The following is a 57,671-nucleotide window of genomic DNA, read 5'->3' on the forward strand; positions in this document are numbered from 1 at the left end:
CGACTTCTAATCCGCTTCCCTTTTTTTTCATAGGGAGAAAAGAGGGAGAAAATTCCTTTAAAAAAATAACAGTAGTGCCCGTCGGGATGGACTCGGATTTGAAGGGCATTTCAAATCCTCGGGGCTTCGCCCCAGCCCTTTGGGCTGTCCAATTCGACATTCGGCGAATTGGACAGCCCAAAGGGGTTCTCACCCGACGAGCTAATAAGCAAAAAAGCCATCCCTTGCGGGGTGGCTTTTTTGCTTAATTGGCGCGCCCGGAGGGATTTGAACCCCCGGCCTGCGGATTCGAAGTCCGACGCTCTATCCGGCTGAGCTACGGGCGCATGGTGGTCTGAAATCTATACTTTTCGGTAGGGCGGGTCAAGGGCGTGCCGGAACCCGGCCTACGGATGGACTCGGATTTGAAGGGTGTTTCAAGTCCTCGGGGCTTCGCCCACGGTCTTTCAACCCGGCTTTTTAGCAGGTTCTCTATTCGTCTTTTCTTTTTTGCCGTTTCCCGGCGGTTTCTTCCAGCACGCGGTAGATTTCGTCTACGTCGATGGGTTTGGTTACGTAGTCGTCCATGCTGGCGGCGAGGAATTTTTCCCTGTCGCCGGTGATGGCGTGGGCGGTGAGGGCGACTATGAGGATATCCGGCGGTATGCCGGGTATCGTCCCTTCGCGGATGCGCCGGGTGGTTTCGAGGCCGCCCAGGACGGGCATCTGGATGTCCATGAGGACGAGGTCGAAGGGCTCTTTCGCGAGGGCTTCGAGGGCTTTCTGGCCGTTTGCCGCGACGGTAACGATGTGGCCTTCGGACTCCAGAAGGTCTCTGCCGACCATCTGGTTTACCGGCTCGTCTTCGGCGAGGAGGATTCTGAGTCCGGAGGGTCTGGGCTCGGTCGCCTTTGCCTCGGGCTGGTCTCTCACGGCGGGCGGGGCGGCCGCTTCTTCAAATTCGGCGGTTATGAAAAAGGTGCTTCCCGAGCCCGGTTCGCTGTTCGCCCATATCCTGCCCTGCATGAGAGTTACAAGCTGGCGGGAGATGTTCAGGCCGAGGCCGGTTCCTCCGTGTTTGGCGTGGTGGGAGAGGCCGGACTGGTAAAAGGGGTCGAAGATTGTTTCGAGTTTGTCGCAGGGTATCCCGACGCCGGTGTCCGAAACCTCGAAGAGGAGGCGAAAGCGCCCGGCCGTAGTGGCGGGCGGGGCGGTGTCGAGAGTGACCTTTACCGATACCGAGCCGTCTTCGGTGAATTTTATGGCATTTCCTATGACGTTGGTGAGGATCTGCCCGAGCCGCCCCCAGTCGCCGCAGACGTATTTGGGAACGTCGTGGGAAATTGTGCGGTAAAGGGAAACTCCTTTCTGGGATGCGATGGCGCCGAGGGTCGAGAAGACGGTGCCGAGCTTTTCCAGCAGGTTGAAATCCTCGCAGTGCAGCTCGACTTTCCCGGCTTCTATCTTTGAGAAATCGAGGATGTCGTTGACTATGTCGAGAAGAGACCTGGCCGAGTACTTTACCAGAGCGAGGTACTCGCGGGCCTTGGGGGAGAGCTCCTCCATGAGGGCCAGTTCGGTCATGCCGATGACGCCGTTCATCGGCGTGCGTATCTCGTGGCTCATCCGGGCCAGAAAGTCGCTCTTGGCGCTGTTGGCGGCGGCGGCGGCGTTGCGGGCCTGCAAGATTTCGAGCTCGTAGCGCTTGCGCTCCGTCACGTCGTGAATCACCGAGAAGAGAAGGGTTTGGCCATTTACGTCGAAGGGGGTTGAATAGACCTCGACCCAGCGCACCTCGTCGTTCCCCACGCGGTGCGGGAAGACAAAGTAGTTCCGCTCTTCCCGCATGGCTTTTTGGAGCTCGGCGTCCACTTCTTCGGGAGACAGCCTGTTTATCTCCTGTACTCTCATCGTGCGGAGTTTTTCGCGGGAATGGCCGTAGAAGGCCGCCGCCGCGGCGTTTGCGTCCACGATGCAGCCGCTTGCCGGATCGACGATCAGCATTATCGCCCTGTGGCGCTCGAACATCTTGCGGAACCGCTCCTCGCTCTCCTTTAACGCCTCTTCCCCCAGCGCATGGGCGGCGCGCAGGCGCATTGTCCCTATGCCGTACGAGAGATCGGCCGCAAGGTCTTTTAACAGGGCGGTTTCGGCCTCCGTGAAGGGGTTTTTCTCGGTCGAGTAGACCATGAGAGCCCCGAACGCCTTGCCGCCGTCGATAAGGGGGAGGGCGAGCGAGGAGGCGTACCCCCTCTCGACGGCGTTTTTTCTCCACGGCTCGAACCGGGGGTCGTTGAGTATATCGCGGCAAAAGCAGGGCTCGCGGGTGCGAATGGCCGTTCCGGTTGGGCCGCGCCCTCTTTCGGGATCGGCCAGGGTGATGTTCAGGGACTCAAGGTAGCCGCTTTCAAAGCCCGACCAGGCCACGGGGCGCACCGATCCGGCCTTGTCGTTTTCCACGTAGCCGATCCAGGCCATCTTGTAGCCGCAGTCCTCGATGATAATCCTGCAGACGTCTTCGAGCAGCTTCTCTTCGGTCGTCGCGTGGAGCAGGGCGTGGGTGCTGTCGTTAAGGGCTTTTTGCGCGCGGTTCAACCGGAGGAGCTGCTCCTCCTGGCGCTTGCGCTCGGTTATCTCAAGCCCGTAAATGCGTATCCGGTGGGTTTGGGCTGCGTAGTGCAGCATCTGCTGGAAGCAGCGCTCGCCGACCCTTGTTTCGCGAAGGATGCTTTGCTCGTTCGCGGCCTCAAAGGAGCGCACCGCAAAGCCCAGATCAGCCAGCCACGGGTGTCCGGCCCCTCTTTCCCAAAGATCGGGGAGCAGGGTTTCGGCGGCGGGATTCATGTAATGCACCCGCCCCTCAAAATCCACTTCGGCTATCGGGTAGGGGTTCTGGGCGGGGAAAGAGGCCAGCCAGGCTCCGGTCTCCTCCGACTGTTTCTTTGCCGTCACATCCGAGAAGCAAAAGCCGAACTTCCCCTCTTCCACGGGAAAGGCGTGAACCTCAAACCACTTGCCGCCGAGTTCCCGCGAATATTTCTCGAAGCGTTTCGGCTGGCCGGTGCGGACAACTTCCGCAAAGGGTTCCAGCCAGCCGATATCGGCATTCGGCAAAAGTTCCAGAGCGGTTTTGCTCGTTGCCGTGCAGGGAGGGATTCCGGTCAGTTTGTGGAAGGAGTCGTTGACGCGAAGAAGGCGAAAGTCCCGGAGGTTGTTTTTTCCGTCGAGAATAGCTTCCGCCAGGGCGAAGCCTTCGTCCATGGCGTTGAAGAGGTCCCGGTAGGCTTTCTCGCTCTCGAAAAGCGCCTCTTCGGTCTTTTTTTCCTTCGTCCGGTCCCGGAGAACCAGAAGAACCTGCTTTATTTCCCCCTTTTCGCCTTCGGCCAGGGGATAAAAACGGACTTCAAGGTAGCGCCGTCCGCAGGACGGATAATCGACCCAGGAGTTGCGGCTGACGGATTCTCCCTTCAGGGAGCGCTCGACGTAGGGGCGCACGGCGGTTTCAAAGACGTTTTCACCGAGGACCTCCGCGACTCTGCGGCCTATGACGTCGCTCGCCTCAAGACCTCTTGATTTCACGTACGCTTCGTTGGCCGACCGAAAGATGAAGTCGCGGTCGATGACCACGAGTTCGTCCGGCGAGTCCTCGACGACCTTCGAGAATACCTGTTCGAGGCTTGTAAAGGGCATGTCACCTCTGTGAAAAATCAGGTTATCCCCCGGAGCCGCTCCGGGCGTTCGTCTTAGCGTCTCGGTGAATATGGATATTATAAGCCGCCGGGGGCCGGCCGCCTAGCCCTGCTCCGAATCAAGCTGGGAGATTATCTCGGGGATGAGCCCTGTCGCCGTCAGGGTGACGAGGTCGGTTTTTACCGTGGCGTCGCCGAGAATAATGAGAACGGCCCCCTTCCTTATGCCGAGGCATACGAGCACGTATTCCTCGAAAGAAACCGTAACGGTCTCAAGACCCTCGAAAAGCTTGTCGGGTATGTTGTAGATGCGGCCGACGACCCTTCCGACCTGTTCCATGAGGAAAGGATCGAACTCCTCGGGCATGTTGGAGTAGGCGATATTCCTGCCGCCCAGGTGGATCATGGCTCCTGCCACACCCGGAACGAATTTTATCTCCTGCAATATCTCGTTCATTCTGGCGTGCCCGGCTCAGGCGACCCTGGCGCTTTGTACCGAATGGGATAGCATGTTGATCACCTGTGTCGTGGAAACGGTGGCGAAGGTCTGCAGGCCGACTACTATCTGCTGTCCGAAGAGTATAATCAGTTTTTCGCCGGATTTGTTATTGATAACGATGTGGGTGGGGCCGGTCCAGTCCATAAGGGTGCGGACGCGCTCGAACTCCATCGACATATACGCTAAAAGAGCCCCCAGGTGGTCTCCGCTCTGCTTCTGGGCGAGCAGGGTGCCGTCGCGGAGAATTACCGCCATCTCGCGGAGCCCCTCGACGGAGAGAATCAGGGACAAAAGCTCGCCGGGCAGCTGGAACTGAAGCTTTTTCGCGGGAGTCTGCTCTTCTGCGGAGTCCTTGAGGCGGCAGCTTTCCATTATGAGGGCGTCCACCGGCTCTTTTATGGCGCGTCTTCTGGCGCTGTAGAGCTTTCGGACCTCGATGTTGGCTTTCTCCTGCCAGCACAGGACCGCCAGAGCCGCTTCACGCCCGCGCAGCGACCCGAAAAAGGCGTCGATCAACTGCCCCTGGAGGAAAAAAAGCGTTCCGATTCTCCCCCGGGAACGCACGGTGAGCGAACAGGTCTTCTGGTCGGAGGTTATTATCTGAAGAAAGTAGCCTATGTGCGCGCCTGCGGCGTAGGCCTTCGCCTCTTTCCCGGTGATGGAGATGGCCGCGTCGAGGATTTTTTTCGGCTCGGCGGGTTTCCGGGCGAGCCATATGCCCTTGAGTCCGGCAAGGTTGGGAGCCGCGTCCTTTTTCGCCAGCACGAGGAAGGGGGCGTCCGGCCTCGCCTCACGGAGAAGAGAGAGCCAGCCGGGGGCCTCCGCGTCGGAGACGCTGAGGTCTGCGAGCACCAGATCGACCGGCGTGGTGGACAGAACGTGCGCGGCCTCTTCGCCGGAGTAAGCGATACGCAGGCCGAATTGATCCGCGTCCGTGCGGGACCGAAGTTCCAGAAGGAGCGATTCTTCCAGAGCATTTTCCGAAGTTACGAGCATGATGGTGTTCATGTCGCTCCCGAAAGAACAAGAGTAACGTGAGATGAATATCGAATTTTAAAAGGAAACCGCAACTATCTGCAATTCTACCTGCTCAAAAAAGCAAACTCAACGCAAAGCTGCGAAATAGGCGAAATTTTTAAGTTTTTCACCCCGCCCACTTATCGGCAATCCTGCCCGCGAGCTACAGCATTTCCCGAATCATAAAATCAGCGGCAGTCGCCTTAGCCGGAAAGTCCGCTAAAAATGTCGCTGGCTTTTCAAAAGCCTTCTAGTGTTTTCCGGAAATAATCGGTTAATATGAAACCGCCGGTTTTCAGGCTGACTTCGTGTTTCCGGGGCATCCTCCGCTCCTTTAAATTATATTGAAGCACCTCCGCTCCATCCCAATATCCGGGACTGATATGATGCAAAAAAAGAAAAAATTCACTCTTCTTTTTGCCCTGATCATTCTGGCGTTGAGCAGCACGGCCCGCTCCCTTGAAGGCGTAAGCTGGGTATTGCCGCCCCCGAACAGCCTCGTCCCGGAAAAAACCCTTACAATACAGGGGTACGTAAAGGCTCCCCTGAAAGAGGGCGACGAACTCGTCGTAAAGCACCTCGCCAAGGGGGGCTCGTCCAGGTTCCCGGTGAGCCTTACGATGGAAGGCCGCGTCTTTTCGGCGAAAATAGAGGTCAAAGAGGGGCAAAACGACGTACTCCTCGGCAACTCGGTGCTCTCCGTCCTCTTTGCCCCCGATTCAAAGGCGAACAGGGAGGGCAAATTCACAAGGTTCAAAGCCCACGCCGCCGCCGAGAAAAAATGCGACTCCTGCCACTCTCTCTGGGAGGGGGAGATAGTAATAAACGAAGAGTTCCCCAAACTCTGCATCGGCTGCCACAAGAAGCTGGGCACGGTCGCCAGGGATATCGCGGTAAAGAGCAACGAACACACCAAAAAGGTGACGCAGTTCTGCATCGGCTGCCATCTTCCCCACGGTTCCGAGAATCCGAAGCTGCTTAAATGGGATGAACTCAAGACCTGTTCCCGCTGCCACGAAAAGCGCGGGGGCGGCGCCGGGCATGAAATCGCGGGGGGGCAGTCCTGCGCTTTCTGCCACGATTCCCACCTCTCCAGTTTTCCCTCGCTCCTCAAAAAAAGCTCTCCCCAGACTCTTTGCATCGAATGCCACAAAGACCGGGCGAAGCGCCTTCCGGGAATGAAATCGGCCCACGCTCCGGCGATGGGAGGGAAGTGTTTCGAGTGCCACCTCTCCCACAAGGGCAAGGAGCAAAAGCTTCTTAAAGAAGCTTCGGCGTCCCTGTGCATCCGGTGCCACGACAAGGCCAGGGTAAAGCTGCATGAGGAACGCCTTGGGGATTGCTCCTCCTGCCACCTCTCTCATCAGTCGGAGCGGGACAAGCTGGTGAGGAACGAGACCGCGAAGGCTTGCGTTGACTGCCATCAGGAAAAAGCCGGGAGTCAGGGCCATTTCAAAGGCGCTTCGGGGGACTGCATCACCTGCCACGATCCCCACAAGTCCACCGCCGAACTCACGGCGCAGATTTGCGGCAAGTGCCATAATTCGACCCTCTCCGAGTTCCAGAATACCCACGGAAATCTGCCGATAAAGTCCGCGTCGCAGTGCGTTCTTTGCCACAACCCCCATCTGGGAGAGGGCAATCCGGGGAAATTTTACGGGGCGCTGCATTACCCGGTGAGAAACGGCGGCTGCGGGGTCTGCCACGTTGTCGAAGATGGAAAGGTGGGGCTCCGCTACGCCAAGAGCGAAACCTGTTACCGTTGCCACGGCGACACCGTGGGCACGGCCACCGCCGCGGGCAAGGATACCGTCCACAGCCCGGTCGCCAACGACGCCTGCACCGCCTGCCACAACCCTCACATCAAGCAAAGGGACAAGATGCTGCTCATCGATCCCAAAGACCTTTGCAAGTGGTGCCACGGCGAGGAGCGGGAATCCAAGAAATTCCTTCACGGGGCGCTTAAGGACAAGGATTGCAGGGCCTGCCACCTTCCGCACATCAGCGACGCCAAGCCCCTCCTCCCCGAAAAGCAGCCCGAGATATGCATCTCGTGCCACAAAAAGACCTTCAAGACCCCGCCCGCCCAAGACAAGCTCGCGCACGGCATAGTAAAGACCGGAAAGTGCAGCGCCTGCCACGACCCGCACAGCGAGGACAACAAGGGGCTCATCAGGGGCGGCGCGGACGCGGCCTGCAAAAACTGCCACCCGAAGGTGCTGCTGGACGAGTACGGCAAGCAGTGGACCAATTACCACGGCCCTATCGCCTCGGGAAGCTGCACCGCCTGCCACGAGCTTCGCCACAGCCACAAAAAGGGAACCGGGGACAAGTTCCTGACGGCGGAGCAGCCGGACAGGGTCTGCGACCAGTGCCACGAGGTGGCGCCGAAACACATACCCCCGGATTACCTCGTAAGAGAGAGGGTCAGGCCGGACAGTTGCCTTGCTTGTCATAATCCGCATGGGGCCAGAAACAGCCTGATGCTGAAGAGGATGGCCTATTAGCCGATGCGGGTTTCCGCCCCCGGCTTCGTCATGTCCTCTCTCAAGGGCTCGCCGTAGCGATGCTACTGCCTCGCCCTCTCGTTGCGGGATTCCTCGCCGGGAACGAAAAACCGCATCGGCAAAGGCCTCACGCATTAGCTTTGGCGGAGGCACCCGCTACGGACTCCTCGCCCGGCGGCAAAATCCTTATTATCGGACTCCTCCGTTCCCAGCCAGCGCGCAGAGCATCGCCCCCCTGTAGGTGGCCTGGATTATCAGTCCGGCTCCCCGTTTTCCGGCGAAGCTGGTGAGAAGGTATCTTCGGGCGGCTTTGGCGAAATCGAAATCGCCGTGAAGCGTTCTCGCCGAGCCCTCGACGGTCAGTAGCGCCTTTATCAGCAGCGCGTACTTGTGGGGAAAGGCGACCCTGTTCCTCCTTACCGCCCCCAGTATCCCCCTTCCGATTACCCGCAGGTCCGCGTCCTTCAGCTTTCCAGTCATGGCGCTTTCCATCGCCCGGCGGATATCCTCCGCGAAGGCGGCCTCCCTCTCCCTGTCAACCCTGACGCCGAGTTTTTTCAAGTGGCGAAGCGCCAGCGGCGCGTCCTCGGCCAGAAGCCCGGCCAGAGTGCCGAAGATGGCGTGGCGTTCTTCCTCCGAAAGCTCTCCGTTTATCCCGAAGTCGAGATAGGTTATCTCCCCGCTTTCGGAGACCAGAAGGTTGGCGGGGTGGAGGTCGGCGTGAAAGAGGCCGTGGTCCAGAACCTGCCGGAGGAAAAACTCCGCGCCCTGCTCGGCCAGTTCGGGGTAGCCTTCCTCCCGCCGGAGGGAGGGGTCGGAGATCTTTTTGCCGGGGATGTACTCGGCCGTGAGGATTTTTTCGGTGGTGTGGCTCCAGAAAATTCTGGGAATGCGCGGGGAGAGAGGTGTTTTGAAATTCCGGGCGAAGCGCTCCGAGACCTCCGCCTCCCTGCGGAAATCAACCTCCGCCTCCGCGCTTTTTTGAATCTCAAGGGCGAAGGCGGGCAGATCGATATGTTTTTTGAAGAGCCCTGTCCGGTGCAGCAGGTTGGCCATACCGGCAAGCAGGCGGGCGTCGCCGAGGAGGAGGGTTTTAGCCTCGGGGCGGAGTACTTTTACCGCCACCTCTTCGCCGGTGTGAAGTCTCGCCCGGTGGACCTGACTCACCGAAGCGGAGGCCAGCGGCAGGGGCTCGAAGCTTGCGAAAAGCTCCGGCAGCGGGGCGGCAAGCTCCCTCTCGACGACGGAGCGCACCACGGAGAACTCCATCGGAGCGGCGCTGTCCTGAAGCTTTTCCATGACCGAGGCGAAAGCGGGGCCGACGAGGTCTTCGCGGATGGAAAAAAACTGGCCGAGCTTTACGAAAGCCGGTCCCAGCTTTTCAAAGGCGTTTCTTATTCCCTCGTAAAAAGGCAAGGGAGAGGAGTTCGCGAGCGAGACGAGGGAAGGATAGAAGGTGTGGCGAAAGAGCGAAAAGGAGATTTCGAGCGCCCTTAAAACCACGGCGGAGCTCAGATCTTCTCTTTGAGCCGCGAGAGCTGGTCTTCCAGAGCGCGGAGCCTTTCCTTTACCTGACGAAGCTCTTCGCCCTGCGCCGAAAGGTCATCCCCGTGAAGGAAGCCGAGGTGGCGAAACTCGCACACCAGCGCTTCGGAGAAGATTCCCTTCAGGTATTCCTTTTCCCTGTCCACCGAAAGGAGAAAGTTCTGGTATTCCTTCCGCGCCTCGCCGGGGGTCTCGTTGGCGCGCCGGACCGCGTCCTTCAGCCACTCGTCGGCCTTTTCGTGAAGGAGCAGCCAGGCGGCGAAGAAGCTGTGCGGGCCGCCCGCAATATTGTCATTGTCCGCCATTTTTCCTCCGAATAATGGAAAGATAAATAAATTTAAAAAAAATCACTCCTTGGAGTGAAGAAACACGGTTATAAATAAAATATATTAAACCCGTGGCCAGCCAAAGGGCCATTATTCTCCGGGGGATCGGGGCACAGGACTGTGGTTCCGGACTGAAGGGGGCTCTTGCCGAAAGGGGAGAGCCCCCGGCGGCTTCGTCTTTTGCCGCAGGGCTTCGTCGCTACTCGGGAGCGCTCCTCGCCGTATGAACGATACTGTCTTCGTCGCGCTCCCTGCGGGCTCCTCGCCCGGCGGCAAAATCCTTTACCGTAAGGAAAAACGCAGGGGCGAGTTTTCGACGTTTTTTGACAGCCTTTCCGGAATTATTTAGCCCTCGAAGTGTTCAAATCCCCTCAGGGGCGGCTCGATCTCGACCCCGGCACCGGACAGGAGCCGGACCCTTCCCTTCTTCGCGCTTTCCTCCACTTCCCCGATGAGCGTTACCGCCGTACCCGTATTTTCACCGGTTTTTTTGATTTTCGCCCGGTTTTCTTTAGGGGCGGTGAAGAGAAGCTCGTAATCCTCGCCGCCGCCGAGGGCGAGAGCGAAGGGGTCTTTGCCGGTGAGGCGTTTCACCTCAAGAAGTTCCGGAGTGAGCGGGACGGAGGGCTTGTCGATGCGGATGACCGCGTTGCTGCGCTCGGCCAGATGGGAGGCGTCGATAAAAACCCCGTCGGAGACGTCGATCATCGAGTTCGCCAGACCCTCGGAGGCGAGACCGAGGGAGAGAGAAAGCCTCGGCTCCGGGCGAAGGTGTCTTTCAATCAGCTTTTTCGCCGGGCCGGCATGGGCAATCCCCTTTTCAAGGCAGTAAAAACCTCCGGCGCTCTCCCCCGTGGCCCCGCTTAGCCAGAGATCGTCGCCCGGTTTCGCCCCGGAGCGAAGGAAGGCTTTGCCGGAGTCCACCGAGCCGAAGGCGGTCACGGAGATGAACACCTTGCCGGAGGAGGAGGTGTCTCCGCCCGCAAGGGCGCAGGAGTATTTTTCAGAACATTCCCGGAGCCCCGCGTAAAACTCCTCGGCGAAGGAGAGGGGCAAATCCCCCGGCAGGGCAAGGCTTATGGTGCAGGCGAGAGGGGCGGCTCCCATCGAAGCGAGGTCGCTTATGCTTGCCGCCAGCGCTTTGTAGCCGAGGTCGCGGGGCGGCGTAGTGGAAAGGCGAAAATGAACCTCCTCGACGAGAAGGTCGGTGGTGACCGCTATCTGCCCTTTGGGAGCCGGGAAGAGGGCGCAGTCATCGCCCGGCCCCAGCCACCCTTCCCCGGAGAGGGGTTTGAAAAGCCCCAGAGCTTCAAGGAGACCGAACTCTCCGAGGGAAGAGATGGTTTTCACTTCTTTTTCGTCGTTTTTCCGGCCTTCGCCCCCGGTTTCGCCTTGGGCTTGAGGGCGAGTTCCGCGACCTGATCCATGGTGGTGACGAAGTGGAACTCGATGGCCTTTCTGGCCTCCGGGGGGAGTTCCGACAGGTCTTTCCGGTTCCTTTCGGGAAGGATGATCCTCTTTATTCCGGCCCTTCTCGCTGCAAGGCACTTTTCCTTGACGCCGCCGATGGGCAGGACCCTTCCTCGGAGGCTTATCTCGCCGGTCATCGCAAGCTTGCTGTCCACCGGCCTTCCCGTCATGAGGCTGAGGAGAGAGGTGGCGATGGTGATGCCCGCCGAGGGGCCGTCCTTGGGTATCGCGCCCGCGGGGACGTGGACGTGGAACTGGCGCTTCTCGAAGAACTCGTTATCGACGCCGTACTCCTCCGCTTTTCCCCGCGCCCAGGAAAAAGCCGTCTGGGCGGACTCCTTCATAACGTCGCCGAGCTGCCCGGTGAGAATCAGCTTGCCGTGGCCAAGCGTGGTCGTCGATTCGATGAACAGGATTTCGCCGCCGGACTGAGTCCAGGCCAGCCCGTTGGTGACGCCCACAAGGTCCGCTTCAAGCCCCTCTTCCTCAAGAAAAATGGGCGGGCCGAGGTAGGAGGCGAGATTGCCCTTGGTGATCGTCTGGAGTTTGGACTGCCCTTCGGCCACCTTGCGCGCGACCTTGCGGCAGATGTTGGCTACCTCGCGCTCAAAGTTGCGAAGGCCGGATTCGCGGGTGTACTGGTCGGCTACCGCGCTGAGGGCTTCGTCGGAGAAGCGTATCTGTGAGGCGGTTATCCCCTGCTCGCTCATCTGGCGGGGGAGAATGTATTTTTTGCCGATTTTCAGCTTCTCCTCGCGGGTGTAGCCGGAAAGGCGGATTACCTCCATCCTGTCCAGAAGCGCCGGGGGTATCGGATCGGTCAAGTTCGCCGTGCAGATGAACATGACGCCGGAGAGATCGAAAGCGACGTTGAGGTAGTGATCCTCGAAGGTGGAGTTCTGGGCGGGATCGAGGACCTCCAGGAGGGCGCTCGACGGGTCGCCGCGGAAATCCTGCCCGATCTTGTCCACCTCGTCGAGCACGAAGACGGGGTTGTTCGTCCCGGCCTTCTTGATGCCCTGTATCACCCTGCCGGGGAGAGCGCCCACGTAGGTGCGCCGGTGGCCGCGTATCTCCGCCTCGTCCTTGACTCCGCCGAGGCTCATGCGTACGAACTTTCTTCCCATAGCTCTGGCGATCGACTGGCCGAGGCTCGTCTTGCCGACCCCGGGGGGGCCGACGAAGCAGAGTATCGGGCCCTTGGCGTCGGGCTTGAGTTTCTTGACGGCGAGGTGTTCGAGGATTCTCTCCTTCACCTTTTCCAGATTGTAGTGGTCTTCGTCGAGAACCTGTTTCGCGGCCTTCAAATCGAGGCGGTCCTTGGTGGCCTTCTTCCACGGCACCGAGACCAGCCAGTCGATATAGGTGCGTATCACCGAGGCTTCCGCCGACGAAGGGGACATGTCTTTCAACCGGCCGAGTTCCTTTAGCGCCTCCTCGCGGGCCTCCTTGCTCATCTTCGCTTTTTCGATGGAGGCCTTGAGCTTGTCCATCTCCTCCGAGTGCTCGTCGCTCACCCCCAGCTCGTCCTGTATCGCCTTCATCTGCTGGCGAAGGTAATACTCGCGCTGGGAACGGGACATCTCCTCCTTGGCGGCGCTCTTTATCTTCTTCTGGACTTCGAGGACCTGCAACTCGCGCTCGATGAGGGCGAGCACGAGTTCGAGGCGGGCCCTGGGCTGCGGCTCCGAGAGAATGGAAATGGCGTCGGAGAGTTTCAGGTTCATGTTGGCCGCGACTATGTCGGCCAGCCTGCCCATGTCCTCGACGTTTTCGAGGACCATCATGATCTCGGTGGAGATTCCCTTGCCCTGATCGACGACGGCCTCCACCTTCTCGCGCACCGAGCGGATAAGAGCCTCGGATTCAAAATCGGTAGCAGTACCGGCCACTTCCGGCATGGGCTGGATTCTCACCTGAAGGAAAGGGTCCCTGGAGACCAGTTCCAGCCTGCGGGCGCGGGTGAGCCCCTGCACCAGTATCTTCACCCTCCCGTCGGGGAGCTTTAACATTCTCATTATGAGGCCGACGGTCCCGATATCATGGAGACCCTTTTCGTCGGGGTCCTCGTCGGTTATCTCTTTCTGGGTGTTTAAAAAGATCATCCTCCCGGCCTTGAGGGATTCCTCGACGGCCTTTATCGAGCGGTCGCGCCCGACGAAGAGGGGGAGGATCATATAGGGAAAGATGACCACGTCCCGGATGGGCAACATGGGCATCAATTCGGGGATTTCGGCTTTCTCGGGGTCGAAGCCTTCGGGAAGTCCGTCGGCCGCTCCGCCAAGGGGGGTATCGTCGATAGCCATATCTATCCTTTTCCACCGCGCGAAACTGTTTTGGGCGTTCACGCGATTTATTTACGGTGCATTTGTCTTTAAATGATAGTCACCGCTTTTGCCATCGTCAAGAAACCCCGCCGCTGATTTTAAAAAACTCTTCGATGTCGCCGATGTTTCTTGTGAAGGGCGCGGGGGGCAGGTTTTTCCTCAGAAATCCCCCGTACCCCTTTTTAAGGATGCGCTGGTCCAGTATCGCGATGATTCCTCTGTCTCCGACGCTCCGGATAAGCCTTCCCGCGCCCTGCCGCAGCGACATGGCCGCCATAGGGAGCTGGTACTGGTTGAAAGCGGAGCCGCCGTCGGCGGAGATCTTTTCGATGCGCGCCTCGACGAGCGGATCGCCGGGGCTGGAGAAGGGGAGCTTGTCTATTATCACCGCCGAGAGGGCTTCGCCGGGCACGTCCACCCCTTCCCAGAAGGCCTGCGCCCCCAGAAGCACCGAATGGACGTCGCTGCGGAATTTTTTCAGCAGCGCATCCCTCGGGGCCTCCCCCTGCACCAGCAGGGTAAAGCCGAGGCGCGAGCCCCCGAGGCGGGCGGCGACCTCTCTTAGCACCCGGTGCGAGGTGAAGAGGCAAAAAGCCCTCCCGGAGGTAAGGGAGAGTATCTTCTTCAGCTCCTCGGCGACGGCGCCGGCGAAGGCGGAGTCGGAGGGGTCGGGCATCTTCTCGGGGACGTAGAAAAGGCACTGTTTCGCGTAATTGAAAGGCCCCTCGATGGTTATCTCCCCCGCTTCCTCCGGTATGCCGAGCCTTCCCCTGAGGTAGGAAAAGGAGTTGCCGACCCTAAGGGTGGCCGAAGTCAGCACAATCGGTTTTTGTCCGGCGAAGAGGCGTTCCGAGAGGGCGGGGCCGACCTCCACGGGTACGCTCGAAAGGTGAACGGAGCGGCCCCTCGTCTCCGCCCATCTCACCTCTCCGGGTTTCGGGGGCTCCAGGAAGGAGCGAAGGTCGCCGAGCAGCAGCGCGGCCCGCCTTGAAACCGCCTCGCTCTCCTCGTCTTCGGCGAAATTGTCTCTTATGGCTACCGTAAGCTGCTCCAGAGCCCCGGCCAGAAGGCCAAGCCTCCTCCCCGGCTCGCCGGAAAAGGATTCGCGAAGGCGTAGCGAGTTCTCGCTCGGGCCGAAGACCGTCCAGAAGGCGAAGGAGGCGTTTTCCAGGTCTTCGAGGGCGGTCAGGAGAGCCGGGGGAAGGGATTTTTTCTTCCCCCCGAGGGCGTTGGCCGCGTCGCGCAGAAGCTCGGCGGTCTGGCCGGAGCTTACGCGGGTTCCGAAATACTGGGTCGCCACCTGCTCGATGTGGTGCGCCTCGTCGAAGATTACCGCCGAGGAGGCGGGGATGACCTCGCCCCCCGAGGAGCGGATGGAGAGGTCCGCGAAGTAGAGATGGTGGTTCACTACAACTATCTGGGCCTTCGCGGCGGCTTTTCGCACAGCCTGAAGGTAACAGTTCTGGGTTTCGGCGCAGCGCGAGCCGAGGCAGTTGTCGGAGGTGGCGCAGACCTGACGCCAGACCTCGAAATCCTCCGGCAGGTCTTCAAGCTCTCCCCTGTCTCCCGTTTTTGTCTTCTCGGCCCACTCCCAGAGGGCGTCAGCCACCGAGCCGAGGCGAAGCCCCCCCTGCGAGGCGAACCTCTTGTACCTTCTTAGGCAGAGGTAGTTCTCCCTGCCCTTGAGGAGCACCGCGGAAACGGGTTTTTCGAGGATGCGCTCGACGAGCGGGGCGTCGCGGCCGATAATCTGGTTCTGAAGGGTCTTGGTGGCCGTGGAAATGGTGACCTTGCGGCCCGAGAGGACGGCTGGAAGGAGGTAGGCGAGGGTCTTGCCCGTGCCGGTTCCCGCTTCGGCAAGAAGGACGCCGCCTTCCGAAAGGGTCTTTGCGACTCTTTCGGCCAGTTTCGCCTGCTCCGGGCGGAAGTCGTAGTTCTCGACAGCTCCGGCCAGAGGCCCGGAGGGGGAGAAGAGTCCGGTAAGGTCGTCCACGCCGGGCTACCGGGGAGGCATTCTTTTGAGCGGGCTTGGGGGCAGCGAGGAGCTCTGTTCCGCTCCGAGTTCTTCGATGGTGGATACCTTCTCCACAGGTATTTCGCTGTGGCCGGTGGAAGAGCGCAGGATCACCGATTCCAGGCCGATCTCCAGAAGGATTCCGGTGTAGGTCAGCCCCCCGGCTTTGACCAGCACGTTTTTTCCGATGAGTTTTCTTGGCTCCTTCATTTCTTTTTCCCCGTCACATCTGCGTCCAGTCGACTATCTGGTATACGCCTTTTTTTTGTTCAAATATCGCTTCGGCCTTCGCCCTCACCTCCCGCACGTCCGCTTCGATTCGCACCTGTAGCCTTGTAGAGGAAATTTTCGGGTCCAGCAAGCGGTCCCTGCGGGGAAAGAGCACGTTAAGGTCCGCCGTTGTCGCCGGGGCGGTGGTAAAAAGGTCGTAGTCGTTTTGCGCGTCCGCAAGGTCAACGTAGTTTTTGTTAAGCGCGTAGAGCACGGGCGCGGAGGCGGTGTTTACGTTTACGGCTTTCCCGGTTCTGGCGTCCAGGTGGGAAAGTATCCTGTCCAGCGCGTATTTTGGCAGTTTGTCGTAGCCCTTTATCCGTCCGATCTCGTCGAGATGTTTGGGAACCGAGTCGGGAACGGTGAAGTTTTCGTTGAATTCGTAGTTGCCCGAGACGTCGCCGTCGATCCAGTCCACCAGAGCCCCCGCCAACTCTTCGGGGGTAGCGTCCTCTATTTCCAGCGAGTCTATCAGCCGCTTGTAGGCTTCGTAGACGTTGGTTACGGCCTTGCCGTTGCTGTCGACAAGCGCTCCGATGGGGAATTTGCCTTCGGCGTCCTCGATCTTTACCAGCACCGTGCTTTGCTCTACGGGTATCAGCTGCCCTTCCTCGGAGTACCACAGTTCGGTTCTGTCGATATTCGGCGAGCCCAGCGCGCGCATCATCGCCAGACCCGCCGCGGCGCCCGAGTGCACCATAGCCTGCGCCTCGATTGAGGCGAGGATGTTGTCGGCGTAGTTTTGCTCCACCCTCGCCTCGCGCTGGAACTCTACCACGCTGACCGTCAGAAAAGCGATAATCGCTATGACGAGGAGTAGCGCCGCTCCCTTTTCGCGCTTCAATGGAAGCCCTCCCATTTACGGAGCCCAGACCGGCGTCGAGCAGGTGAGTATCTTCTCAACGGAGTTTTTCTCCAGCCAGACCAGAGTAAGCCTTACCGCAAGGGGGAGCTTGGGGTCCGGCAGACCTCTGTAATCCCACTCGCCGGTCCAGCCGTCGTCGTCGTACCCCTCTATGGTAAGCCTTTTTACCCGTTCCATCATCACGAGGGAGAGGCCGTCGCGGTCGATGTCTCCGAAGGGGTCGGCCATCTCGGTCCGGACTATCTTGTAAAGGCCGTCCTCCTCTTTATCCTCCGTGAGCTCGTAGCGGACGGTGGTGTCGCCGCCCTCCCGCATGCCCGCCACCCGAGGGGTTCGCGTGGAGAATTCCACCGTGGAGTTCTTGTCGAAATCAGTTTTCAGTAAAAACAGGGTCTGGTCGGGCCTGCTGTCGTTCTGAAAGGTCATGGAGAGCTCGTCCGCCATGCGGTGGAGCAACGAGACGGAGCCGTGAGAGGAGATGGTGAGTTCGGAGCTGGATTTTTTGTTTCTGGCGACGGCGGTGTAGGTCCCCTGTATCAGGACCATAAGTATCGCCAGCAGCATAAGCCCCATAAGGACTTCGACAAGGGTGAAGCCGCGCCTCGTCATGGTGCCACCGCGTAGTAGGTCATCGTCACGTGAAAAGGTTTCTGGTTTTCTTCCCAGTCGATGGTAAGAACAACCTTTCGCACGGTGTCGAGGCCCGCGGGAACGACCATCCCGCCCGCTGCGGGGTCGATGCCGAGGCTCGTCAGGGTGCTCGTGAGCATCCCCGTGATGTCCGCCTCGCTTATCTTTCGCGTCCAGGCGTAGCCGGGAAAGTTTTCGCCGAAATCCCCCTTGTCCTCGGCTATGGAAGGGTACCCCCCCAGCTCGGTTTCGGTGAGGATGTTTCTCAGGAGGGCGGAAGCGGTGAAGAGGCGTCTGGCGTGGGCTTCCTGACGCGAGGCGGCGGTGTGCCCGGCGAGGAGCACCCCGAAGGACGCCGCGAAGATGGCAAGGGCCACCATCAGCTCGACGAAGCTAAAACCCTTTTCGTTCCATCTCGACGCGGCCATCCTTCAACTCCGTGCGCCCTGTGAGGGGGTTGACGATAAGGGTGTAGAGGCGGCTTTCGCCCTCTTCCTCCATGTGTATCCAGGTTGGGGTAGCGTACCCCTGGGGTACGAAGAGGGTCATCGCCGTTTCGCCCGCTTCGCGCCCCTTGTAGGGCGTCTCTACGTCCACGATCCGCAGCCCCTCGGGGAGCTTTGTCTCTTTTACCGGGAGGGAGTCGTTGGGCTCGTACTCGGCGGTCTCGTCATTCATCTCCCCCGCCCAGTACTTCTGCTCGTCAAGGTCATAGACGAGGGCAAGGCTTTTTTTTTGAAGGAGGCGTATTCGTGGAGGGACTGGATGCCGTAGGCGAGGGTGCGGAGTGACTCTTTTTTTCTCGCGCCGGTGAAATCCGGCAGACGGGGCAGCGCTATCGAGGTGACCACCGAGATTATCAGTATCACGAGGATAAGCTCGATAAGCGTAAAGCCGCTCCGGCGCGCTTTGGTCAATTTATTTCCCAGCTGTTTATGTCGGCGTTTTCGTCTTCCCCGCCGGGCATGCCGTCGGCTCCGTAACTGACGATGTCGTAGGGGCCGTTTGAGCCGGGGCTCAGGTAGATGTATTTGTTGCCCCAAGGGTCCTTGGGAACGCCCTTCTGGAGGTATCCTCCCGCGCGCCATTCCTTGGCGTCCTTGCCGGTTGCGGGTTTTGAGACGAGGGCTTCGAGCCCCTGCTCCGTGGAGGGGAAAAAGCCGTTTTCCACCTCGAACTGCGAGAGGGCGTCTTCCAGCGAGCGTATCTGGATCTTCGCGGCGCTGACCCTGGCCTTGGCCGTCTGCCCGGTGAATTTCGGCAGGACGATGGCGGCGAGGATGCCGAGCACGGTTATGACGACCAGAAGCTCGACAAGGGTGAAACCGGACCTTTTGTTTATCTTCATTGTTTTTTGATTTTCTCTTTTCATCCGAGTGCTTCCGTAAGGTCGAAAATGGGCAAAAGTATTGACAAGACTACGAATCCGACCGCTATTCCCATAGCAAGAATCATAAGTGGTTCAAGGAGGGCTGTCAAGGAAGCCACCGCTGACTCTATTCTGGATTCGTAGCTGTCGGCTATCTTGAGGAGCATCCGGTCGAGCGCCCCGGACTCCTCGCCGACGGAGACCATCTGGCGAAATTCCGAGGGGAACTGCCCCGTGGCCTGCATCGCGGCGCGAAGGCTCTTGCCCTCCCGCACGTCCGCCTCCACCGATTCCACCGCCTCCTCCAGGACGGCGTTTCCGAGCACCGGCCTGCTTATTTCGAGGGCGAAGAGAAGCTTGACCCCGCCGGTCGTGAGGGTTCCGAGGGTTTTGGCGAAACGGGCCATCGCCGTTATCCGCAAAAAGGGCCCGAGGCGCGGAACCTTGAGGAGAAAAGTATCCACGGCCTTTCTTCCCGCCGGGGTCTTGAGGTAGGAGCGAAAGGTGATAATAGACAATACGACGGCGATGGCCGCGAAGGGCCAGTAAGAGCGCACCGCGTCGCTCAGCGCCAGCAGAATCCGCGTGGGAAGGGGCAGAGTCCTTCCGAGGTCCTCGAAGATCCCGGTGACCTGCGGCACCACCGAGCCTAGAAGGTAGATGAGAATCCCCGCTCCGAGGCAGGTCATGAGTATCGGGTAGATCATCGCCGCCTGAATCTTGCGCTTGAGGGCGACCTGGCTTTCGATGAAATCCGCCAGCCTTCCGAGGACGAGGCCGAGGGTGCCGCTGGCCTCGCCTGAACGGACCATGTTTCTGAAAAAGTCGTTGAAGATTCGCGGGTGCTCCGAAAGGGCGTCGTGAAAGGACCTTCCCTCGTTGACCTTCTGGCGCACCTGCGAGAGGACGCGCCTCGCGTGGGCGGCCTCCATCTGGTCGATGAGGGAGGAGAGCGCCGCGACAAGGGGGAGGCCCGCGTCTATGAGCGTGGAAAGCTGGCGGGTGATGAGAGCGAGGTCGGACTGGGAGATCGAGCGCCGGAAAAGAAGCGGGAACTTCTCCTCGGCTCCGCTCTCCTCGACGGTGGAGACGAAAAGAGCGGTGGTGAAAACGCCGTCGCCCTTGAGCTTGCTCCTTGCCTGCCGCGGGCTTTCGGCCTCGATTATCCCCGTGACCTCGCGCCCCTTCGCGTCAAGCCCCTCGTACTCGTAAACCGCCAACGCCTAGTCCTCTTCCTGGGTAACGCGAATTACTTCCTCGGCGCTGGTCATTCCTCGCGCGGCCTTGGTCGCGCCGTCTTCGCGGAGGGTCAGCATTCCCCGCGCGACGGCGGATTTCTTTATGGTGGAGGCGTCGGAGCCGCTTGTGACCTCGTTTCGCACCTCTTCGCTCATCGTCAAAAGCTCGTAGATTCCGCTCCTGCCGCGGTACCCGGTATGCTTGCAGGCCGGGCAGCCCATCGGGCGGTAGAGGACTCCGCCCGTCAGTTTGTCGCGGGTGAGGCCGAGCTGGGTCAGTTCGGCGTCTTCCGGCCTGTAGGGCTTGCGGCAATCCGGGCAGAGGAGGCGTATCAGCCTCTGCGCCAGAATCGCGTGGACCGAGGAGGAGACGAGGAAGGGCTCTATGCCCATCTCTATGAGGCGGGTGACCGCCGAGGCCGCGTCGTTGGTGTGAAGCGTCGAAAAGACCAGATGGCCCGTCAGCGAAGCCTGAATGGCGATCTCGGCGGTCTCTCCGTCGCGTATCTCGCCGACCATTATAACGTCGGGATCCTGACGGAGTATCGAGCGCAGCCCCGCCGCGAAGGTGAGCAGTATCTTGGGGTTGACCTGTATCTGGCCGATGCCCCGTATCTGGTACTCGATCGGGTCTTCGACGGTGATGATGTTTATGTCCTCGGAATTTATCCTCGAAAGGGCGCTGTAGAGGGTGGTGGTCTTGCCCGAGCCGGTGGGGCCGGTGACGAGGATGATCCCGTTGGGCTTGGTGATTATGTGCTTGAAGGTTTCGAGCCGCTGCCCCTCGATTCCGATGTCTTCGAGCCTTAGGACGACCGCCGTCTTGTCCAGAAGGCGCATGACGACCCGCTCGCCGAAGGCGGTGGGGAGCACCGAGACGCGGATGTCGATCTCCTTGCCGGCGATCTTTATCCGTATCCTGCCGTCCTGCGGGAGCCGCTTTTCGGCGATGTCGAGGGAGGCCATTATCTTCACCCTGCTCACCATCGAGGCGTGAAGGGCCTTGGGGGGGCTGAGAACCTTGTAGAGAAGGCCGTCTATCCTGTAGCGCACCGCCAGCTCCCTGTCGAAGGGCTCTATGTGCACGTCGCTGGCGCGGTCCTTTACCGCCTGAAAGAGGATGCCGTTGATGAGGCGGATGACGGGGGCCTCGTCCACCGCTTCGAGAAGGTCTTTGGGCTCCTCGAACTCGTGGGCGAGGGCGTCGAGGCTCTCTTCCGCTATTCCCTCGATAAGCTCCTCGGCGCTGTCCGGCCCTATGTCGAAGACGCGGTTGGTTACGTGGAGTATCTCGTCTATCGGGGCGAGGCAGGCCCTCACCGGGCGTCCGTAGAGGACGCGAAGGTCGGAAAGCACCGGCAGGGATTCCGAATGGGCGAGGGCCACTACGATCGTCCCGTCCTCTTCCCCTATCGGGACGAGCTGGTTCTTTTTCGCGAAGCCGATGGGGAGGGGGGCGACCATCGCCGGGGTTATCTCTCCGGTGTCGATGGTCCGGACGGCGCGAAGGCCGAAGGCCTCCGCCTCTATGTCGAGGGCGGCCTCGTCGTCGAACCCCAGCTCTGCCAGTAGCTGCGAGAGGGGGATCTTCGACCGGCGCTTCCTTTCGAGGGCGCTCGCCGCCAGCTCCGGGGCGACGCCCCGGCGAAGGAGCAGCTCTTCGAGGGAGGGGTTTTGACTCACCTTACTTTTCCCCGGCCTTTTCACCCTCTTGCCCCTGCTGGTCGATCTTGTCGATCGGAGCGAGGTTGGGGGCGAGGGTGTCCTTCAGGAGGTTGTCGAAGGTGTTGCCGATGAACCTCTTGTCCGAGGTCGTCTTCTCGTCGGCGTAATCCCTGTGCTCCATTGTCTTTTGCTGCGTCATTTTTTCGAGGTCGGCGCTCTCCCTGATGATGTGGGGGGTCAGGAAGATCATCAGGTTGGTCTTGCCCTTTGACTGCTGGTTGTTCCGGAAGAGCGCGCCGAGAAGGGGGATATCGCCGAGGCAGGGCACCGAACTCGAAGACACCTGCCTGTCGTCCTGAATCAGACCGCCGATGACGACCGTCGCGCCGTCCTTTATGAGGACGCTTGTCTTGGCCGAGCGCTTGGTGGTGGAAGGGGCGTTGCTCGAAGTGCCGGAGGTGGTGGAGAGCACGTCGCTCGTCTCCTGAAAGAGCTTCAGCCGAACGTAGTTTTCGTCGTTTATCTGCGGAGTGAAGCGCAGGGTGAGACCCACGTCCCGGTATTCAAAGGTGAAGATCGGGTTGCCGTTGGAGTCGAACTTTTCGCTGGTCTGGAAGGGTATGTTGTCGGAGACGACAATTTCCGCCTCCTCGTTGTCGATGGTAAGAAGGTGCGGAGTGGAGATTACGTTTACGTCGCCCTTGGTCTGGAGGGCGTTAATGAGCGCGCCGATGTTGGGGAAGGTAACTCCGCCCACCTCCACGGTTCCGTCTATCGCCGCCAGAAAGAGGCCGGAGGGGCCGGAAAGGGGGTTGGTGGCCAGCGAGGCGAGCCCTGATATTCCGCCGAAGTTCGTCCCGCCCGCGTAAGTGAACTTGCCGCTGTTGGGGTTGGCTGTGGAGCGCCATTCGACGCCAAGCTCCATCGCCCTCTTGTAGCTCATTTCCATGATGAGCGCTTCCACCAGCACCTGGGGGCGGCGCGTGTCCAGCTTCTCGATGACCTCCTTCAGGGTCAGAAAGTCCTGCTGGGCGGCGATTATCACGAGGGAGTTGGTGGCCTTGTCGGCCATGACGTTCACCGGCTCGTCGAATTTGGCCGCGACCTCGGTAGAAGTCCTCGTCGCCGCGACGGCCTGCGGGGTCTCCGGCTGCCCCGGCTTGGGCTTGGCCCCGGCGGCCTTCGAGATCGCCGTAAGGACCGAGGCGACGTTTTCGGCTTCGGCGTATTTCAGGTGAATCAGGTTGATCTTGCCCTGCCCGGTCGGCGTCTCAACGTCCAGAGCCTTCACCAACTCGTGGATGAAGGCGAGGGTTTCGGCGTCGGCTATGACGATGAGGGAGTTGGTGCGCGGGTCGGGTATTATTTTCGCGGCGTCGTCGGAAGGCTGAACGGTGGTCTGCGGCGAGGCGGGCTGCGGCTGCCCCGGCTGCGCCCTGGGAGCGGCGACGGCTGTGCGCCTCGCGGAAGCCCCGCCCTTCTCGGTGATGGCCTGGGTGACGAGCTTGGCCACGGATTCCACGGTGGCATTTTGCAGCTTGATGATTTCCATCGTGACGTCCGCCGTCTCGACGTCTATAGCCTCTATTATCCCGAGAAGGCGCTCTACGTTGGAGTACGCCTCGGTAAGGATGATCAGGTTGGTCGGCTCGTAGACCACGACAGTCGAGTTGGGCGAACGAAGCTGGTTCAGCACGTCCGACACCTTCGAGGCGGGGATGTGTTTCAGGGTTATGAGCTGGGTCACGTAGCGGTCGCCGGGAGGAGAGGTTTCTCCCACGGTCTCGATGTTGCTGGACCGGGCCTTTTGCGTCGGAACGATCTTGAACACCGATCCGGAGGGCACGATGGTCAGGTCTTTGACCCCGAGTATGGCCTGGAAGACCTCCTCGGCCTCGGCGATGTTCACCTCGGTGGGGCTTATGACCGTGACTTTCTTGCCGGTCACGGCGTCGTCGAGGATGTAATTCTTGCCGGTAAGGGTCGAGATGTACTTGACCACCGCTTCGATCTCGGTGTCCTTGAAGTTCATCGCCACCTTGTCGCCCGGCGCCGCCTTTCCCTTGGCCGCAGGGACTGCGCCGGGCGCCGGAGCCGGAACCGCCGGAGTGGGGCGAACCGCCGGAGTGGGACCGGCCACCGGGGGGCGGACCGCCGGGGAAGGCCGCACTGCCGGTGCCGGAGTTGCCGTAGCCGGAGTGACCGCCGGGGCGGTTGGTTCAGCCGCCGGAGCCTGTTCGACCGCATGGGCGGAGGCCGCCTCCGGAACGGGGTCGGAGGGGGGCGCGGGGTCAGCCGAAAAGGCGAAGCTGCCGCTAAAGGTCAGAAGGGCGACAAGCGCCGAAATCTTTAAAATCTTTGCCACGTCAATGTACTCCCTCCGGAGGGAGACCCTTTCACCGTACATCGTAGGCGAGGGTCAGGGGTTGTCCCTTCCGCAGCAGGTTGAGCTGTATCGAAGATTCGCCCTGCAGCCTTGAAAAGGCTTCGTAGGCCTGTTCTATGCTGTTCAGGGGGGTTCCGTTTACCTCTTTGATGATGTCGTTGTTCTGAAGCCCTATCCGAGAGAAGAGCGAAGCGGGTACGATCGAAAAAACCTTGAAGCCGTCCGTCTGCACGCTGTCCCCGGTGCCGGTGACGTTGGGCACGACGCGAATCTGTTGCATGAGGGCGGTCATGTTGGCTATTGCGTTGTCGAACTCGCTCCTGTCGATCGCCCAGGCGTTTTCCGAGACCTGGCGGATCGTGTCGGACTGGGGGGTCAGAACGGCGCTTTCCCTGCCGGGAACGGGCGGGGTGGCGGGCCTTGTTCTCGTCGGGGGGCGCATGGGGCCCCTCTGCGCGCTTTCAGCCGAGACGGGCCTCGCGGCGAAGAGCTCGATTTTCTCCTCCGAGCCGTTTCGCATTACGAGGACGTAGTCCTTACCGATCTCCTTGAGGGTTATTCCGGGGGATACCGGGTCTCCGGCGAAAACGATGCTGGAGACGTTGCCTTCCTGAAACACCGCGAAAGAGGCTCCCTGTGAGCGCACCGCGGTGGCGACTAAAGCCGCGTTCAGCTTCAGGGGCTCCGGCTTTGGGGGTTCGGCGGGGGCTGCGGGGGTGGCGGGCTGCGCCGCGGCGGCCAGTTCTGCGGGGGGGCGCGGGTTGTCGTTGAAGAGGTTTCTTTCCGCGATCACGTCGTAATCCGCAAGGCGCGAGGCTACTTGCGGACGCACCCCTTCCGCTCCGGCGCGGACCTCCTCGCGTCCTCCCACTTCAAGTTTTCCGGCGACGTAGCGCGTAAAAAGGTTCGCGCAAAGGTAAGCGCCCACGGTGATGAAGGCCACCGTCGCAAGAGTGATTATTTTTTTCGCACCAGTCTGCATACCCTACCAGGTTCTGACTTCTACGGTTTTAGCGGTTCCGAAGGGGCTTTCCCAAATCCCCGGCGGGCTTTAATTAACCTCAAATGAGTACCACGGTTAGCGGTTTTGCGCAAGTTTAGAGGTGATTCGGGAAGGGCTTGCCTGTAAGCTCAGGTCTTGCGCTCGCTCCTCTTTTCCAGAAGGTTGATGGGCAGAAAGCGCGCCGTTTGCAGTACGCCTTCGGGCCGCCGCGCCCGGGTTATTGACTTTTTTGCCCTTCGATTCCGGTTTTAAGGGTATTTTTATCTTCGCCCGGCTTCGCGCCGCCCGCATTGTTCCTGCGGCGCTCTGAAATCCTCCGGGCGAAAACCGGCTTTAAACCCTTTGACGCAAGACAAAAAAGCCGGTTTACACAAAAAAACGAGCAATACACCTTGGATGGCGGGAGTGTGTTTGTTAAGATGGCCTATTCAGAAAAATTGTCCGGGATCTCCTCGACGGAATTCCTCCCGGCCGTATAGCGCACCAAAGAGGTATTATTAGTTGATGCTGGACTCCATTCTCGGAATGTTTTCAAACGATCTCGCCATCGATCTCGGCACGGCAAACACCCTCGTCTACGTCAAAGGCAAAGGGATAGTCGCCTCGGAGCCCTCCGTTGTCGCTGTAAAGAAAGACGCCTCGGGCGGCGGCCGCATAAAGGCCGTGGGCAAGGAGGCCCAGAGGATGCTGGGCAGGACCCCCGGCTCCATCGTCGCGGTGCGCCCGATGAAGGAGGGCGTCATCGCCGATTTCGACATCTGCGCCGCCATGCTCAGCTATTTCATACAAAAAGTCCACAACCGCCGCAGGCTGGTGCGCCCCCGCGTAATCGTAGGCGTTCCTTCCGGCATCACCCAGGTTGAAAAGCGCGCCGTGCGCGAATCCGCCGAATCCGCCGGAGCCAGGGAGGTCTACCTCATCGAGGAGCCGATGGCCGCGGCGATAGGGGTGGGGCTCCCCATCACCGAGCCGAGCGGCAACATGATCGTGGACATCGGCGGGGGCACCACCGAGGTGGCCGTCATTAGCCTTTCCGGCATAGTGTACAGCCAGTCGGTGCGCGTCGCCGGAGACAAGCTCGACGAAGCGATCACGATGTACATAAAAAGAAAGTTCAACCTCCTCATCGGCGAGAGAACCGCCGAGGAAGTGAAAATAAAAATAGGAAGCGCCTACCCGGACGCCGACGACGCTAACCCCTCCATGGAAGTAAAGGGCAGGGATCTCATCACCGGCATCCCGAAGAACATCACCGTTCACGCCGACGAGGTCAGAGAGGCTCTCCGGGAGCCCGTCAACGCCATAGTCCAGGCGGTGCGCACCGCGCTTGAGCGGACCCCCCCGGAGCTGGCGGCCGACATAGTGGACAAGGGGATGGTCCTCGGCGGCGGCGGCGCGCTTCTTCGGAATCTCGACGTTCTCCTTCGCGAGGAGACGGGGCTGCCGGTAATGGTCGCCGACGATCCTCTCTCCTGCGTCGCTCTGGGCGCCGGAATGGCCCTCGACGAACTGGATCTTCTGCGCGACGTCTGCATGTAATCCGCCTCGCCGGGCCATCCGTCAGAGCGCCAAGGTGGGCCTTCGAGCGAGCACGGCGACGCTTAAAACGGCGCTCGCAACAGTTTTCCCAACGGCCTCTCAAATGGATATCGATGCAGGGCTTATTCACTAAACGTCTGAGTCTCATCGCGGGCGGGCTTTTGCTGCTCCTGTCCGTGGGGCTGCTCACCTCCGGCCGCGAGGGGGCCGGGCCGGAGAACAGGTCCGCCGGCTTCGTGGGGCTTCCGCTTCAGGGGGTGGCCAGCGGCGCAGGAAGACTCTTCGGCGGCTTCGTGAACCGCTTCATCTTCTTTGCCGACGCCGGCGAAGAGGTCCAGAAGCTTCGTGCCGAGGTCGATTCCCTGCGCTTCGAGCTCCTCAAGACCGAAGAATACCGCTTCGAGAACGAAAGGCTCAAATCCCTCCTCGGTTTCAAGGAAGCCTCCTTTCTCGACAAGATGATCCCGGCCAGGGTCATAGGCCGTAGCGCTTCGGCCTGGTACCGCACCATAGTTCTCGACCGGGGCTCGCTGGACGGCGTAAAGAGCGGCTCTCCGGTGGTCACCAGCTACGGCGTGGTGGGCAGAGTCTATGACGTGGGCGAATCCGCCAGCAGGGTGCTTCTTCTCACCGACGCCAGCTCCGCCGTGGACGGCCTTTTGCAGCGCAACCGCGGGCAGGTTCTGGTCGAGGGGGACATGACCCCCAATCCGAGGCTCCTTTACATAACCCGCGGCACCGACATAGAGGAGGGCGACAAGATAGTCACCTCCGGGCTTGACGGCATCTTTCCCAAGGGCGTGGTGCTCGGACACGTGGGGGAAGCCCGCGACGAGCCGGGAGAGATGTTCGTGAAGGCGGTGCTGGAGCCCGCCGTGGATTTCGCCCGCCTCGAAGAGGTTTTCATAATCACCGGGACTTACGGAGGCGTACCTGAGTGAGGGCGCGCGTTGCCTGGCTGGCCGCGCTTCTGGCGGCGCTCCTTGTCCAGACCGCCCTTATCCCGCCCTTTATCCCGGAAGCATGGCGACCGGATTTTACCCGTTCTCTGGTGCTGTGGCTTGCGCTGACCGGGGTTCCCGGCGGCGGCGTCTACCTCTCCTTCGTCGCGGGCCTTGCGGTGGATATAGTTTCCGGCGGTCCTCCCGGTTTCACGGCTGTGTGCCGCCTCGTAATCTATGCCTTCGCCCGTCCCTGGCGGGGAGTGTTCGAGCTGCGGGGCATAATCTTCATAATCGGTCCCTTCGCCGTGCTGGCCGACACCGTAGCCGTGCTTCTGCTTAAAAACGTCATCTTCCTGAACCAGATGGATTCGCTGTTTCTGATCTCGATCGGCGCAAGACAGATACTGGTGGAGATTTTCGCCGTGCCTCTGGCCTTCGCCGCCCTTGAGAAGATGACCGGCTTCAAGACCGAAGAGCCTCTCCTGTGATTCCCTCGACGCCGATTACCCGTTCGCATTTAAAGCCGCGTTTCGTCGCCCTGATGGCGGTGCTGGGAGTGGCCTTTCTCATTCTGGCGCTCCGGCTCGTGCAGCTTCAGATAATGAGAGGCATCTATTACCGCAATCTGAGCGAAAACAACCGCATCCGCGCAATTTTCCTCACCCCTCCGAGGGGCTACATCCTCGACCGCAACGGCGAGGTTCTGGCTAACACCGTCGCCTCCTTCGACGCCACGGTGATCCCTCAGGAGGTTCCCGAGGATAACCGCTTCGAGACCTATCTGACGGTCGGCTCCATACTCGGCATGAAGCCCGAGGAGATAAAGGAGAAGGTGGAGGGCAAAGGCCCCGCCCGTTTTCGGCCGCGCCTTTTAAAGAGGCACATCTCCCGCGAGGAGATGGCGAAGCTCGAAGCCAGAAGGATAGAGCTGCGGGGAATCGCCGTCGCGCCCACGCCCATCCGCAATTATCCTCTGGGCGATTTTTTCGCTGCGACGATGGGGTACATGGGGGCCATCGGCCCCGGCGAGCTGGGGACGCCGGATTTCACAGACTACGATCCGGCGGATTTCGTCGGCAGGGCGGGTATAGAAAAATCCTGGGAAAAGGAGATTCGTGGAATCCCCGGAGGCCTTCAGGTAGAGGTGGACGTGCGTGGCAGAAGGCTTCGGGAGCTGGCTAAAAAGCCCGCGAAACCGGGGGCCAACCTGGTCCTCACGATAGACAAGACCTTGCAGGAGGCCGCCGAAAAGGCTCTGGGGGACGAGGTGGGCTCTCTCGTCGCGGTGGACGTGCGCACCGGCGACATACTCGCCATGGCCTCGCGGCCGACCTACAACCCCAACGAAATGGCGGCCGGAATCTCCACCGAGGAGTGGAAGGCCCTCGCCGAAAATCCCTTTCACCCGCTGCAGAACAGGGCGGTGCAGGGGCTCTACGCGCCGGGCTCCACCTTCAAGGTGATAATGGCGGCGGCGGGGCTCGCCGAAGGGGCTATAACCACCCAGTCCACCTTTTACTGCGGCGGCAAACTCAATTTCGGCGGAAGGGATTTCGGCTGCTGGAAACACGAGGGCCACGGGACCGTCAATCTGGCAACGGCAATCGAGCAGTCCTGCGACGTTTATTTTTACCAGCTCGGCCTCCTTCTCGGCGTCGATGCAATTCACGACTACTCCAGGCTATTCGGCCTCGGCGAGGAGAGCGGCATAGGCCTCGCGGGCGAAAGAGAAGGGCTCGTGCCCTCCAGCGCCTGGAAAAAGAAGGTCAAGGGGAAGCCGTGGTATGCGGGCGAAACCCTCTCCCTCGCCATAGGACAGGGTTATTTGCAGGTAACGCCCCTTCAACTCGCTATAATGACCGCGACGATAGCCAACCCCTCCAAGGTGAGGCCAAAGCCCCGGTTCGTGCTGCGGATCGAGGATGGAGACGGCAAGGTCGTCAAGAGTTTCGAGCCCGAGACCGCGGGAAAGCTGGACATCAACGACACCTGGCTCTACGCGGTGCGCGACGGGATGAGAAGGGTCGTCGAAGGGTCCGGGACGGGGCGGGCGGCGCGCGTCGAGGGTTTCCAGGTCGCGGGCAAGACCGGGACAGCGCAGGTCGTAGGGATGAAAAACGGCGTCGGGGGAGGCGCAAGCGAGGAATGGATATACAGGGACCACGCGCTCTTCGTCTGCTTCGCCCCCTACGACGACCCGAAGATAGCTATTGCCGTAGTAATGGACCACGGGGGCCACGGAGGCAGCGTCGCCGCCCCCAAGGCCGCCAGGGTTCTCGAAGCCTTCAGGGATCTGGGCAAGCCAAAACCCGAGGAAGATGATCCGGACAAGCCCGAAGACGAAGGGGAAGCTAAAATTGACGAACAAGCCGTCAAGCCGCAGGATTGATTTCGGGTTCGTAGGACTTCTCGTCCTCCTTTCCCTGCTCGGCCTCGTCGTCCTCTGGTCGGCCAGCCGGGGGGCGGAGGGGGAGATGGCGGGTTACGCCTCGAAACAGGTCCGCTGGCTTCTGGTCGGAATCGCGGCGATGATCGCGGCCGCTTCGGTGGACCACAGGAAGCTCTATCAGAACGCCTATATAATCTACGGCACGCTCATCGTCCTTTTGCTCCTCGTCCTTTTTCTCGGCAAGATATCGATGGGAGCGCAAAGGTGGCTGGCTCTGGGGCCCATCAGATTTCAGCCCTCGGAGTTCATGAAGGTCGGGATGGCGATAGTCGCGGCGAGATATTTTTCCGATTCGCCGGTTAGGCCGCCCTACGGGGCGAAGGATCTCCTCGCCCCTGCGCTCCTCACCCTCGCCCCGGTGCTCCTGACCGCCCTCCAGCCGGACCTCGGCACCGCGATACTGGTGGCGGCGGTGGCCTCGGCGGTAACCCTCTTCCAAGGGGTCAAAAAAAGGACCTTTCTAACCATAATCGGGGGAGCCCTCGCCGCCGCCCCTCTCTTCTGGTACCTGCTGCGCGACTACCAGCGTCAAAGGATACTTACCTTTCTGGACCCGGAAAGAGACCCCGCCGGTGCGGGGTACCACACCATCCAGTCGAAGATAGCCATAGGCTCCGGCCAGATACTGGGCAAGGGCTATCTAGAGGGAACCCAGTCGCACCTGCGCTTTTTGCCGGAACGCCATACCGACTTCATCTTCGCCGTCCTCGCGGAGGAGTGGGGGTTTATCGGCTCCATCGTGGTGCTGGCGCTTTTTTTCCTCCTCATACTTTGGGGGCTGGACATTGCGGCCAAGGCGAGAGACACTTTCGGGAGGCTCCTCGCGGTCGGCCTCACGGCGATCCTCTTTTTTCACGTCTTCGTAAACGTAGGGATGGTGCTGGGGATTTTGCCCGTCGTCGGCGTTCCTCTCCCTCTCTTCTCCTACGGGGGATCGTCGGTATTGACCGCCTACATAATCGCGGGGATACTGCTAGGTATCAGAATGAGGCGTTTTTCCAATTAAAACTCATGTTTCGTGAAGGCGCCGCCGATGAATAAGATTATGATGCAACAAAACCCTCACGATTTCGCCTCTCTCGGGAGCGCTCTGGCCAGCGCGCGCGACGAAGGCGTGCTCGACGCCGATCAATTCTCCTACCTTGCCGGGGTTCTCGCGGCCGGAATACTCTCCGGAACGATGCGTCTCGGCGATTACTCAGCCGTGCATGCGGCGCTTTCCCTGATCCTCGACGCGGTTTTCAGCGACCCCAATCTCTTCGCCTCGGTTCCCTCCTCCGACGACACCGGCGGCGCCCTCGACTCCAAGCTGGAGGTCGTAGGCGACATGTGGGCGAGCGTAGACGACGGAGACGAAGTCTGCGAGAACGTTCTGGATTTCGTCGAGGAAGCCTTCAAACTCGAAGAGGCGGATTTCGGGGACCAGATCTGGTTCTCGGCTCCCCTTCTCGTGGACTTCGACGGGTTCAAGGAGGGGCTTCGCAGGGTAGGCCTTTCGATCCTTCGGGTCGAGGGGCCCTTCAATTACCGCGGCAAATACGCCGTCGTCGGCGACAGCGGATGCTGTTTCGGCGAGGGGAGGATGGTTCTGGCTTGTGGGGACAGGCAGCTAGGACTCGCTTTCCGCGACGAAATGCCCTGATGTGTTTCCGGCGCATCCTTTCCGCCCCCGGCGTCGTCATGTCCTCGCTTAAGGGCTCGCCGTAGCGCTGCTACTGCCTCGCCCTCTCGCTACGGACATTCCTCGCCGGGAACGGAAAACCGCGCCGGTAAATGCGCCTTGCCGCGCCGCAGCTTTAGCGAAGGCGGGTCGCCGAAATAGTTTGCCGGGAGAACTGTTGCTGTGTCGCGTACTCGCCTAACGCACCTGCCGGCTCCTGCTCCAAAATCCGTACTTCCCGATGCTTTCAACAGTCTCCAGGGGGTCGTCCTTTCTTGTCCAAGACAAAATTAAAAACTTACTTTGAGTGCACCGCCTGCGGCGCGCGCCAGCCCAAGTGGATGGGCCGGTGCCCCGACTGCGGCGGCTGGTCCACCGTCGAGGAGGTGCGCCTCGCGCCTGTGGCCGAGGCCGCCGAGCGCTGGGTGGCGAGGGGCGAGTACGGCTCGCCCGTTCCGATGACGGAGATAGAGGGAGGCAGCGAGCTTCGCTTCTCCTCCTCCATCGAGGAGCTGGACAGGGTTCTGGGCGGCGGGATAGTCGAGGGCAGCGCGGTGCTGGTGGGCGGCGACCCCGGCATAGGAAAATCGACCCTCCTTCTCCAGATGCTCCTCGAACTCGGAAAGCGCGGAATGAAGGTCCTCTACGTCTCCGGGGAGGAGTCGGCGCGGCAGATACGGATGAGGGCCGACCGCCTCGGCGGGGCCGTGGCCGAGGTTCTTGTCCTCTCCGAGATAGACGTCGACGCGATACTGGCGATACTCGAAAAGGACCGCCCCTCCGCCGTCGTAATCGACAGCGTGCAGACAATCGTCAGCGCCGGGATATCGGGCGCTCCCGGAACGGTGAGCCAGGTGCGGGAGGTAAGCGCGCGGCTCGTCGGCTGGGCGAAGGGAAGGGGGCTTCCCCTCTTTCTGGTGGGCCACGTCACCAAGGACGGCTCGCTGGCGGGGCCGAGAGTACTGGAGCACATGGTGGACACAGTCCTTTACTTCGAGGGCGACAAGGGACACCCCTTCCGCATCCTTCGCGCCGTGAAGAACCGCTTCGGCTCGACCAACGAGGTGGGCGTTTTCGAGATGGGCGAGGGCGGCCTTCGCGGAGTCCTGAATCCCTCTTCGCTCTTCATAGCCGAAAGGCCCGAGGGCGCTTCCGGCTCGGCTGTCGTCCCCTGCCTTGAAGGCACGAGGGTGCTGCTGGTGGAAATACAGGCTCTGGTCGCCCCCCAGACCTTCGGCACCGCCCAGAGAACCGTCTCCGGGGTCGAGCGCAGCCGGGTGCAGATACTCTCCGCGCTCCTCGACAGGAGGCTGGGGCTCTCCCTCTGCGGACAGGATATCTTCGTAAGCGTTGCGGGCGGCCTTGAGGTCTCCGAGCCCGCCGGCGACCTCGGCCTCGTCGCCGCCATACTCTCCAGTTACACCAACCGCCCCCTTCCCCAGGACGCCGTCTTTTTCGGCGAGGTGGGGCTCGCCGGGGAGGTTCGAGGCGTTTCCCGCGCCGAGGACAGGGTGCGCGAGGCGTTGAAGCTTGGCTTTAAAAAGATGATTCTCCCCGCGAGGCAGTCGAAGGAGCTTTCAAAGAGTCCGGCGGCGAAGGGGGCGGAGCTTCACCCGATAGGAAATCTGGACGAACTGATGGATCTTTTGGCTTAATCCGGTTGACCGGGGACGCTTCGTTCTAGTATAAGCAGGGGCTCACGGGCGATTAGCTCAGCGGTAGAGCACTGGCCTCACATGCCAGGGGTCGCAGGTTCAAACCCTGCATCGCCCACCAATGCCAGCATCGGGCTCCGGTAACCTCCGGAGCCCTTTTTAATTTGCGGATACCCCGAAGATGGCAAGGCGCGAAGGACTGAATCCCGAACAGCAGGAAGCCGTGAACCACGGCGAGGGGCCGCTGCTGGTTCTCGCCGGGGCGGGCAGCGGAAAGACGCGCGTCATCACCTGCCGCATAGCCCGCCTCATCGGGCGCGGCACCGACCCCTCGCGAATCCTCGCCCTCTCCTTCACCAACAAGGCCGCGAGGGAGATGGAGGGGCGCGTTAAGGCGCTGGTCGGAGAGAAGACCGCCGAGGGCGTGACGATCTCCACCTTCCATTCTCTAGGGCTTAAAATCCTCAAGGCCGAAGGGAAACGCATCGGCCTCGCCCACGGTTTTTCCCTTCTCTCCGAGGGGGAGAGGCGGTCGATGATAACCCAGCTGGTGCGAGATCTCTCCCTCCCGGTGGACCCCTCCCTTCTCGGCGAGACAATCTCGCTCTGGAAAAACGACGCGAAGACCCCGGAAGAGGCGCTTGAGACCGAATCCCGAGAGCTTCGCCCCCTCGCCGAAGCCTACTCCATCTACGAAAAGCTCCTCCGGGCCCAGGCCGCCGCCGATTTCGACGACCTTCTGCTCCTCCCTCTCCGCATCCTCCGGCGCTATGTTGACGCCGCGAACTCGTGGAAGGGGAAATTCTCCCACATACTGGTGGACGAGTATCAGGACACCAACCTCGTCCAGTTCGAGCTTTTGCGCCAGCTTTCCTCGGACAGCGGCAACATCTGCGTCGTCGGCGACGACGATCAGGCGATCTACGGCTGGCGCGGTGCGAGGGTGGAGCTAATTCTGAAATTCCCCGAGCACTTCCCCGGCGCCAGAACCATCGTCCTCGACCGCAACTACCGTTCGACGCCCACGATACTCGACAGCGCCAACGCGGTGGTCGAAAAGCTGGTCTCGCGCCACCCCAAGAAATTGCGGGCGGAGGGCAAAAAGGGAGAACTGCTCGGCTTCATAGAGGCCGAAGACGAAAGCGACGAGGCCGAAAGGGTGGTCTCGGCGATACTGGCCGACCGCTTCCGCCGGGGGAGGCCGTGGAGCCACTACGCGGTGCTCTACCGGACCAACGGTCAGTCACGGCCCTTCGAGATGGCGCTACGGGCGCAGAACCTCCCCCACACGGTCGTGGGCGGTACGCGCTTTTTCGACCGCAAGGAGGTGCGCGACCTCATCAGCTATTTAAAGGTGATGAACAATCTCTCCGACGACGCCAGCCTGCTCAGAATAGCCAACGTCCCCCGGCGCGGCCTCGGCCACCAGACCCTTCTGTCCCTCGGGGAAAAGGCCAAGAGCGCCGGGAAGCCCTTCTTCTACATTCTCTCCGAAGAGGCGAAGTCGATAGCCAACGGACCGGCGAGAAACGGCGCTCTCTCCCTGCTCGACCTCGTCGGAAGGTGGAGGGCGAGGTTCCAGAGTGAGGGGCTGACCCCCGACGGCCTCACCCAGTTTATCTCCGAAGCCAGGTTCAGGGAGGAGATAGCCGCCTCCTATGAATCGCCGAGGGCGATAGAGCTTCGCACCGCCCTCCTCATGGAGATGGTCGAGGCGGTGGCGGCGTGCGGGAGGGGGAAGGGAAAGCTCCAGATCGGCGCTTTTCTCGAATCGGTGACCCTCGACCCCCCGAACAACAGAGACGACGAGGAGACGGAGGGTATAACCCTTATGACCCTCCACTCCGCCAAGGGACTGGAGTTCCCCGTCGTCTTCCTCTGCGGCATGGAGGAGGGGCTCTTGCCGATGAACCCCGACAGGGGGAGCCCGGAGAGCATCGACGAGGAGAGAAGGCTCTGCTACGTCGGCATGACGAGGGCGAAGGAAAAGCTCTATCTCTCGCGGGCTCTTTCCAGAAACCGCAGGGGTTCTAAAAAGCGCGCCGAGCCCTCGCGCTACCTCCACGACGTCCCGGTGGAGCTAACCGAGCGCGGCGGAGCGCAGCCCGAGCGCAGCGAAGAGGAAAACGCGCAGATGGCGAAGAATTTCTTCGCCGAGATGATGAGAAAGCTGGAGGAGTGAGAGCGATGAGGACAGATTTGAATCTTCCCGCCCAGTTCGGAGCGGTAAAGGACGACGACGAGCAGCTTCTGTGGGTCGGGAAGCCAAACTTCACCGTCTTCATGCTCACGGGGGTGCCGTTCCTGATAATCGGCCTTCTCTGGGGGGCGTTCGACTTCTTTTTCGCGACCAAAATGTTTTCCGGCGATTCCAACGCGCCCTTGTTCTTCGCGGTGCCCTTTTTGCTCCTCCATTCCGCCCCCTGCTGGCTCGGCATAGCCAACATGGTGCGGCTCTTCCTCGTCCACGGGAATACTTTTTACGCGGTCACCACAAAAAGACTGATGCTGCGAAGCGGCTTTTGGGGAACGGACTTCAAGACCGTGGATTACGACAAAATCGCGGACATGGAAGTGAACGTGGGACCGGTTGAAAACAGCCTCTGCGTCGGGACTATCAGGGCTTTTTCCGGCAACACCACCTCGAAGGGCGGCCGCATCTACGACAGCTTCATCGGAATCCAGCAGCCTTACGAGGTCTTCAAGAAGATCAAGGGAATCTCCGTGGACGTCAAGACCGACTGGAACTACCCCAACGCCATAAGACCCGAGACGAATCCGGGGTACGGGACGAAGTACGAGAAGAAGGCGGAGTAGGGGGTGCAAGGGGGTCACTTAGTACAATAAATACTCGGTCAAAACAGTGTGTATATGAACGGAGCGGCGCCGGAACCGGCGAGCAGGATCAAGAAGCTCAGGATCAGCATCATGATAAGGGCGGGGATGAGCCACCATTTTTTATTGTGCGCCAGCAGAGAGAGGAGTTCCCTAAAAAAACCCGGCGCTTTTTTTTCGGACAATCTGGCCATCTCATCTTCATCGTTATGAATGCCGGACATAGGCCTGTCTCCAAATCAGAACTTGCGAAACCAGCGGCCGGGGTCGTCGGACTGTTGCCGTGGAGCCCAGTAGCTGCTTTGACGCGAGTTGATTTTCCTCGACAGCGGATCACGACCAAACAGTTTGATAGCCAGGCTGACGGGGGTTATGACAAAAAAGTAAACCATTGACATGGCAAGCGTTGAAACCGCCAGCCCGATTGGTGCGGTTACAAGGTTTAGCGCCATGTACGCCAACCTCATCTTGTCCGGGCGATAAAGACCAATCGTCAATGACAGCAGCGCTGATGTCCACAGGGCTATCGTAGCGGGAAAGACACCGGGTAGGCGGCAAAGCAACGCGCCTGCCGCAACAAGAAACAGCGGCATCCAGACCGCCGAAAACAGCCTGAGTTCACTTCCGGAGGGATTTTGGCTCATCGCGAACAGGCTGCTTTCAAGCCAGCGCCGGGAGCGGTTGCTCTTTTCCCCGCCGTTTGCTCCGGCAAGGGGAGGTTGTTCCTCGCGCATCAGCAGATAATCTTCGATTATCATCGCATCCATTTGAGTGGACAAAAAACAGCGATAAGCATCTTCGGGGGTGCATACTATGGGCTGGCCTCTCACATTAAAACTTGTATTTACAAGGGCGCTGCACCCCGTCCGCTCCGAAAACCGTTCAAGAAGCCTGTAAAAACGCCCGTGTCTGCCATTGTCAACGGTTTGCACTCTGGTGGAGCAGTTCACATGAGTAACCGCCGGTATGAGAGACCTCGCGGCCGGGAGTTTATCAAAGCCGCAGAGACCCTGTTGTTCGCGAGTGAGCGTTAATCGCTTCGAGGAGTCCACGTCCGTCACCATCAGCATGTACGGCCCCGCCGGTTCGTCCGGTTTCATTTCAAAATAATCGCCCGCCGCGCTTTTGAGTACCGAGGCCGCGAAGGGCCGGAACGATTCCCGGAATTTGATTTTCCGGTTCATAAACCCCTGCATTTTATCGGAGCGAGGGTCCCCCAGTATGGAGCGGTTCCCCAGCGCTCTGGGACCGTACTCCATTCTGCCCTGGAACCAGCCGAGAACCTTTCCCCCTTCAAGCAGGCGCACCGCTTCGTCCAAAAGTTCGGTCTCGGAGTCGTACAGCCTGTATTTAGCGTTATTTGACTCAAGAAGGCTTTCTACCGCCTCGTTGTCAAAACGGGGTCCAAGCAACGACCCCATTTGGGAGTCTCCCGGCTCGGGGCGTCTCCGGTTGCCGATCATCTGGTGCCAGATCAGAAGCGCAACTCCCAGTGCTCCTCCGGCGTCGTCAGAGGCGGGCTGGATCCACACCTCTTTGAAAGGCCCCTCCCGTATGATGCGGCCGTTTGCAACGCAGTTGAGCGCCACTCCTCCCGCCATGCAAAGATTTTGCGCGTTCGTAAGCGAATGCAGATGACGAACCATCCGCAAAAGTATCTCCTCGGCTACAACCTGTACGGAAGCTGCCATATCCATCTCGCGCCGGGTTACAGGCATGCCTTTTCTGCGCGGCGGGCCGCCGAAGAGCTTGTCGAACCTTTCCGAGGTCATCTTCAGGCCCTGGCAGTAATCGAAAAAAGACATATCCATGCGAAATGAGCCGTCTTCCTTCAGGTCGATCAGCTTTTCCAGGATCAGGCCGGCATAACGGGGCTCTCCGTAGGGCGCCAGCCCCATCAACTTATATTCTCCGGAATTTACGGTAAAGCCGCAGTGATAGGTGAACGCCGAGTACAGAAGGCCCAGGGAATGAGGAAAATGCATCGTGCTGGTAAGAGATATGCTGTTGCCTTTGCCGAGTCCCAGCGCCGCCGTCGCCCATTCTCCAACCCCGTCGACGGTCAGTATGGCGGCCTCTTCAAAAGGAGATGGGAAAAAGGCGCTGGCTGCGTGCGATTCGTGGTGCTCAGCGAAGACGAAACGTTTCTTGTAGCCTTCGCCGACAGCTGATCGCAGCTCCCTTTCGAGGGAAAAGTTTTTTCTGAGCCAGGAGGGGACTCCTTTTAAAAATGACGGGAACCCGGCTGGCGCAACGGAGTGATAAGTGCTTAGCAGCCTGTCCAGTTTCATCAGAGGCTTTTCGTAAAAGCCCACAAAATCCAGGTCGGCCGCCGTCACGCATCCTTCCTGCAGGCAATATCTTATCGCATTGACCGGCAGGGAAGCATCGTGCTTTATCCGGGTAAAACGTTCCTCCTGGGCTGCGGCGATTATCCGCCCGTCAACGACAAGCGCGGCTGCAGAGTCATGATACAGAGCCGAAATTCCGAGGATCGCAGTCATCTACACATACGGCAGGTATTGGAGGTTCGGAGAGCGGCGGACCCGGCCAGCGGCCATAAACGCTTCATGGCTTTTCGCCTTACCGGCTTCCGGTGAACGCTTCGGGAGGAGGGGCATCTTTTGAGGAAATGACAAACTCCAGGAATGGCGAGATATTTTTCGCTACCAGATCATGCCCGGAGGTGGTCAGATGACACCAGTCCGTGAAAATCGGCATGCTGTTAATGTTTTCCCTGAACGCCGGCAGCAAGTCATGGAAGAAAAACCTGTTCTTTACGGAAAGGGTTTCCAGATTGCGCTGCGGGTAATCCTCCGTGTAATCCGTCAAAGTTTGAAAGATCACGGGGAAGGATACCACGACAACCTGAAAGTCATATTCGCGAGAAAGACGGTTCAGCCTGTCGAATTGTTCCTCTATAACTCGCCATTTTCCGGGCTGCCATGCAACCCCCCAGTCTTTTTCAGCCGAAGCGGCATAGCGAAGAAATGCCTCTCTGTTTGTCTGAATGTCCGGCGGGGGATCGAACCTTGTCCATTCAACCACGCTATAGTCCTGCAGATTGTTTTCGTACTGGCGCTTCTTGTAAGCCCTGTAAATCGTCTCGGCCAGCACGCTGTTCCTCCTGATAAATCCGGGATTCGCCAGACAGGCTGCGAAGCGATCGGGTAAATTCAGATCATTTAAATAAAAAGCAACTACTACCATATCGGGTTTAAGCTTGAGTCCTTGCTGTTCCAGTATGTCAATTTCGTCTTTAGTGCCTATGCCGTCTGCACCCGCGTTAATGACCTGGACGTCCCGCTTGTTTTTAAGAATGCTTTCCACCTTGTAAACAAAGGTATTATCTATCGGCTGGTCGTCGGCCAATGTGATGGAATCACCGAGGACGATGATTCGCTTGCCCTTTTTTTCTTTTTCGATATTGCTGCCCCGGAAGCCATCGGAATTTATATTTATAGGTACATCAAGCCCGCTTCTGAAATGATTTTTGATAATTACGTTGCTGTTTGGAATCAAGCGCCTTCCGCTCACACTGTCAATATAATAGCTGTAATCGCCCTGCGAATAAACGCCCGAAACGCCGGGCGTGTTTACCCTGATTATATAGGGAGAGGTCATCCTTGCATACAGTTCAAACAGTACTATAATTACGACTACGGAGCCAGTGGCGGCCAGTATCAGTATGAGACTTTTATTTCTCCCTGATAGATGCTTCTTGCCCAATACAATCCCTCGCCCTAAAGGCTAATATGCCAAATACCTGCTAATGTCCGGCTCTTTGTAATATTAAACATCTTTTATGAATACTATAAACTCTAAGACTTAAAACTACTCTTAAATATACCATGTTCTTAAAATTTGAGAAAAGAAAAACCGTCAACGCCATAGTTCGGGCGGTGCTCCCTGCGAAGGACACCCACAAGGACACCCGGCAAACCAAAGGGGTTACGGTCAAAAACCGTAACCCCTTGTTATTGCTTGGTGCCCGGGACGAGGGTCGAACTCGTACGCCCTTTCAGGCAAGGGATTTTAAGTCCCTTGTGTCTGCCTATTCCACCACCCGGGCAATAAGTGGGTTATTTTTGTTTTGCCTTTTTTATTTTACAAGATTGTGTCACAAACGCCTTGGTCTTTAAACGGTTAAGAGTCGGAGCGATGCAAAAGATTCTGGTTTTTCAGCGATGCGGCCTCGGGGCCGGAAAAGTGAAGGGTATCGGGGAGTTTGGCCGTGATATCGCGCTGACCGTCGTCGATGCCGGAAGCCCCTCGGCACCCATCGTGGATGACCCGGAGAGCTATTTTCCGAAAAACGCCGACGAACTTATCGCGGATGCCGACCTCGTCCTCGACCACCTCTACCACCCCGACCTTTCGGGGTTTCTCCTCGATAGGGCGAAGGCCTTGGGCAAGGAGGTTATCGCCACCGGTCGCAAGATTCCCGGCGCGGTTTCCCCCTGCACCTGCTGCTCACTGGGGCGCATAGAGCGGCTCGGCTCTTACGCCGAGCAGTTCGGCGCGCCGGAGTTCGAGGTGGAGGTAGACGGCGAGGGGAGAATAGCAAGTATCAGAGTTCTTCGCGGTGCTCCCTGCGGGGCCACCTGGGAGGCGGCGAAGGCGGTAATCGGCCTCACCGTGGAGGAGGCCCTCCCCCGCATCGGGCTGGCGACCCAGTTCAACTGTTTCGCCAAAACCAGCGCCAACCTCTACCTGCAAAACCCCCTGCACGTAGCCGGTGAAATCCACACAGCGGCGCTCGAACACGCCATCGAGAAGAACGAAGACGCTTAGGCTGCTCAAAAGAGATAGCGAGCCCCCGGCAAACTATTTCGCCGAAGGGCAAGGAGTCCGCAGGGCGCGCGGTCGCAGGCTGTAGCGTGACTACGCCAAGACCCGCGCCCGAGAAACGACGCGGCCCTTCGTCGAAATAGGAAGCCGGATATTTAGCGGGCTCTGCCTTCCGCGTCCAACCCCTTGGCCTTCATGCACTCAACCAGCTTGTCGGGATTGTCCTCGGATATATGGAGGAAGAGGTCCTTTTCGTCGCCCCTTCTGCTGGGCATGTAGGCGGCGTTCGTGAGGTCGAGCCCCATGTCCACCACGCACTGTATCGCCTTGCCGATCTCTCCGGCGTTGGCGCAGCGCCTGACGGCTATGCGCGAGCCGCCTTCGCCGATGCCGAGGATGGGGTTCATCACGACGTAGAAGAGGTCGTTGGTGGTGAGGATTCCGACGACCCTGCCGTCTTCCACCACCGGCAGGCAGCCGACGTGGTTGTCCTGCGCGAGGCGGACACAGGCCTCCATCGTGTCGTCCGGTTTTGCGACGACTACCTTTCTTTGCATTATCTCGGCGACGGTGAGCTTGCCGTAAAGGTAGTGCAGCTCGTGGAGGCTGAGCGAGGTGGCGTTGGAGGGGGCGGCGCGAAGAAGCCTGTCCTTGGTGGCTATCCCGACCAGCTTTCCCTTGTCTACCACGGGAAGGCGGGAGATGTTCTTTTCCTTCATCAGGCGGGTGGCTTCGAGAACGGGCATATCGGGCGGTACTGTGAATACCGGAGAAGTCATTATGTGGCGTGCGAGCATGTGACCTCCTTTGGGCCTTCCTGTTTTATTGCGGCTCGTTTTTTAGATTACACGAAAAAGGGGAGTTCGTCGGGCAAAAAAATCGCCCCGCATGCCTGTCAAGGCGGTGCGAGGCGTTTTTTATAGATGGTCGGGATGACTGGATTCGAACCAGCGACCTTCTGCTCCCGAAGCAGACGCGCTACCAGGCTGCGCCACATCCCGTAATATGATTTATCCCGGCTTCTCTTTCGACGAATGGCTGCGTCGTTTCTCGGACGCGCTCCTCGCCGTATTCTCGATACTGTCTTCGTCGCGCGTCCTGCGGACTCCTTGCCCTTCGCCGAAATAGTTTGCCGGATTCGGGAGATGAGCCTCCTGTAATCGGCCTCACAATCAGGCGCGGTTTTTCCGTTCCCGGCAAGGAATCCCGCAGCGAGAGGGCGAGGCAGTAGCAGCGCTACGGCGAGCCCTTGAGCGAGGACATGACGACGCCGGGGGCGGAAAAGATGCGACTGGGGAATCCGCCGCCGGTCAAAACGGAAGGCCGGATAATACACAATCCCTTGCTACAGATTCAACATCAAATGTTACCCGTATGTGAAGAGCCTCGAAACCGTTTTCGGTGTCGATGATCATGTAGGAGCTTCTCGGGTCGTTGTCCTTGGGTTTTCCCACGCTTCCGGGGTTGAGAAGAAGGTTCCCCCCCACCTCACGCGCCATCGGCAGGTGGGTGTGGCCGACGACGAGAACGTCCGCCCCCGACTTGTCGAAAAGGACCGAAAGACGCTCGTCCGTAACCTCGGGGAGGAGGTATTCGTTCACCTTCTCCGGGCTTCCGTGGGTGAAGAGGAAGGTCCTGTCTCCCTCCTCGACGTAAATTCCCGCCGGGTTTTTCGAGAGATATTCCCTGGTGGCGTCGGAGGTGTTTTCCCTCGTCCAGTAATAGACCTGCTTTCGCTTTTCGGAGATGCCGGGCTTTAGGTATTTCGCCACCGCCTCTTCCGGGTCGGGGTGGCAGACGGCGAGATCGTAGTTGCCGATTACTCCGTCTATACCCTCCGCCCGTATCCTCGCCACTACCTCGTTGGGGCGGGGGAAGTAGCCGACCAGGTCGCCGAGGTGGATGATTCCGTCCACGCCCCGCTTCGTGATGTCCAGAAGAACCGCTTCAAGCGCCGTAAGGTTGCCGTGGATGTCCGAGAGTACCGCCAGCCTCAACCGGCTTCCCCCTTGAGGTGGCGAAGGCAGTCCATCCCGGCCGTCGCGCCGTCGCCGACGGCGGTGGCGACCTGCCGGAAGTAGGGCCTTCTCACGTCGCCGATGGCGTAAACCCCTTCCACCGAGGTCTCGCAGTTTTCCTTGGTGACCACGTAGCCCGCGTCGTCGAGTTTTACCTGACCGCCCAGGAATTCCGTTCCGGGGCGCTTCTTGCCGGAGAAGATGAAGACGCCGTCCACGGCGAGGGACTTTTCACCCGCAGGGGTGGAGACCTTGAGCCCGTTGACTCCCCGCAGGTCGCCCGAGATTTCGAGGGGAGTTGAGGAGGGGACCACTTCGAGGCAGGGCTTTGAGAGGAGTTCTTTTTTGAGTTCGCTTGAGGGGGTGAGTTCCCGAAGCTGGGTTACCAGGTAGAGCTTGGAGACGAATTTTGTGAGGAAGAGGGCCTCTTCCAGCGCCCACTCGGAGCTTCCCGTCACCGCCACCGCCCTCTCGCGGTAGAGAGCGCCGTCGCAGGTGGCGCAGTAGGAGACCCCTCGCCCCAGAAACTCCTCCTCGCCGGGGATTCCGAGCTTCTGGACCAGCCCGGTGGCTATGATGATAACTTTCGCCCGGAAGGGAAAGCCGCTCACCGAGACCTCCCGGAAAGCGCCGTCTACCTTGAAGCCGTCAACCCTGCCGTTCATTATTTCGAGGCCGAAACCGCTCGCCTGCTTCTCGAAGGATTCCATGAGTGCGCCGCCCGAGATTACTCCGGGAAAGCCGGGGTAATTTTCGAGGTGGGAGGTGGTGGCGATCTGCCCGCCGACCTTTCCCTGTTCGAGGCAGAGGGTCTTTTTACCCGCCCGCGCCAGATAGAGTCCGGCGGTTAGCCCTCCGGGGCCCGCGCCTACGATAATCGCGTCATATTCCATTTCGCAGTCCTCGTTAAAAAATCGTCAGCAAAACTACTTCGCACCCGCTTTGACGGCGGCAAGAAAAACGTCCGATTTTGCCAGCGCTTCGAGGCTGGATTTCACCACCTCCCTAGTCATCTTTTCGAGGCTTTCAGGCCCGCCGGAGGGGGTTTTCATCGTCTGGGTCCCGGGGGCTTTAATGGTGCCGATTACCTCGCCGTTGGCCTTCGTGAAGGTCACCCGGTAATCGATTTCGACCGCCAGCTCGTCGGCTATCCCCACGGAATTTCGTTTCGCCTGAAATTTCAGAAGCTCGACCTTCGCGTAGACGCTCGCCATCTCTTTCTTGGAGGCTTCAAGCCCGGCGTCGAGGAGCATCCGCGAGAAATTCTCCTTTAAATAGTCCTTGGGAGCGGGTTTAAGATAGGCGGGGGCGTTTTGCTCGTGAAAGCGGAAGTCAAGCTCGCCGAACCACTCGGGCGCAGGCGCTCCGCGCAGGTCGGCGACCTCATCCACCCAGATGAACCAGCGCCCCTCCGAAACCTGTCCGACGGGGGTCAGATCGACCTTCCCCGGAGCGAGGGTCACCGGCTGGAGGGCGGCGCACCCCGCGAGGAGCAGAAGGAGGGACAAAAGGAGTAGCGTATCGGTCCACTTTGGCTGGCGGCGCATTTCAAACTCTCCCCTGGCGGCTGTCATTGACCGCCGGATGATTTAATTCTATCCTCGACATATGGACGAGAAAGGTTTTTCAAAGCTGGCCGGGAGGGCGATAGACTCGCTCCCGGAGCAGATACTCGGGTATCTTGAAAACGTGGTGTTTATCGTTCTTCCCGTACCGGACGAGGAGATGATACGGGAACTCGATCTCGTTGACGAGTTCGATCTGCTCGGTTTGTATCAGGGAGACCCTCTTCTTGCAAGGAGTCTGGACGTCCCGGTAACCCTGCCGGACCAGATTCTTCTCTTTCAGAGGGCGATCGAGCTCCACTGCCGCGAAACCGGCGAATCCGTCGAAAAAGCGATACGAGATACCATTATACACGAGGTTGGACATCATTTCGGCTTTTCGGAAGAAGAACTGGAAGAATTGGGGCTGGAATAAACGTTTTGAAGAGCAAAAAGACTATAACGGCGGGAATTGACGCGGGTTCGAGGGAGACGAAGGCGGTAATCCTCGGGGATAACCTCGTCCTCGCCCGTTCCTCGGCGAGGGGGGAGGGCCGGACACCGGACGCGGCCAGGGAAGCCTGGGACGAAGTCCTTTCGCTGGCGGGGCTGACCGCCGGAGAGGTCTTGCACGTCACGGCGACCGGAGTCGGCCGCGCGGGAGTGGATTTCGCCGGTTCAAAAGTCACCGGCCTTACCGCCGCCGCCTCAGCAGGGATTTTTTTGTACCCCGGAGTGGAGATGATAATCGAGGTGGGCGCGGAGGAGACGACGGTGCTCCTTACCGACGGCAGGGGAAAGGTGCTGGATTCGGCGGCGAGCGACAAGTGCGCCTCGGGCTCCGGAGCCTTTCTCGACGCCATGGCGAGGGCGCTCTCGATGACCCTCCGGGAGTTCGGCGAGGCGGGACTTCGGGCGAAGGGAGGGGTCGAGATGAATTCCCAGTGCGCCGTCTTCGCCGAATCCGAGGTGGTCGGGATGATCCACAAAAACATACCCCTCGAAGAGATCTCGCGCGCCGTCCACAGCTCAATCGCCGTCCGGGTTGCGGCAATGGCCAAGAGGCTGGGGCGAAGGGACAGGGCCTCTTTCTTCGGCGGCATGGCGCTTAACCCCACCTTCAGGGTTTGCCTCGGAGAATCCCTCGCCGGGGTGGAGCTGCTCGTCCCGGAGGCTCCCGCCCACGCGGGCGCGCTCGGGGCCGCCCTGATCGCCCGCGCGCATCTCGGGGAGGGAGCATGACCGCCGACGGAAAGGAATTCTGGCGCTGGAGCGAGGGGCGCTGGCACGACGCGACCCTGGACTGGCGCGCGGCGAAGTCGATAACCGCCGGGATAGACGTGGGAAGCGTAAGCTCCGAGGCGGTACTCTGCCTCGACGGCCGCCTCTTCGCCTGGAATACGATACGCACCGGCTCCAGCTCCCCCGAGGCCGCACGCCTCGCGCTTGACGGAGCGCTTGAGGAGGCCGGAATGCCGCGTGAGGCGGTAAATTACATTGTCGGCACCGGCTACGGCAGGGTCAACGTCCCCTTCGCCGACAAGACGATAACCGAGATAGCCTGCCACGGGCGCGGCGCTCACTACATAGGCGGCCCCTTTGTACGCACCATCCTCGACATGGGAGGGCAGGATCTCAAGGCGATACGCATAGACGAGACCGGGAGGGTGACGGACTTTCTGATGAACGACAAGTGCGCCGCCGGGACCGGCAGGGGCATGGAGGTAATCGCCGACCTGCTGGAAGTCCCCATCGGCGAGATCGGGGAGCGCTCCTTCGACATACCCGAAGAGCCCCCCGCCGTCTCCGACGTCTGCGTCGTCTTCGCCCGGACCGAGGCGATGGCGAGATTGAAAGAGGGGTGGTCCAAGAACATGGTTATCGCCTCCTACTGCCGCGCCATGGCCGAGAGGGTTGCCGCCCTCCTCAAAAGGCTGGGCGTGGAAAAGGAATTCATTATCACCGGCGGAATATCCAAAAACATCGGGGTCGTGAAAAGAATCGAGAAAATAATCGGCGTGACGGCCCTCAAACCCTCCCTCGACACCCAGATAGCGGGCGCGCTCGGGGCGGCTCTCTTCGCTTACGACCTTCACCGAAAAACGCTCAAAAGATGAAAATCCGCGAAGACGAAGGCTGGACCAGAAGGCACAGCGCTTCCGGGGAAAGGCTTCGGGAGGCCGTGGCTGAGTATGAAGAGCTCGGCTTCGAGGTCAGGGTTGTCCCGGCAGAGGAAGCGGGGGGCGAAGAAGGCTGCGGAAAATGTACCGGAACCGCCGCTCCCGGCGAACCCGTTATGGTGATTTTCACACGTCCGTCCGGAGAATAACTTGACACATTAGGTCAAATAACCGCCCGCAAATCTCTCCATTGGGTCTTTTCACCCAATTTTTCAACTCAAACGCATAAAAAATCCCTGAAAACGGCGTTTTAAGGGTTGGCACGGCTATTGCAGTTTATCAAGACAAGTACGGGCGGCAGGAACCGGACCCGTAAACAGCAAAACGACAAGTTTATTGCCAGGGCTCGCGATGCGAGACCTCTTCCCCAAGCCCCCAACCCCAGGGGGCCTTTTTTTGCCTATAGTCCTGCCTTGGCTTCGGCTTTTTCCGCCATGCGTCGTTGCCGCCTTGCGCAGGGCGCTTGCCGTATTCACGATACTGTCTTCGCGCCCTTGCTCGGCGGCGCCTCGCTTGGCGAAAAAATCCAAAGCCAACTGAAAAGACAAGAGGCAGCTCTGGATGGGCTTTAGCCATGTAGGTCGCTTTGAGCGGAGCGAAAGGCGACCTACATGAGACGAAAGCTGACAAACTATAAAATAGTGACTGAAAAAGGGAACGTCCGTCGGGGCGCTCCCTTTTTTGTTTATCGCATTTTGGTTTTCAATCGGCAAACTATTTCGGCGAAGGGCAAGGAGTCCGCAGGGCGCGCGGTCGCAGGCAGTAGCGTTTCTACGCCAAGACCCGCGCCCGAGAAACGACGCTGACCTTCGCCGAAAGAGGAAGCCGACTTACATGTTGGGCAGTTCCGGCAGATTAATCCCCGCCATCTGCTGCACAACTCTCATCAACTGGCAGGTATAGCCGAACTCATTGTCGTACCAGACGTAGAGGACGATGTTTCGCGGATCGGCTTCGTTAACCAGCGTCGCTTCCCCGTCCACCACTCCGGCGTGGCGCGAGCCGATGATGTCGGAGCTGGCAAGTTCGTGGGAGGAGATGTAGTCGATCTGGTTCTGCAGCGGGCTGTTGAGCGAGATCGAACGCAGGTAGGAATTTATCTCCTCTTTCGAGGTCGGCTTTTCAAGGGAGAGCTTGAGGATGGCCATCGAGACGTTGGGGGTGGGCACGCGAATGGCGTTGCCGGTCATTTTCCCCTTGAGCTCGGGCAGGACCTTGGAGACGGCCCCGGCTGCTCCGGTGGAGGTGATGACCATATTCAGCGCGGCGGCCCTGCCCCTGCGCGGCTTTTTGTGGAAATTGTCAATCAGGTTCTGGTCGTTGGTGTAGGAGTGGATCGATTCGATGTGGCCGTTGACTATGCCGTACCTGTCGTTGACGACCTTCAGCACCGGGGCGATGGCGTTGGTGGTGCAACTCGCCGCGGAGACGATCTGCTCGTCGGGGTCGAGGGTCTCGTGGTTGATCCCGTAGACGATGTTGGGCACGTCGCCTTTGCCGGGGGCGGAGAGAAGAACCTTCTTTATGCCTTTGGCCTTGAGGTGTCTCGAAAGGCCCGCGCGGTCGGTGAATTTCCCCGTGTTGTCCACGAGAATGGCGTCCTCGATGCCGTACTTGGTATAGTCTATGTCCTCGGGGTTGGCCGAGTCTATGAGGCGCATCAGGTTGCCGTTGGCTATAATCGCGTTTTCTTCGGCGTCCATCTCTATGGTGCCGGGGAACTTGCCGTGAATGGAGTCGTAGCGAAGGAGCGCGGCGCGCTTTTCGAGGTCGTCCGGGGTGCTGCGCCTTACGACTATGCCGCTGGGGCGTATCTTGTCGCCCTTGCCCACCTTGTCCACCAGAATGCGGGCCACGAGGCGTCCTATCCTGCCGAAGCCGAAGAGGACCAGGTCCTGGGGCTTCCGGAGGACGGGATGGAGCCCGGTGCAGACGCTTTCAAGCTCCTTCGCGACAAAGGCGTCCACCGAGGAGGCCCCTGACTTTTTGAATTTGTAGGTCAGCTTGCCGAGATCTATCCTGCAGGGGCTGAGATCGAGCCTGCAAAGGGCCTCCAGCACCGGGAAGGTCTCTTCCACAGTGAGGTCTTCGCCGGTAATCAGTTTCGCGTAGCGGTGAACCTTTATTACGTCCACCGAGGAGACTTTGGCTATCGAGCGCCCGTAAACGTGCATCAAAACGCCGCGCTGTATTCTAAGTTCGTTAAGATAGGCCAGCATCTTTGTCGCGGCGGCTTCGGCCTGGGTCCATGCGTCAAAGAATACCTTTTCCTTGGCGAGATCCATCTTTATCTTACCTCCCGGAACGGTGAATTATGGTATTAATTGAGGGTGAACAGTATACACCACCAAGGGCCGGGGATAAAAAACTTTTCATCAAACAACGGTTGCATTATTTCATGCCGCAAGGCTGTGCATTCAGGTCGAGGGAAAAATGAAGGGGCTGGAAGAAGACGTAAAGGATCTCGCCATCGGCGACAAGATCCGCAGGCTCAGGAGAGAACTCGATTTCACCCTGCAGCAGCTTTCCGACAAGACGGGGCTCTCCAAACCCCTTCTTTCGCAGGTAGAAAACGGCCACGTCGTGCCCCCCGTGGCGACCCTGATGAGAATCGCCAGGGCTCTGGGGGTGAACATCTCCTTCTTTTTTCAGGAGGAGGAAGAAGATGTCCGCGTCTCGGTGACCCGCCAGGCGGAGCGCAAGCTGGTCGGGCCGAGGCCTCACCACCCCAGCGACGAGATGGGGTACAGCTACGAATCCCTGGAAATTCACAAGGCGAAAAAATCCATGCAGCCCCTCCTCGTCACCTTCGCGAAAGCCAGCGACAAGAGCCTTCGCTACTACAGCCACGACGGCGAGGAGTGCGTCTACATAATCAGCGGCAGGGCGGAGTTCATAAGCGACGAGGGGCGCTGGAAGCTGGAGACAGGAGACTGTCTCTACTTCGATTCCGACATTCCCCACGCCTTCCGCGCCATAAGCGAGGAGACGGCGCGGGCGCTGGTGGTCCTCTTCCCCGGCCGGAAGCTGTGAGATGAAAACTCTCTTTGACGCCGGGGATATCGACAGGGAGGTCGCGCGGGTCGCCTCCGAGATAGAGAGGGATTTTGCGGGCGAGGAGGTGCTCCTGCTCGGGGTGCTGACCGGCGCTTTCATCTTTCTTTCCGACCTTTGCCGCAAGCTGAAAATCCCCTGCGAGGTGGATTTCATCCGCCTCTCCTCCTACGGCGACAAAACCGTCTCCTGCGGGGAGGTCGCCTGCGGCCTCGGGCAAAAGCTCTCCTGCGAGGGCAAAAACGTGATAGTCGTCGAGGAGATTGTCGATTCGGGGCGCACCCTGCGCTTCTTCCTCGATTCCCTTGAAAAATCCGGCGCGAAAAAAATCCGCGTCTGCGCCCTCGTGGACAAGAAGGGGCGGCGGGAAGTGGAAGTTCCTGTCCATTACGCCGGGTTCGCCCTCGACGACGGTTTTCTGGTGGGCTACGGAATGGATTATGCGGAAAAGCTCCGCAACTTGAACCGGATAGCCGTCATAGAAGATTGATAAGGCTGTTCAAAACATCGTGGAAACAGCAGTTTTTCAAGGAGAAAAAAATGGCCGTGTGGAAATGCCCCGATTGCGGTACCGAAAAGGACTCTCGCTGCAAACCCAAAACCTGCCCCAAGTGCGACAAGCCGGTGACCTTCATTAAAAAGTAGGAAAACCGCCGTAAAAGGCGGTCTCTTCGGGCAGCCTTTTATTTTTTTATAAATGCTCCTCTTTACGGGACAAAATTCCCATCCGGGGTATAATACCTCCACGGGATAACCTTTAACTTTAAAGGGGAGCGTTGACATGACACTGCGCATTGGAATCGTCGGCTTCGGCCGGGTAGGACGGGCGCTTTTCAGGCTCGGCTACAACCGGCCCGATATCGAGTTCGTCGCGGTATGCGACGACGGCGACCCGGAGTCGCTGGTCTACCTCCTTAACCACTCCACGGTAGAGGGGAATTTCAAGACTCGGGCCGCCCTCGACGGAAACTACATAACCTGCGAGAAACAAAGGGCGCGCTTCCTCCGGCGGGCGGAACCGGGCACAATCGCCTGGGACTGCCTCAAGGCGGACGTGGTTTTCGAGTGCACCGGCCGCTTTGGCAGCAAGGAAGAGCTTGGCAAGCACGTCTCGGAAGGGGCGGGCTACGTGGTCGCCTCCACTCCCGTCACCTGCGCCCCGGTGGTTGTGCGGGGCATCAACTGCCAGAACATTCCCTCCGGGGAGAGGGTCATCTCCTGCGGTTCCAGTTCGGTGCAGGCGCTCGCCCTTGCTTTGAAGGTGCTCGAAGAGGCTGTGGGAATCGAAGCTGCCTCAATGACAACCATCCACGCCTACACAGGAGACCAGCAGCTCTCCGACGCGGGCAAGGCAAAGGGCCGCTGGAGCCGCAGCGCCGCACAGAACATCATCCCCAACTACACCTGGGCACCCTGTGTGGTCGAAGAGATAATGCCCTCCGTGAAGGGGAAGATCGAGGGGATTGCGCTCAACGTCCCCGTGGCGGCGGGCTCCAACATAGACCTCACCGCGAAGCTCAAAAGAGAGCTCACCGCCGAAGAGGTTAACCGCTACTTCATGAGAGCCGCCGAGGGCGACCTTAACGGCCTTCTGGGCTATACCGACGAGAAGATCGTCTCCAGCGACATCATCGGCGACACCCGCACCGCCGTCCTCGATTCCGCAGCCACCATCGCCCTCGCGGGGGGGATGGTAAAAACCCTCCTCTGGTTCGACAACGGCTGGTCAATAGCGCAAAGGATGCTCGAAACAGCCGAGCTTCTCTGCAATAAAGGAGGGAAGTCATGAGAATCGCGATTAACGGATTCGGAAGAATCGGCCGTAGCGTCTACCGCCTCCTCAACGCCAGAAAGGGCGTGGAGATAGTGGCGGTAAACGACCTCGCCTCCCCCGAGGCGCTCGCCTACCTCCTTCGCCACGACACGGTTATGGGGCCCTTCAGCGAAGTCGCGAAGATTGAAGAGGGGATTTTGATAACCGACCACCAGAAGACGAAGATTCTGGCCGAGAAAAACCCCCTCGCCCTTCCGTGGAAGCCGCTCGAAATCGATTTCGTAATCGAGGCCACGGGCGTTTTCACCAAGCGGGAGCAGGCCGCGATGCACATAGAGGCGGGCGCGAAAAAAGTCATCCTGACGGTGCCCGCCAAGGACGAGGTAGACGCGACCATCGTCATAGGCGTCAACGAAGGGTCGCTTAGGCCCGAGCACCAGATTGTCTCCAACGCCTCCTGCACCACCAACTGCATGGCCCCGGTCGCAAGGATACTCCACGAGTCCTTCGGCATCGAAAGCGGGCTTATGACCACCGTCCACGCCTACACCAACGACCAGCGCCTCGCCGACGTTCCCCACTCCGACTGGAGGCGCTCCCGCGCGGCGGCCGAGAACACCATACCCACCTCCACCGGCGCTGCCAGGGCGGTGGGCAAGGTCATGCCGGACCTCAAGGGCAAGCTGGACGGCATGGCGGTGCGCGTGCCGATTCCCGACGGCTCGGTGGTGGACCTTGTGACCTGGATGAAGAGGCCGGTGACGGTAAAAGAGGTCAACGAAGCGGTTCTGGAGGCCTCGAAGACGCCTCGCCTCGAAAAGGTCCTGCGCTACAAGGCCGGGCCGATAGTTTCGAGCGACATCATCGGCGACCCGCACTCCGCCATCTTCGACGCGGAGCTTACGCAGGTTGTCGGCGGAAGGATGCTGAAGACCATCACCTGGTACGACAACGAATGGGGGTACTCCAACCGCGTGGTCGATCTTCTGGACCTTCTCGACGCCATGCGTTAATTTCCGTTCCGGGATAACAGGAAAGCCCCTCCTCCATCACTGGAAGAGGGGCTTTAGTTTGCCGGTTTATCGCTTTATTCCCTCAGACGCCGGACAGTCTCAAAAGGAACTTTGCTCAGGCGCTTACAAAGTCGGGGGCTATTTTTTCTTCGCCGGACTTCACGGCTTCTTCTTTTTCTCCGGCCGAGGCGATAAGAGCCTTCGTCAGAGACCTTCTGGTCATCTCCACAGCCACTCCCGCGCCGAGAATAGTCGCGATTATGAGCGCGAAGACGGTGAAGAACCCCGGAATCCTGAAGAGAATCGTTGCCGTAACGGCTGCGAACGCCAGCACGAAGGCCCCGAACAGTGAATCTGCAACTCTCCTTAACATGGGTGTCTCCTTTCTCCCTGAGACCAGAAAAAATACCCCGGTCCCCCTTGCGCTTTTCTTCATTTATTAAAAGCTTAGGCCCTGCCGCTTTCATTTCATTTACATATCGCGTCAAAAATTCTTCCTGCCGAAGGGGTGATTTCGGGGGCTTATTTACGAAATGGCTTGCAATCAAACGGTTTTTTGCTATGTTTGTATTGTAGTTTCCTCCCTTGGCGACAAAACTTTTTTCCTTTCATCTTCTTCCGTCGGACGGTTGTTTGCTAATCGGAGGAGACCCGGCAAGGAAAGCGCCAATGCCACCGCTCAAGATCTCAAAACCCGTTTTGACCCAGGTTCTGGAGAGGGAGAGGCTGTTCACCCTCTTTAGGGCGGGCCTTAGCCGACCGGCTATCTGGGTTCACGGCCCGGCCGGGTCGGGCAAGTCCACCATGCTCGGCTCTTTCGCCCCGAAAACCGGCCGAAAGGTAATCTGGTACCAGATGGACCCCTGGGACGCCGACCTCGGCTCCTTCTTCCACTTTCTGGCGATGGCGGTTGAGGAAGCGGACCCGGGGGGCATGGAGGAGATGCCCGTCTTCGCTCCCGAATATGCCTTCGGCCCCGAGCCCTTCGCCCAGCGGTTTTTCGACATACTCTTCAAGAGGCTGGGGGGCGAGGCGCTCCTTGTCTTCGACGACTGTCAGGAGGTCCCTGACAATTCCCCGGTATTCAGGCTTCTCGGCTCCCTCATCCCCCGGCTGCCCTCGGGCATCACCCTGGCCTTCGCTTCCCGCTCCCCGCCCCCGCCCTCCTTCGCGACCGCCGAGGCGAAATCCGCCCTTCTGAAAATATCCTGGGAGGATCTGCGCTTCTCGCTCGCAGAAGCGGGGATGATGGCGGCTCTCCGCGACAGGGGAAGCCGTTTCGACGCCGCGCTCTACGAGAAGACAAGGGGCTGGGCGGCGGGTCTTGTGCTTCTCCTCGAAGGCGGTTTTTCCAGCGCCCACTCGCCGGGGACCGAATCCTTCACCGCCCCGGAGGCCTTTTTCGATTACTTCGCCAACGAAATTTTCGAGAAACTCGACGGCCGCTCCCGCGACACTCTGGTCACCCTTTCGATGATGCCCTTCCTCTATCCCGAGCCCGCCCGGGCGCTCACGGGGAACGACAACGCCGAGGCGCTTCTTGAAAAACTCTCGCGGGAGAACTTTTTTATCACCAGAAAAGACGGCGAGGAGAGGGCCTACAGCTTTCACCCTCTCGCCCGCGATTTTCTCTTCCGCGAGGCGAAAAAGCGCTTCCCCCCGGAGGAGTTCGCGGCCTTGCAGGTCAGGGCGGCAAAACTCCTCAACGAGTCGGGCCACCCGGAGAGCGCCGCGAGGATTCTTATCGGAGCGAAGGCCTGGGACGAGGTGGTGCCGATTATCCTCGCCAACGCCCGCGCACTTGTTAAGAGAGGGCGGGTGAAGTTTCTGGAGGAGTGGATTGAGGCGGTGCCCCAGGAGGTGGTTTACGCCTCGCCGCGCCTCGCCTACTGGAGAGGGCTTTGCAGGCTTCCCTACGACCCCCCGAGGGCTCTTGGGGATTTCGAGGGTGCTTTCGAGGGGTTCGAGCGTAGCGGCGACGCCAGGGGAGTGTTTTTGTGCTGGGCGGCGATGGTCGAGGCGATTCTCTACAGTTTTGGCAATTTTGCGCGCCTCGACAAACTTATCGAAAATCAGGAAACGCTTGAAAAGCGGTTCGGGATACCGCCGGGCATGGTCGAGGCGAGGGTCTGCGCCGGGATGTTCCTCGCCCTCCTCATGAGAAACCCCGGCCACAGGGACTTCGAGGAATGGAGGCAAAGGGCTCTCAACCTCGCCCGGAGCCTCGGCGAGCCCAATCTTCTCGCCTTTGTCCTCTACTACAACGCGCTGGACGCGCAGCTTCGCGGCAAGTTCCCCCGCGCCGAGGTCGCAATAGCCGAGCTTAGAAGCCTTTCTTTGAACGCGCCGCTTCTTCCGGTCCTGAAACTGACCCTCAAACTTATCGAGACGATACAGCTCAATTCGCAGGCCCGCCACGAGGAGTGCCTGAAGTGCGGGGAGGAGGCGCTCCAGTTCGCCCGCTCCACGGGGGTCTTCCTCTTCAACTTCCGCCTCAAGGCCCAGATGGCCTGGTCGGGGATAAACTGCGGGGATTTCGAGGCCGCGGACAGATATATCGAAGAAATGGAAAGGTCTTCCGTCGTCACCCTCGACTGGAACGGGTCCACGATGGCCTTTCTGAAGGCCTACAGGGCCTACGTTAACGGCGAAAACGCCAGCGCGAGGGAATTCGCGGCGCGTTCGCTCGAACTCGCGAAGGCTTCGGGGTCCTTCAAACAGCTCTGCAACAGCAGGATACTTCTGGCGGGCATCGAAACGGAGCTCGGCAATTTCGCCGCTGCCCAGAACCTCATCGCCGAAGGCGACGAGCTGAGCAGGGACGCGGGAATCCCCCTGATTTATTTTTCCCTGAGGCTCTCTCACGCCTGGCTCCTGTTCAAATCCGGCAAGCCCGATCCGGCGCTGGTGGAGCTTCGCCACGCCTTCGCGGTCGGCAGGAAGTACGGCTTTACCAGCACCCCGGTGTGGCATGGCGCCGTGATGGCGGTTCTCTGCAAGAAGGGGCTGAAAGCCGGGATTGAAACCGAATACGTTAAAAAGCTGGTGACGGCGCGCAGCCTCACGCCGAGCGCCCCCCCGGTGGACGTCTACGACTGGCCGTGGCCCATCCGCATCATGAGCTTCGGGGCTTTCACCATCGAGCTTGACGGAAAGCCGGTTCCCTTCACCGGCAAGGTGCAGAAAAAACCTTTGCAGGTTCTGAAGCTCCTCGTCGCTTCGGGCTCTCGTCCGGTCTCGGACGACTCGCTTGCCTCGATGGTCTGGCCCGACGCCGACGGCTTTGCCGCGAAACAGTCCCTGAGCGTCACCCTGCACCGCCTGCGCCTGCTGCTGGACTCCAAGGACGCGATTCTTCACGAAAACGGCCAGCTTCACCTGAACCCGCGCATCGTCTGGATAGATACCGTCGTCTTCGTGAGACATCTGAAAAAGGCCGAGGAGGAGGCGCGGCTGGGAGACGCGGCGGAGGCGCTTTTGCAGCTTGAGAAGGCCAGGGAGCTCCACAGGGGGCCCTTTATGGGAGGGGACTCGAGCGAGGCGCTTTACGTCGGAGCGAGGGAAACCCTCCGCGAGGCGATTTATTCCGCGATTAACGACGGCGGAAGATACTTTGAAAACCGGGGCGACTGGGAGGAGGGCGCGCTCTGGTATTCTTCCGGAATCGAGCTTGACCGGCGGGCCGAGGGTTTTTACCAGAGGCTCATGCGCTGTCAGGCCGAGCTGGGCAGAAATTCGGAGGCGGTGCTCACCTTCAACCGCCTGAAAAAGATTCTCTCATCCCTCTACGGCGTCGAGCCCTGCGAAGAGACGATGGCCCTCTTCACCTCGATACCGCGTTAGCGGGTCCAAAAAGTAAAACTCGCTCTCTTCTCTACCCGGCGTAAGTTATGAATGTTGTCCAAAAAAGGGCGGACCCTGCGGCCCGCCCTTTTAATTCTATCTCGTATTTCTTACGGCACCGGGGCCAGGGACCATGTTCCGCCGAAAGCGCACGGCGGATCGGTTGCGGGCTGGTAATTGGCGTAGGTGCCCGACATGGTGGTGCCGGCAATGGCGGTAACCGTGAAAGTAGGCCACGAAACGAGGGAAGGCACGTAACCGTCGGGGTAGATGTTGAGAGTAGCCGGAGTCGAGCCTTCGAGGCGCCAGAACGCGGGGCGCTCTATTTTCCCCGTGGTGGTGGTCCAGACGTAGACGGTGTCCATCCAGAAGACCGCGTTGAAATCCGAAGGGGTAGTGAAGGCGAGTTCGAGATATATCGTCTTTGCGGGATCCAGGGGGGAGTTCCCGCCGGCGTCTTTCGGGTAGCAGGCGTTGGCGGTCTCGATGATCGTCAGCACGTAGTTGTCTTCGTCTATCGAGCCGTCGCGATCGTTGTCGATGCCGTCGCCGAGGGTTCCGCCGGGATCGCCGACGCCGGGACTGACGGAGGGATCGAAATCGTCCGGGTCGCTGGCGTCGCCGGGCACCCCGTAGAAGCCGTCGCCGTCCTCGTCCCAGCGCATGGATTTGAAGGCTTCCAGCCTGTCGTAACAGGTGTACTTGTACTTGTTGTCCTTACCCGTGACAACGTCCTTGAAACCGCTGGCGTCGTACTCAAAGGTCACGGAGCCGGGGACGCCGGAGAAATTTTTCGTCTCTATGTTGATGTTTGACTTGCCCGTACGAAGCGGCGAGCAGTAGAGGAATTCGTAGTACTTCCAGGCGTTCACCAGCAAAGAATCCCCTACTTCGAGGAAAGCTTCGGAAACCGTCGGCACTTCGCCCACTACGTTCGCGATAAGGCCGCTCTGGTTTACGCCCTCCAGCAGTTTGCCGAGAGAAACGCCGCCGTCGGTTGTCAGAAGGGAATCGCCGGAAACGAGGAGGCTCCCGCCGGAGTTGTAGAGCCAGCCGGAAAGCGCCTCTATTTCGGCATCTGTCAGGGGCGCGGTTCTGCCGTGAATTATCAGCAGCTCTTTTCCGGTAAGAACAGCGGAGGTGAGCGCGCCAGTAGTCTCGGTTATCGCCCCCGCCGTAGCGGAATCGAGGGCCGCTCCGGCCTGGGCTAAAGAACCGCCGAGCACGCTCGCGGAAACATCGCCGTCATCGACCAGAATGTCGGCGGTTCCGAGGTTGCCGCCGGTAAGCCAGTCCGCAGTTTCGAGGAGGAAGGTGCCGTTCGCGTTGACGGGTGCGGCCGTGACTGCTTCGAGAACCGAGGTGGAGCCGATAAGAACCGTTCTGCGCGAATTGTCGGCGGGATCCTGATAAGCGCTTGCCCCGGAAGCGCCGTTGGAAGCCACCGCAAGGCGGGAGCCGCCCTCGACGACTCTGAAGGAACCGCCGGAAGCCAGGGCTATTTCGCCGATTGTGTAGGGTATCAGGTCGTCCTTGACGATAAGGCTTTCCGCGCTGACGATTTCGCCGCCGA

The 57,671-nt window shown here is 59.8% G+C and carries 49 protein-coding genes and 4 tRNA genes; 22 read left to right on the forward strand and 31 right to left on the reverse strand.

The genetic code is table 11. From position 1 onward, the window contains the following. Window positions 1-249: 249 nt before the first annotated feature. From EPN96_01495 to EPN96_01510, 4 genes are all read right to left on the reverse strand, one after another. Window positions 250-326, reverse strand: a tRNA-Arg gene (locus EPN96_01495). A gap of 145 nt (window positions 327-471) precedes the next feature. Continuing rightward, the gene (locus tag EPN96_01500) at window positions 472-3,669 is read right to left on the reverse strand and encodes a PAS domain S-box protein (GenBank protein ID TAL18467.1); all 3,198 of its coding nucleotides are present in this window, start codon (window positions 3,667-3,669) and stop codon (window positions 472-474) included. A gap of 102 nt (window positions 3,670-3,771) precedes the next feature. Then, window positions 3,772-4,125: a hypothetical protein gene (locus EPN96_01505; protein ID TAL18468.1), complete on the reverse strand. Its 354-nt coding sequence runs from the start codon at window positions 4,123-4,125 to the stop codon at window positions 3,772-3,774. A gap of 15 nt (window positions 4,126-4,140) precedes the next feature. Then, a complete protein-coding gene (locus EPN96_01510; GenBank protein ID TAL18469.1) occupies window positions 4,141-5,175 on the reverse strand; it encodes a DUF4388 domain-containing protein in 1,035 nt (344 codons plus the stop codon). A 392-nt stretch (window positions 5,176-5,567) separates the two neighbouring features. Between EPN96_01510 and EPN96_01515 the strand changes: the two genes are divergently transcribed. Further along, window positions 5,568-7,691: a hypothetical protein gene (locus tag EPN96_01515; GenBank protein ID TAL18470.1), complete on the forward strand. Its 2,124-nt coding sequence runs from the start codon at window positions 5,568-5,570 to the stop codon at window positions 7,689-7,691. A gap of 189 nt (window positions 7,692-7,880) precedes the next feature. Here EPN96_01515 and EPN96_01520 read toward each other — a convergent pair whose 3' ends face one another. From EPN96_01520 to EPN96_01595, 16 genes are all read right to left on the reverse strand, one after another. Next, window positions 7,881-9,194 carry a hypothetical protein gene (locus EPN96_01520; protein TAL18471.1) on the reverse strand — a complete coding sequence of 438 codons (1,314 nt, stop codon included), beginning with the start codon at window positions 9,192-9,194 and terminating at the stop codon, window positions 7,881-7,883. Window positions 9,195-9,202: 8 nt separating this feature from the next. Continuing rightward, on the reverse strand, window positions 9,203-9,541 hold the full coding sequence (locus EPN96_01525; GenBank protein ID TAL18472.1) for a hypothetical protein: 339 nt from the start codon (window positions 9,539-9,541) through the stop codon (window positions 9,203-9,205). Between the two features lie 366 nt (window positions 9,542-9,907). Next, window positions 9,908-10,912: a thiamine-phosphate kinase gene (thiL, locus tag EPN96_01530; protein TAL18473.1), complete on the reverse strand. Its 1,005-nt coding sequence runs from the start codon at window positions 10,910-10,912 to the stop codon at window positions 9,908-9,910. Further along, a complete protein-coding gene (gene lon / locus EPN96_01535; GenBank protein TAL18474.1) occupies window positions 10,909-13,338 on the reverse strand; it encodes an endopeptidase La in 2,430 nt (809 codons plus the stop codon). The genes thiL and lon overlap by 4 nt, the downstream gene beginning before the upstream one ends. A 97-nt stretch (window positions 13,339-13,435) precedes the next feature. Then, the gene (locus tag EPN96_01540) at window positions 13,436-15,352 is read right to left on the reverse strand and encodes an ATP-dependent DNA helicase (protein ID TAL18475.1); all 1,917 of its coding nucleotides are present in this window, start codon (window positions 15,350-15,352) and stop codon (window positions 13,436-13,438) included. Window positions 15,353-15,358: 6 nt separating this feature from the next. After that, window positions 15,359-15,583 (reverse strand): hypothetical protein, encoded by a 225-nt coding sequence (locus EPN96_01545; GenBank protein ID TAL18476.1) that lies wholly within the window; start codon window positions 15,581-15,583, stop codon window positions 15,359-15,361. A 13-nt stretch (window positions 15,584-15,596) separates the two neighbouring features. Next, window positions 15,597-16,502, reverse strand: coding sequence for a hypothetical protein (locus EPN96_01550; protein ID TAL18477.1), 906 nt, complete (start codon window positions 16,500-16,502; stop codon window positions 15,597-15,599). Beyond that, complete coding sequence (locus EPN96_01555; GenBank protein TAL18478.1) at window positions 16,503-17,117, reverse strand: prepilin-type N-terminal cleavage/methylation domain-containing protein; 615 nt, start codon at window positions 17,115-17,117, stop codon at window positions 16,503-16,505. It abuts the gene before it with no gap. Next, window positions 17,114-17,566, reverse strand: coding sequence for a prepilin-type N-terminal cleavage/methylation domain-containing protein (locus EPN96_01560; GenBank protein ID TAL18479.1), 453 nt, complete (start codon window positions 17,564-17,566; stop codon window positions 17,114-17,116). The genes EPN96_01555 and EPN96_01560 overlap by 4 nt, the downstream gene beginning before the upstream one ends. Beyond that, window positions 17,532-17,816, reverse strand: coding sequence for a hypothetical protein (locus EPN96_01565; GenBank protein ID TAL18480.1), 285 nt, complete (start codon window positions 17,814-17,816; stop codon window positions 17,532-17,534). The genes EPN96_01560 and EPN96_01565 overlap by 35 nt, the downstream gene beginning before the upstream one ends. Beyond that, window positions 17,813-18,055 carry a prepilin-type N-terminal cleavage/methylation domain-containing protein gene (locus EPN96_01570; GenBank protein ID TAL18481.1) on the reverse strand — a complete coding sequence of 81 codons (243 nt, stop codon included), beginning with the start codon at window positions 18,053-18,055 and terminating at the stop codon, window positions 17,813-17,815. The genes EPN96_01565 and EPN96_01570 overlap by 4 nt, the downstream gene beginning before the upstream one ends. Continuing rightward, window positions 18,052-18,510 carry a type II secretion system protein GspG gene (gspG, locus tag EPN96_01575; protein TAL18482.1) on the reverse strand — a complete coding sequence of 153 codons (459 nt, stop codon included), beginning with the start codon at window positions 18,508-18,510 and terminating at the stop codon, window positions 18,052-18,054. Before gspG ends, EPN96_01570 begins: the two co-directional genes overlap by 4 nt. Then, window positions 18,507-19,727 carry a type II secretion system protein GspF gene (gene gspF / locus EPN96_01580; GenBank protein TAL18483.1) on the reverse strand — a complete coding sequence of 407 codons (1,221 nt, stop codon included), beginning with the start codon at window positions 19,725-19,727 and terminating at the stop codon, window positions 18,507-18,509. Before gspF ends, gspG begins: the two co-directional genes overlap by 4 nt. 3 nt (window positions 19,728-19,730) lie before the next feature. Further along, window positions 19,731-21,428 (reverse strand): type II secretion system protein GspE, encoded by a 1,698-nt coding sequence (gene gspE / locus EPN96_01585; protein ID TAL18484.1) that lies wholly within the window; start codon window positions 21,426-21,428, stop codon window positions 19,731-19,733. A gap of 1 nt (window position 21,429) precedes the next feature. Then, window positions 21,430-23,775, reverse strand: a complete 2,346-nt coding sequence (gene gspD, locus EPN96_01590; GenBank protein ID TAL18485.1) for a type II secretion system protein GspD — start codon at window positions 23,773-23,775, stop codon at window positions 21,430-21,432. A 31-nt stretch (window positions 23,776-23,806) separates the two neighbouring features. Next, the gene (locus tag EPN96_01595; GenBank protein ID TAL18486.1) at window positions 23,807-24,778 is read right to left on the reverse strand and encodes a PDZ domain-containing protein; all 972 of its coding nucleotides are present in this window, start codon (window positions 24,776-24,778) and stop codon (window positions 23,807-23,809) included. Window positions 24,779-25,303: 525 nt separating this feature from the next. Between EPN96_01595 and EPN96_01600 the strand changes: the two genes are divergently transcribed. The 10 genes from EPN96_01600 to EPN96_01645 all read left to right on the forward strand — a co-directional run bounded on the left by EPN96_01600 (window position 25,304) and on the right by EPN96_01645 (window position 35,863). Then, window positions 25,304-26,338 (forward strand): rod shape-determining protein, encoded by a 1,035-nt coding sequence (locus EPN96_01600; protein ID TAL18487.1) that lies wholly within the window; start codon window positions 25,304-25,306, stop codon window positions 26,336-26,338. 113 nt (window positions 26,339-26,451) lie between these two features. Further along, entirely contained in the window at window positions 26,452-27,279 is an 828-nt protein-coding gene (gene mreC / locus EPN96_01605) for a rod shape-determining protein MreC (protein TAL18488.1), read from the forward strand. After that, window positions 27,276-27,770: a hypothetical protein gene (locus EPN96_01610; GenBank protein TAL18489.1), complete on the forward strand. Its 495-nt coding sequence runs from the start codon at window positions 27,276-27,278 to the stop codon at window positions 27,768-27,770. The genes mreC and EPN96_01610 overlap by 4 nt, the downstream gene beginning before the upstream one ends. Next, window positions 27,767-29,671, forward strand: coding sequence for a penicillin-binding protein 2 (gene mrdA / locus EPN96_01615; GenBank protein TAL18490.1), 1,905 nt, complete (start codon window positions 27,767-27,769; stop codon window positions 29,669-29,671). Before EPN96_01610 ends, mrdA begins: the two co-directional genes overlap by 4 nt. Beyond that, window positions 29,601-30,737 (forward strand): rod shape-determining protein RodA, encoded by a 1,137-nt coding sequence (gene rodA / locus EPN96_01620; protein ID TAL18491.1) that lies wholly within the window; start codon window positions 29,601-29,603, stop codon window positions 30,735-30,737. Before mrdA ends, rodA begins: the two co-directional genes overlap by 71 nt. A gap of 27 nt (window positions 30,738-30,764) precedes the next feature. Then, entirely contained in the window at window positions 30,765-31,373 is a 609-nt protein-coding gene (locus tag EPN96_01625) for a hypothetical protein (GenBank protein ID TAL18492.1), read from the forward strand. 293 nt (window positions 31,374-31,666) lie between these two features. After that, the gene (radA, locus tag EPN96_01630) at window positions 31,667-33,046 is read left to right on the forward strand and encodes a DNA repair protein RadA (GenBank protein TAL18493.1); all 1,380 of its coding nucleotides are present in this window, start codon (window positions 31,667-31,669) and stop codon (window positions 33,044-33,046) included. A gap of 46 nt (window positions 33,047-33,092) precedes the next feature. Then, window positions 33,093-33,167 (forward strand) — tRNA-Val (locus EPN96_01635). Between the two features lie 60 nt (window positions 33,168-33,227). Continuing rightward, window positions 33,228-35,228: a hypothetical protein gene (locus EPN96_01640; GenBank protein TAL18494.1), complete on the forward strand. Its 2,001-nt coding sequence runs from the start codon at window positions 33,228-33,230 to the stop codon at window positions 35,226-35,228. A gap of 5 nt (window positions 35,229-35,233) precedes the next feature. Beyond that, window positions 35,234-35,863, forward strand: coding sequence for a PH domain-containing protein (locus EPN96_01645; GenBank protein TAL18495.1), 630 nt, complete (start codon window positions 35,234-35,236; stop codon window positions 35,861-35,863). Between the two features lie 38 nt (window positions 35,864-35,901). On the opposite strand, the gene EPN96_01650 is transcribed toward EPN96_01645, so the two are convergent. The 4 genes from EPN96_01650 to EPN96_01665 form a co-directional block, all read right to left on the reverse strand. Beyond that, complete coding sequence (locus tag EPN96_01650) at window positions 35,902-36,105, reverse strand: hypothetical protein (protein ID TAL18496.1); 204 nt, start codon at window positions 36,103-36,105, stop codon at window positions 35,902-35,904. Between the two features lie 15 nt (window positions 36,106-36,120). Further along, window positions 36,121-38,385: a hypothetical protein gene (locus EPN96_01655; GenBank protein TAL18497.1), complete on the reverse strand. Its 2,265-nt coding sequence runs from the start codon at window positions 38,383-38,385 to the stop codon at window positions 36,121-36,123. A 79-nt stretch (window positions 38,386-38,464) separates the two neighbouring features. After that, the gene (locus EPN96_01660) at window positions 38,465-39,610 is read right to left on the reverse strand and encodes an SGNH/GDSL hydrolase family protein (protein TAL18498.1); all 1,146 of its coding nucleotides are present in this window, start codon (window positions 39,608-39,610) and stop codon (window positions 38,465-38,467) included. 256 nt (window positions 39,611-39,866) lie between these two features. Further along, window positions 39,867-39,953: transfer RNA gene (locus tag EPN96_01665), tRNA-Leu, on the reverse strand. Between the two features lie 89 nt (window positions 39,954-40,042). Here EPN96_01665 and EPN96_01670 point away from each other — a divergent pair. Beyond that, window positions 40,043-40,675: a hypothetical protein gene (locus EPN96_01670; GenBank protein TAL18499.1), complete on the forward strand. Its 633-nt coding sequence runs from the start codon at window positions 40,043-40,045 to the stop codon at window positions 40,673-40,675. A gap of 152 nt (window positions 40,676-40,827) precedes the next feature. On the opposite strand, the gene EPN96_01675 is transcribed toward EPN96_01670, so the two are convergent. The 5 genes from EPN96_01675 to EPN96_01695 all read right to left on the reverse strand — a co-directional run bounded on the left by EPN96_01675 (window position 40,828) and on the right by EPN96_01695 (window position 44,237). Then, a complete protein-coding gene (locus EPN96_01675; GenBank protein TAL18500.1) occupies window positions 40,828-41,469 on the reverse strand; it encodes a CBS domain-containing protein in 642 nt (213 codons plus the stop codon). Window positions 41,470-41,596: 127 nt separating this feature from the next. Continuing rightward, window positions 41,597-41,673, reverse strand: a tRNA-Pro gene (locus EPN96_01680). Between the two features lie 309 nt (window positions 41,674-41,982). Further along, window positions 41,983-42,804 (reverse strand): YfcE family phosphodiesterase, encoded by an 822-nt coding sequence (locus EPN96_01685; GenBank protein TAL18501.1) that lies wholly within the window; start codon window positions 42,802-42,804, stop codon window positions 41,983-41,985. Continuing rightward, window positions 42,666-43,583, reverse strand: a complete 918-nt coding sequence (locus EPN96_01690; GenBank protein TAL18502.1) for an FAD-binding protein — start codon at window positions 43,581-43,583, stop codon at window positions 42,666-42,668. The genes EPN96_01685 and EPN96_01690 overlap by 139 nt, the downstream gene beginning before the upstream one ends. 33 nt (window positions 43,584-43,616) lie before the next feature. Beyond that, window positions 43,617-44,237, reverse strand: coding sequence for a hypothetical protein (locus EPN96_01695; protein ID TAL18503.1), 621 nt, complete (start codon window positions 44,235-44,237; stop codon window positions 43,617-43,619). 61 nt (window positions 44,238-44,298) lie between these two features. On the opposite strand from EPN96_01695, the gene EPN96_01700 reads away from it, so the two are divergent. The 4 genes from EPN96_01700 to EPN96_01715 are packed head-to-tail and all read left to right on the forward strand — an operon-like array spanning window position 44,299 to window position 46,563. Continuing rightward, window positions 44,299-44,670 (forward strand): metallopeptidase family protein, encoded by a 372-nt coding sequence (locus EPN96_01700; GenBank protein TAL18504.1) that lies wholly within the window; start codon window positions 44,299-44,301, stop codon window positions 44,668-44,670. Next, entirely contained in the window at window positions 44,556-45,476 is a 921-nt protein-coding gene (locus tag EPN96_01705) for a CoA activase (protein TAL18505.1), read from the forward strand. Before EPN96_01700 ends, EPN96_01705 begins: the two co-directional genes overlap by 115 nt. Then, window positions 45,473-46,351, forward strand: a complete 879-nt coding sequence (gene bzdQ, locus EPN96_01710; GenBank protein TAL18506.1) for a benzoyl-CoA reductase, bzd-type, subunit Q — start codon at window positions 45,473-45,475, stop codon at window positions 46,349-46,351. The genes EPN96_01705 and bzdQ overlap by 4 nt, the downstream gene beginning before the upstream one ends. Further along, entirely contained in the window at window positions 46,348-46,563 is a 216-nt protein-coding gene (locus EPN96_01715) for a hypothetical protein (protein ID TAL18507.1), read from the forward strand. Before bzdQ ends, EPN96_01715 begins: the two co-directional genes overlap by 4 nt. A 681-nt stretch (window positions 46,564-47,244) precedes the next feature. On the opposite strand, the gene EPN96_01720 is transcribed toward EPN96_01715, so the two are convergent. Further along, entirely contained in the window at window positions 47,245-48,699 is a 1,455-nt protein-coding gene (locus tag EPN96_01720) for a glyceraldehyde-3-phosphate dehydrogenase (protein TAL18508.1), read from the reverse strand. Between the two features lie 148 nt (window positions 48,700-48,847). Here EPN96_01720 and EPN96_01725 point away from each other — a divergent pair, with 148 nt between their 5' ends. From EPN96_01725 to gap, 5 genes are all read left to right on the forward strand, one after another. Beyond that, on the forward strand, window positions 48,848-49,447 hold the full coding sequence (locus tag EPN96_01725) for an XRE family transcriptional regulator (GenBank protein ID TAL18509.1): 600 nt from the start codon (window positions 48,848-48,850) through the stop codon (window positions 49,445-49,447). 1 nt (window position 49,448) lies between these two features. Further along, window positions 49,449-49,958, forward strand: a complete 510-nt coding sequence (hpt, locus tag EPN96_01730) for a hypoxanthine phosphoribosyltransferase (GenBank protein TAL18510.1) — start codon at window positions 49,449-49,451, stop codon at window positions 49,956-49,958. 50 nt (window positions 49,959-50,008) lie between these two features. After that, entirely contained in the window at window positions 50,009-50,113 is a 105-nt protein-coding gene (locus EPN96_01735; protein ID TAL18511.1) for a rubredoxin, read from the forward strand. Between the two features lie 136 nt (window positions 50,114-50,249). Continuing rightward, window positions 50,250-51,257, forward strand: a complete 1,008-nt coding sequence (locus EPN96_01740) for a hypothetical protein (GenBank protein ID TAL18512.1) — start codon at window positions 50,250-50,252, stop codon at window positions 51,255-51,257. Next, window positions 51,254-52,255: a type I glyceraldehyde-3-phosphate dehydrogenase gene (gap, locus tag EPN96_01745; GenBank protein TAL18513.1), complete on the forward strand. Its 1,002-nt coding sequence runs from the start codon at window positions 51,254-51,256 to the stop codon at window positions 52,253-52,255. The genes EPN96_01740 and gap overlap by 4 nt, the downstream gene beginning before the upstream one ends. Before the next feature lie 115 nt (window positions 52,256-52,370). Here gap and EPN96_01750 read toward each other — a convergent pair whose 3' ends face one another. After that, window positions 52,371-52,628 carry a hypothetical protein gene (locus EPN96_01750; protein TAL18514.1) on the reverse strand — a complete coding sequence of 86 codons (258 nt, stop codon included), beginning with the start codon at window positions 52,626-52,628 and terminating at the stop codon, window positions 52,371-52,373. Window positions 52,629-52,924: 296 nt separating this feature from the next. Between EPN96_01750 and EPN96_01755 the strand changes: the two genes are divergently transcribed. Continuing rightward, window positions 52,925-56,098, forward strand: coding sequence for a hypothetical protein (locus EPN96_01755; protein ID TAL18515.1), 3,174 nt, complete (start codon window positions 52,925-52,927; stop codon window positions 56,096-56,098). The last annotated feature ends 1,573 nt before the right edge of the window (window positions 56,099-57,671 follow it).

This window comes from bacterium (genome assembly GCA_004322275.1).
Lineage (GTDB): Bacteria > Desulfobacterota > Deferrisomatia > Deferrisomatales > BM512 > SCTA01.

Excerpts from the sequence above, each read along its gene's own strand:
- EPN96_01595 (TAL18486.1), bottom strand. The coding sequence starts at position 24,778 with ATGCAGACTGGTGCGAAAAAAATAATCACTCTTGCGACGGTGGCCTTC.
- gap (TAL18513.1), top strand. The coding sequence starts at position 51,254 with ATGAGAATCGCGATTAACGGATTCGGAAGAATCGGCCGTAGCGTCTAC.
- EPN96_01725 (TAL18509.1), top strand. The coding sequence starts at position 48,848 with ATGAAGGGGCTGGAAGAAGACGTAAAGGATCTCGCCATCGGCGACAAG.
- EPN96_01560 (TAL18479.1), bottom strand. The coding sequence starts at position 17,566 with ATGGCCGCGTCGAGATGGAACGAAAAGGGTTTTAGCTTCGTCGAGCTG.
- EPN96_01715 (TAL18507.1), top strand. The coding sequence starts at position 46,348 with ATGAAAATCCGCGAAGACGAAGGCTGGACCAGAAGGCACAGCGCTTCC.
- EPN96_01700 (TAL18504.1), top strand. The coding sequence starts at position 44,299 with ATGGACGAGAAAGGTTTTTCAAAGCTGGCCGGGAGGGCGATAGACTCG.
- lon (TAL18474.1), bottom strand. The coding sequence starts at position 13,338 with ATGGCTATCGACGATACCCCCCTTGGCGGAGCGGCCGACGGACTTCCC.
- EPN96_01755 (TAL18515.1), top strand. The coding sequence starts at position 52,925 with ATGCCACCGCTCAAGATCTCAAAACCCGTTTTGACCCAGGTTCTGGAG.
- mreC (TAL18488.1), top strand. The coding sequence starts at position 26,452 with ATGCAGGGCTTATTCACTAAACGTCTGAGTCTCATCGCGGGCGGGCTT.
- EPN96_01545 (TAL18476.1), bottom strand. The coding sequence starts at position 15,583 with ATGAAGGAGCCAAGAAAACTCATCGGAAAAAACGTGCTGGTCAAAGCC.
- bzdQ (TAL18506.1), top strand. The coding sequence starts at position 45,473 with ATGACCGCCGACGGAAAGGAATTCTGGCGCTGGAGCGAGGGGCGCTGG.
- EPN96_01645 (TAL18495.1), top strand. The coding sequence starts at position 35,234 with ATGAGGACAGATTTGAATCTTCCCGCCCAGTTCGGAGCGGTAAAGGAC.
- EPN96_01500 (TAL18467.1), bottom strand. The coding sequence starts at position 3,669 with ATGCCCTTTACAAGCCTCGAACAGGTATTCTCGAAGGTCGTCGAGGAC.
- EPN96_01695 (TAL18503.1), bottom strand. The coding sequence starts at position 44,237 with ATGCGCCGCCAGCCAAAGTGGACCGATACGCTACTCCTTTTGTCCCTC.
- rodA (TAL18491.1), top strand. The coding sequence starts at position 29,601 with ATGATCCGGACAAGCCCGAAGACGAAGGGGAAGCTAAAATTGACGAAC.
- EPN96_01670 (TAL18499.1), top strand. The coding sequence starts at position 40,043 with ATGCAAAAGATTCTGGTTTTTCAGCGATGCGGCCTCGGGGCCGGAAAA.
- EPN96_01510 (TAL18469.1), bottom strand. The coding sequence starts at position 5,175 with ATGAACACCATCATGCTCGTAACTTCGGAAAATGCTCTGGAAGAATCG.
- EPN96_01735 (TAL18511.1), top strand. The coding sequence starts at position 50,009 with ATGGCCGTGTGGAAATGCCCCGATTGCGGTACCGAAAAGGACTCTCGC.
- EPN96_01740 (TAL18512.1), top strand. The coding sequence starts at position 50,250 with ATGACACTGCGCATTGGAATCGTCGGCTTCGGCCGGGTAGGACGGGCG.
- EPN96_01625 (TAL18492.1), top strand. The coding sequence starts at position 30,765 with ATGAATAAGATTATGATGCAACAAAACCCTCACGATTTCGCCTCTCTC.
- hpt (TAL18510.1), top strand. The coding sequence starts at position 49,449 with ATGAAAACTCTCTTTGACGCCGGGGATATCGACAGGGAGGTCGCGCGG.
- EPN96_01720 (TAL18508.1), bottom strand. The coding sequence starts at position 48,699 with ATGGATCTCGCCAAGGAAAAGGTATTCTTTGACGCATGGACCCAGGCC.
- EPN96_01505 (TAL18468.1), bottom strand. The coding sequence starts at position 4,125 with ATGAACGAGATATTGCAGGAGATAAAATTCGTTCCGGGTGTGGCAGGA.
- EPN96_01550 (TAL18477.1), bottom strand. The coding sequence starts at position 16,502 with ATGGGAGGGCTTCCATTGAAGCGCGAAAAGGGAGCGGCGCTACTCCTC.
- EPN96_01515 (TAL18470.1), top strand. The coding sequence starts at position 5,568 with ATGATGCAAAAAAAGAAAAAATTCACTCTTCTTTTTGCCCTGATCATT.
- EPN96_01675 (TAL18500.1), bottom strand. The coding sequence starts at position 41,469 with ATGCTCGCACGCCACATAATGACTTCTCCGGTATTCACAGTACCGCCC.
- EPN96_01600 (TAL18487.1), top strand. The coding sequence starts at position 25,304 with ATGCTGGACTCCATTCTCGGAATGTTTTCAAACGATCTCGCCATCGAT.
- EPN96_01690 (TAL18502.1), bottom strand. The coding sequence starts at position 43,583 with ATGGAATATGACGCGATTATCGTAGGCGCGGGCCCCGGAGGGCTAACC.
- EPN96_01525 (TAL18472.1), bottom strand. The coding sequence starts at position 9,541 with ATGGCGGACAATGACAATATTGCGGGCGGCCCGCACAGCTTCTTCGCC.
- EPN96_01565 (TAL18480.1), bottom strand. The coding sequence starts at position 17,816 with ATGAATGACGAGACCGCCGAGTACGAGCCCAACGACTCCCTCCCGGTA.
- EPN96_01555 (TAL18478.1), bottom strand. The coding sequence starts at position 17,117 with ATGACGAGGCGCGGCTTCACCCTTGTCGAAGTCCTTATGGGGCTTATG.
- gspG (TAL18482.1), bottom strand. The coding sequence starts at position 18,510 with ATGAAAAGAGAAAATCAAAAAACAATGAAGATAAACAAAAGGTCCGGT.
- EPN96_01640 (TAL18494.1), top strand. The coding sequence starts at position 33,228 with ATGGCAAGGCGCGAAGGACTGAATCCCGAACAGCAGGAAGCCGTGAAC.
- EPN96_01655 (TAL18497.1), bottom strand. The coding sequence starts at position 38,385 with ATGACTGCGATCCTCGGAATTTCGGCTCTGTATCATGACTCTGCAGCC.
- EPN96_01650 (TAL18496.1), bottom strand. The coding sequence starts at position 36,105 with ATGTCCGGCATTCATAACGATGAAGATGAGATGGCCAGATTGTCCGAA.
- EPN96_01750 (TAL18514.1), bottom strand. The coding sequence starts at position 52,628 with ATGTTAAGGAGAGTTGCAGATTCACTGTTCGGGGCCTTCGTGCTGGCG.